At 67.9% G+C, this 55,872-nt stretch carries 55 protein-coding genes (2 of these 55 cut by a window edge); 41 read left to right on the plus strand and 14 right to left on the minus strand.

Annotation, left to right across the window (positions count from 1 at the left end):
• On the plus strand, positions 1-1,211 hold the 3' portion of the coding sequence (locus FOZ70_RS26415) for a sensor histidine kinase (protein WP_048023988.1). It extends 274 nt beyond the left edge of the window; the window shows 1,211 of its 1,485 coding nt (coding positions 275-1,485); the start codon falls outside the window, past its left edge; it ends in the stop codon at positions 1,209-1,211.
• A gap of 134 nt (positions 1,212-1,345) precedes the next feature.
• On the opposite strand, the gene FOZ70_RS26420 is transcribed toward FOZ70_RS26415, so the two are convergent.
• The 7 genes from FOZ70_RS26420 to mnmC form a co-directional block, all read right to left on the minus strand.
• Positions 1,346-1,876 carry an SET domain-containing protein-lysine N-methyltransferase gene (locus FOZ70_RS26420; protein ID WP_042975626.1) on the minus strand — a complete coding sequence of 177 codons (531 nt, stop codon included), beginning with the start codon at positions 1,874-1,876 and terminating at the stop codon, positions 1,346-1,348.
• A gap of 179 nt (positions 1,877-2,055) precedes the next feature.
• Positions 2,056-3,168, minus strand: a complete 1,113-nt coding sequence (locus FOZ70_RS26425; RefSeq protein WP_219707189.1) for an NADH:flavin oxidoreductase/NADH oxidase — start codon at positions 3,166-3,168, stop codon at positions 2,056-2,058.
• A gap of 215 nt (positions 3,169-3,383) precedes the next feature.
• Entirely contained in the window at positions 3,384-4,094 is a 711-nt protein-coding gene (locus FOZ70_RS26430; protein ID WP_042975637.1) for a glutamine amidotransferase, read from the minus strand.
• A gap of 28 nt (positions 4,095-4,122) precedes the next feature.
• Complete coding sequence (locus FOZ70_RS26435) at positions 4,123-4,761, minus strand: MarR family winged helix-turn-helix transcriptional regulator (RefSeq protein ID WP_027788730.1); 639 nt, start codon at positions 4,759-4,761, stop codon at positions 4,123-4,125.
• 508 nt (positions 4,762-5,269) lie between these two features.
• A complete protein-coding gene (locus tag FOZ70_RS26440; RefSeq protein WP_021160413.1) occupies positions 5,270-6,385 on the minus strand; it encodes a YbdK family carboxylate-amine ligase in 1,116 nt (371 codons plus the stop codon).
• Between the two features lie 14 nt (positions 6,386-6,399).
• Entirely contained in the window at positions 6,400-7,614 is a 1,215-nt protein-coding gene (locus FOZ70_RS26445) for a cation:proton antiporter (RefSeq protein ID WP_021160412.1), read from the minus strand.
• 654 nt (positions 7,615-8,268) lie between these two features.
• Positions 8,269-10,239, minus strand: a complete 1,971-nt coding sequence (mnmC, locus tag FOZ70_RS26450) for a bifunctional tRNA (5-methylaminomethyl-2-thiouridine)(34)-methyltransferase MnmD/FAD-dependent 5-carboxymethylaminomethyl-2-thiouridine(34) oxidoreductase MnmC (protein WP_219707190.1) — start codon at positions 10,237-10,239, stop codon at positions 8,269-8,271.
• Between the two features lie 388 nt (positions 10,240-10,627).
• On the opposite strand from mnmC, the gene FOZ70_RS26455 reads away from it, so the two are divergent.
• Entirely contained in the window at positions 10,628-10,906 is a 279-nt protein-coding gene (locus FOZ70_RS26455; protein WP_006401505.1) for an HU family DNA-binding protein, read from the plus strand.
• A gap of 118 nt (positions 10,907-11,024) precedes the next feature.
• Here FOZ70_RS26455 and FOZ70_RS26460 read toward each other — a convergent pair whose 3' ends face one another.
• Together FOZ70_RS26460 and FOZ70_RS26465 are read right to left on the minus strand one after the other, a co-directional pair.
• Positions 11,025-12,338 (minus strand): GTP-binding protein, encoded by a 1,314-nt coding sequence (locus tag FOZ70_RS26460; protein WP_042975625.1) that lies wholly within the window; start codon positions 12,336-12,338, stop codon positions 11,025-11,027.
• A 159-nt stretch (positions 12,339-12,497) separates the two neighbouring features.
• Complete coding sequence (locus tag FOZ70_RS26465) at positions 12,498-12,947, minus strand: lytic transglycosylase domain-containing protein (protein WP_021160409.1); 450 nt, start codon at positions 12,945-12,947, stop codon at positions 12,498-12,500.
• Positions 12,948-13,314: 367 nt separating this feature from the next.
• On the opposite strand from FOZ70_RS26465, the gene gspD reads away from it, so the two are divergent.
• From gspD to gspF, 3 genes are read left to right on the plus strand one after another with little or no spacing between them, the layout of a single operon-like run.
• Positions 13,315-15,660: a type II secretion system secretin GspD gene (gspD, locus tag FOZ70_RS26470; protein ID WP_042975622.1), complete on the plus strand. Its 2,346-nt coding sequence runs from the start codon at positions 13,315-13,317 to the stop codon at positions 15,658-15,660.
• Positions 15,657-17,156 carry a type II secretion system ATPase GspE gene (gspE, locus tag FOZ70_RS26475; RefSeq protein ID WP_021160407.1) on the plus strand — a complete coding sequence of 500 codons (1,500 nt, stop codon included), beginning with the start codon at positions 15,657-15,659 and terminating at the stop codon, positions 17,154-17,156. The genes gspD and gspE overlap by 4 nt, the downstream gene beginning before the upstream one ends.
• Positions 17,157-17,160: 4 nt before the next feature.
• On the plus strand, positions 17,161-18,378 hold the full coding sequence (gspF, locus tag FOZ70_RS26480; RefSeq protein ID WP_021160406.1) for a type II secretion system inner membrane protein GspF: 1,218 nt from the start codon (positions 17,161-17,163) through the stop codon (positions 18,376-18,378).
• Positions 18,379-18,408: 30 nt separating this feature from the next.
• On the opposite strand, the gene FOZ70_RS26485 is transcribed toward gspF, so the two are convergent.
• Positions 18,409-18,819, minus strand: coding sequence for a type II secretion system protein N (locus tag FOZ70_RS26485; RefSeq protein ID WP_027788737.1), 411 nt, complete (start codon positions 18,817-18,819; stop codon positions 18,409-18,411).
• Between the two features lie 175 nt (positions 18,820-18,994).
• Here FOZ70_RS26485 and gspG point away from each other — a divergent pair, with 175 nt between their 5' ends.
• Genes gspG through FOZ70_RS26525 form a run of 8 tightly spaced genes read left to right on the plus strand, consistent with a single transcriptional unit; the run spans position 18,995 to position 25,016 of the window.
• Positions 18,995-19,447: a type II secretion system major pseudopilin GspG gene (gene gspG, locus FOZ70_RS26490; RefSeq protein ID WP_011350483.1), complete on the plus strand. Its 453-nt coding sequence runs from the start codon at positions 18,995-18,997 to the stop codon at positions 19,445-19,447.
• 39 nt (positions 19,448-19,486) lie between these two features.
• Positions 19,487-20,056, plus strand: coding sequence for a GspH/FimT family pseudopilin (locus FOZ70_RS26495; protein WP_021160404.1), 570 nt, complete (start codon positions 19,487-19,489; stop codon positions 20,054-20,056).
• 2 nt (positions 20,057-20,058) lie between these two features.
• A complete protein-coding gene (gspI, locus tag FOZ70_RS26500; protein ID WP_059493991.1) occupies positions 20,059-20,493 on the plus strand; it encodes a type II secretion system minor pseudopilin GspI in 435 nt (144 codons plus the stop codon).
• Positions 20,471-21,160 carry a prepilin-type N-terminal cleavage/methylation domain-containing protein gene (locus FOZ70_RS26505; RefSeq protein WP_081057200.1) on the plus strand — a complete coding sequence of 230 codons (690 nt, stop codon included), beginning with the start codon at positions 20,471-20,473 and terminating at the stop codon, positions 21,158-21,160. The genes gspI and FOZ70_RS26505 overlap by 23 nt, the downstream gene beginning before the upstream one ends.
• Before the next feature lie 2 nt (positions 21,161-21,162).
• Complete coding sequence (gene gspK, locus FOZ70_RS26510; protein WP_219707191.1) at positions 21,163-22,308, plus strand: type II secretion system minor pseudopilin GspK; 1,146 nt, start codon at positions 21,163-21,165, stop codon at positions 22,306-22,308.
• 26 nt (positions 22,309-22,334) lie between these two features.
• Positions 22,335-23,693, plus strand: a complete 1,359-nt coding sequence (gene gspL / locus FOZ70_RS26515) for a type II secretion system protein GspL (protein ID WP_048023995.1) — start codon at positions 22,335-22,337, stop codon at positions 23,691-23,693.
• Complete coding sequence (locus tag FOZ70_RS26520; RefSeq protein ID WP_021162223.1) at positions 23,690-24,196, plus strand: type II secretion system protein M; 507 nt, start codon at positions 23,690-23,692, stop codon at positions 24,194-24,196. Before gspL ends, FOZ70_RS26520 begins: the two co-directional genes overlap by 4 nt.
• A 31-nt stretch (positions 24,197-24,227) precedes the next feature.
• Positions 24,228-25,016, plus strand: coding sequence for a type II secretion system protein N (locus tag FOZ70_RS26525; protein ID WP_021162224.1), 789 nt, complete (start codon positions 24,228-24,230; stop codon positions 25,014-25,016).
• A 22-nt stretch (positions 25,017-25,038) separates the two neighbouring features.
• Here FOZ70_RS26525 and FOZ70_RS26530 read toward each other — a convergent pair whose 3' ends face one another.
• The gene (locus tag FOZ70_RS26530) at positions 25,039-26,610 is read right to left on the minus strand and encodes an efflux transporter outer membrane subunit (RefSeq protein ID WP_048023997.1); all 1,572 of its coding nucleotides are present in this window, start codon (positions 26,608-26,610) and stop codon (positions 25,039-25,041) included.
• A 285-nt stretch (positions 26,611-26,895) separates the two neighbouring features.
• Entirely contained in the window at positions 26,896-27,180 is a 285-nt protein-coding gene (locus tag FOZ70_RS26535) for a hypothetical protein (RefSeq protein ID WP_048023998.1), read from the minus strand.
• Positions 27,181-27,354: 174 nt separating this feature from the next.
• On the opposite strand from FOZ70_RS26535, the gene FOZ70_RS26540 reads away from it, so the two are divergent.
• From FOZ70_RS26540 to FOZ70_RS26555, 4 genes are all read left to right on the plus strand, one after another.
• Positions 27,355-27,846: a MarR family transcriptional regulator gene (locus FOZ70_RS26540; protein WP_042976873.1), complete on the plus strand. Its 492-nt coding sequence runs from the start codon at positions 27,355-27,357 to the stop codon at positions 27,844-27,846.
• A gap of 178 nt (positions 27,847-28,024) precedes the next feature.
• Positions 28,025-29,587, plus strand: coding sequence for a DHA2 family efflux MFS transporter permease subunit (locus FOZ70_RS26545; protein ID WP_021162228.1), 1,563 nt, complete (start codon positions 28,025-28,027; stop codon positions 29,585-29,587).
• Positions 29,588-29,685: 98 nt separating this feature from the next.
• Positions 29,686-29,934 carry a type II toxin-antitoxin system prevent-host-death family antitoxin gene (locus FOZ70_RS26550; protein ID WP_111998234.1) on the plus strand — a complete coding sequence of 83 codons (249 nt, stop codon included), beginning with the start codon at positions 29,686-29,688 and terminating at the stop codon, positions 29,932-29,934.
• Complete coding sequence (locus FOZ70_RS26555; RefSeq protein WP_219707192.1) at positions 29,931-30,317, plus strand: type II toxin-antitoxin system VapC family toxin; 387 nt, start codon at positions 29,931-29,933, stop codon at positions 30,315-30,317. Before FOZ70_RS26550 ends, FOZ70_RS26555 begins: the two co-directional genes overlap by 4 nt.
• Positions 30,318-30,340: 23 nt before the next feature.
• On the opposite strand, the gene FOZ70_RS26560 is transcribed toward FOZ70_RS26555, so the two are convergent.
• Positions 30,341-31,267: a LysR family transcriptional regulator gene (locus FOZ70_RS26560; RefSeq protein WP_021162230.1), complete on the minus strand. Its 927-nt coding sequence runs from the start codon at positions 31,265-31,267 to the stop codon at positions 30,341-30,343.
• A 140-nt stretch (positions 31,268-31,407) separates the two neighbouring features.
• On the opposite strand from FOZ70_RS26560, the gene FOZ70_RS26565 reads away from it, so the two are divergent.
• From FOZ70_RS26565 to FOZ70_RS26650, 18 genes are all read left to right on the plus strand, one after another.
• Positions 31,408-31,884, plus strand: a complete 477-nt coding sequence (locus tag FOZ70_RS26565; RefSeq protein WP_021162231.1) for a CidA/LrgA family protein — start codon at positions 31,408-31,410, stop codon at positions 31,882-31,884.
• 13 nt (positions 31,885-31,897) lie between these two features.
• Positions 31,898-32,620 (plus strand): LrgB family protein, encoded by a 723-nt coding sequence (locus FOZ70_RS26570; protein ID WP_048024005.1) that lies wholly within the window; start codon positions 31,898-31,900, stop codon positions 32,618-32,620.
• A gap of 198 nt (positions 32,621-32,818) precedes the next feature.
• Positions 32,819-33,355, plus strand: coding sequence for a flagellar basal body-associated protein FliL (gene fliL, locus FOZ70_RS26575; protein ID WP_048024006.1), 537 nt, complete (start codon positions 32,819-32,821; stop codon positions 33,353-33,355).
• A gap of 22 nt (positions 33,356-33,377) precedes the next feature.
• Positions 33,378-34,376 (plus strand): flagellar motor switch protein FliM, encoded by a 999-nt coding sequence (fliM, locus tag FOZ70_RS26580; RefSeq protein WP_021162234.1) that lies wholly within the window; start codon positions 33,378-33,380, stop codon positions 34,374-34,376.
• The gene (fliN, locus tag FOZ70_RS26585; RefSeq protein WP_021162235.1) at positions 34,369-34,860 is read left to right on the plus strand and encodes a flagellar motor switch protein FliN; all 492 of its coding nucleotides are present in this window, start codon (positions 34,369-34,371) and stop codon (positions 34,858-34,860) included. Before fliM ends, fliN begins: the two co-directional genes overlap by 8 nt.
• The gene (fliO, locus tag FOZ70_RS26590; protein WP_048024007.1) at positions 34,857-35,429 is read left to right on the plus strand and encodes a flagellar biosynthetic protein FliO; all 573 of its coding nucleotides are present in this window, start codon (positions 34,857-34,859) and stop codon (positions 35,427-35,429) included. Before fliN ends, fliO begins: the two co-directional genes overlap by 4 nt.
• A 36-nt stretch (positions 35,430-35,465) precedes the next feature.
• Entirely contained in the window at positions 35,466-36,227 is a 762-nt protein-coding gene (gene fliP / locus FOZ70_RS26595) for a flagellar type III secretion system pore protein FliP (RefSeq protein ID WP_027788754.1), read from the plus strand.
• 19 nt (positions 36,228-36,246) lie between these two features.
• Positions 36,247-36,519 (plus strand): flagellar biosynthesis protein FliQ, encoded by a 273-nt coding sequence (fliQ, locus tag FOZ70_RS26600; RefSeq protein ID WP_021162238.1) that lies wholly within the window; start codon positions 36,247-36,249, stop codon positions 36,517-36,519.
• Between the two features lie 25 nt (positions 36,520-36,544).
• Positions 36,545-37,327, plus strand: coding sequence for a flagellar biosynthetic protein FliR (gene fliR / locus FOZ70_RS26605; RefSeq protein ID WP_048024008.1), 783 nt, complete (start codon positions 36,545-36,547; stop codon positions 37,325-37,327).
• Between the two features lie 510 nt (positions 37,328-37,837).
• Positions 37,838-39,196, plus strand: coding sequence for a TolC family outer membrane protein (locus tag FOZ70_RS26610; protein ID WP_258025730.1), 1,359 nt, complete (start codon positions 37,838-37,840; stop codon positions 39,194-39,196).
• Positions 39,193-40,452 carry an HlyD family efflux transporter periplasmic adaptor subunit gene (locus tag FOZ70_RS26615; RefSeq protein ID WP_059650028.1) on the plus strand — a complete coding sequence of 420 codons (1,260 nt, stop codon included), beginning with the start codon at positions 39,193-39,195 and terminating at the stop codon, positions 40,450-40,452. Before FOZ70_RS26610 ends, FOZ70_RS26615 begins: the two co-directional genes overlap by 4 nt.
• A gap of 40 nt (positions 40,453-40,492) precedes the next feature.
• Complete coding sequence (locus FOZ70_RS26620) at positions 40,493-42,640, plus strand: peptidase domain-containing ABC transporter (RefSeq protein ID WP_219707193.1); 2,148 nt, start codon at positions 40,493-40,495, stop codon at positions 42,638-42,640.
• A 105-nt stretch (positions 42,641-42,745) separates the two neighbouring features.
• Positions 42,746-43,060: a hypothetical protein gene (locus FOZ70_RS26625; RefSeq protein WP_059490343.1), complete on the plus strand. Its 315-nt coding sequence runs from the start codon at positions 42,746-42,748 to the stop codon at positions 43,058-43,060.
• Between the two features lie 51 nt (positions 43,061-43,111).
• Positions 43,112-43,351, plus strand: a complete 240-nt coding sequence (locus tag FOZ70_RS26630) for a hypothetical protein (protein WP_060048912.1) — start codon at positions 43,112-43,114, stop codon at positions 43,349-43,351.
• Between the two features lie 184 nt (positions 43,352-43,535).
• On the plus strand, positions 43,536-44,087 hold the full coding sequence (locus FOZ70_RS26635) for a fimbrial protein (RefSeq protein WP_219707194.1): 552 nt from the start codon (positions 43,536-43,538) through the stop codon (positions 44,085-44,087).
• A gap of 143 nt (positions 44,088-44,230) precedes the next feature.
• Positions 44,231-45,004, plus strand: coding sequence for a fimbria/pilus periplasmic chaperone (locus FOZ70_RS26640; RefSeq protein WP_162175304.1), 774 nt, complete (start codon positions 44,231-44,233; stop codon positions 45,002-45,004).
• Positions 45,005-45,168: 164 nt separating this feature from the next.
• The gene (locus FOZ70_RS26645; RefSeq protein WP_258025731.1) at positions 45,169-47,760 is read left to right on the plus strand and encodes a fimbria/pilus outer membrane usher protein; all 2,592 of its coding nucleotides are present in this window, start codon (positions 45,169-45,171) and stop codon (positions 47,758-47,760) included.
• Entirely contained in the window at positions 47,760-48,797 is a 1,038-nt protein-coding gene (locus FOZ70_RS26650) for a fimbrial protein (RefSeq protein ID WP_219707196.1), read from the plus strand. Before FOZ70_RS26645 ends, FOZ70_RS26650 begins: the two co-directional genes overlap by 1 nt.
• A gap of 8 nt (positions 48,798-48,805) precedes the next feature.
• On the opposite strand, the gene FOZ70_RS26655 is transcribed toward FOZ70_RS26650, so the two are convergent.
• Positions 48,806-49,459: a response regulator transcription factor gene (locus FOZ70_RS26655; protein ID WP_042976880.1), complete on the minus strand. Its 654-nt coding sequence runs from the start codon at positions 49,457-49,459 to the stop codon at positions 48,806-48,808.
• 502 nt (positions 49,460-49,961) lie between these two features.
• Here FOZ70_RS26655 and FOZ70_RS26660 point away from each other — a divergent pair.
• From FOZ70_RS26660 to FOZ70_RS26685, 6 genes are all read left to right on the plus strand, one after another.
• Positions 49,962-50,966 carry an ABC transporter substrate-binding protein gene (locus FOZ70_RS26660; protein ID WP_021162252.1) on the plus strand — a complete coding sequence of 335 codons (1,005 nt, stop codon included), beginning with the start codon at positions 49,962-49,964 and terminating at the stop codon, positions 50,964-50,966.
• A 114-nt stretch (positions 50,967-51,080) separates the two neighbouring features.
• On the plus strand, positions 51,081-51,878 hold the full coding sequence (locus tag FOZ70_RS26665) for an ABC transporter ATP-binding protein (protein WP_027788757.1): 798 nt from the start codon (positions 51,081-51,083) through the stop codon (positions 51,876-51,878).
• A 38-nt stretch (positions 51,879-51,916) separates the two neighbouring features.
• Complete coding sequence (locus tag FOZ70_RS26670; protein WP_104767571.1) at positions 51,917-52,774, plus strand: ABC transporter permease; 858 nt, start codon at positions 51,917-51,919, stop codon at positions 52,772-52,774.
• A gap of 88 nt (positions 52,775-52,862) precedes the next feature.
• Positions 52,863-54,230 carry a sensor histidine kinase gene (locus FOZ70_RS26675; RefSeq protein ID WP_021162255.1) on the plus strand — a complete coding sequence of 456 codons (1,368 nt, stop codon included), beginning with the start codon at positions 52,863-52,865 and terminating at the stop codon, positions 54,228-54,230.
• Between the two features lie 13 nt (positions 54,231-54,243).
• Positions 54,244-54,921 (plus strand): response regulator, encoded by a 678-nt coding sequence (locus FOZ70_RS26680; RefSeq protein ID WP_047851516.1) that lies wholly within the window; start codon positions 54,244-54,246, stop codon positions 54,919-54,921.
• 281 nt (positions 54,922-55,202) lie between these two features.
• Positions 55,203-55,872, plus strand: the 5' portion of a protein-coding gene (locus tag FOZ70_RS26685) for a porin (protein ID WP_059709599.1). 461 nt of this gene lie beyond the right edge of the window; the window shows 670 of its 1,131 coding nt (coding positions 1-670); its start codon is at positions 55,203-55,205; its stop codon lies beyond the right edge, outside the window.

Genomic DNA, 55,872 nt, shown 5'->3' on the forward strand with positions numbered 1-55,872 from the left:
GCGACGGCGAACAGGAACTCGCCGGCGATCCGAAGCTGCCGCTGCGGGGCATCAACGTGCGCCGCATGCATCACGCATACGTGTTCGAGGCCGAATACGACAACCGCGCGGTACGGGTCGCGCAGGTGCGCGTCGACAACGTCGAGGGCGGCAAGCCGATGGTCGTCGAGGTCGCGCAGCCGGTGCGGCACCGCTACCGGATCGCGGCCGAATTCCTCGTCGCGATCATGATGCCGCTGCTGCTGCTGCTGCTCGCGGGCTGGGGCATCGTGTGGCGCGTCGTCAACCAGCAGCTCGGCCCGCTCACGCATCTGGCCGATTCGCTGAACCGGCAGACCCACACGTCGCTGGAACCGGTCGACGAAACCGAGGTGCCGCTGGAAATCCGGCCGCTGACGAGCGCGATGAACGCCCTGCTCGGCCGCCTGAAAACCGCGCTCGACGCGCAACGCAAGTTCATCGCCGACGCCGCGCACCAGTTGCGCACGCCGCTCACGGCCGTGAAGCTGCACGCGGAGCAAGCGGCCGTTGCACGTGACCCGCACCAGACCTTCGCCGCGGTGCGCGAGCTGCGCGCGGCCGCCGACCGCGCGGTGCGACTGTCGAACCAGTTGCTGTCGCTCGCTCGCGCGGAACCGGGCGAGCAGGCCGCGCGGTTCGTCGACGTCGACCTCGCGGCGATGGCATTCGAGACGGGCGCCGAATGGGTGCCGCGCGCACTCGCGTCGCACGTCGACCTCGGCTTCCAGCGCACCGACGATCCGGGTGACGACGAGAAGCTGGTCGTGCGCGGCAACCCCGTGCTGTTGCGCGAGGTGATCGCGAACCTGCTCGACAATGCGCTGAAGTACGTGCCGCTCGCGCGGCCGGACGGTGCGCGGATCACGGTGAATGTCGCGCGCGGTGCGCTCGAGGGCGGCCAGCCGGCCGCCGAGATCGTCGTCGAGGACAACGGCCCCGGCGTGCCCGCCAACCAGCAGGCCGACCTGTTCAAGCGCTTCTTCCGCGGCGACGCGCAAAACGGCAACGGCGTCGAGACGGGCGCCGGGCTCGGCCTCGCGATCGTGCACGATATCATCGCGATGCACGGCGGCACCGTATCGTACGAGGATGCGTCGGAAGGCGGCTCGCGCTTCGTGGTGAGGGTGCCGCTGGCTGCACGCACGGACAAGCCGGCCAGCGAAACCCCGGCCGCCGAGTCGACGCACTGAGCGATTCGCGGCGGGCAGCCCCTGGCCGGGCCGCGCGCCGGATGACGACGGCGGAAAACCCGGCAGCAAGCCGCATGATGCGGCAGCCGGGCGCTGAAACGGCAGCGGCAGCGCACGATGCGCCGCCGCCTGCGTCACTTCCTGTTTTTCTTGTCCTTCGAACGGGACTCGGACTTGCCGTCCTTCTTGTCCTTCTTCTTTTTCTTCTTGCCGCCGTCGTCGGGCGTCGCGAGCAGCGTGCCGCGGCACGACGTTGCGCCGCAATGGCACGCGTATTCACGCTTGAGCGACTTCGTCAGCTTCGCGTCGATCACGAGGCCGTAGTCGTAGAACAGCTCCTCTTCCGGCCCGATGTCGCGCAGCGCGTGAATGTACACGCGGCCTTTGACTTCCTCGGCTTCGCAGTTCGGTGCGCACGAGTGGTTGATCCAGCGCGCGCTGTTGCCGTCGATCTTGCCGTCGATCACCCCGCCCTCGTCCAGTGCGAAGTAGAACGTATGGTTCGGTTCGCTCGGGTCGTGCGGATGACGACGCAGCGCTTCCTTCCACGAAATTCGTTCGCCCTTGTATTCCACTACGCGCTCGCCGGCCTTGATCGGCGCCACGGCGAACACGCCCTTGCCGTGTACTCCCGAGCGGCGCACCGCGATCCTGCGTGAACTCATCGACCGAATCCTTGTGAAAACGACTTGAATGGGGGCGGCCGCGATCGCGGCCTCGCGCCGCGCAAAACGAAAACGCGGCACCGGTCGGTGCCGCGTCGGGGCATGCGGCGAATCACCCGCATCCTACACGTTCACGATTGCTTCGTTCAACATCACACGCAATATTGCGCGTGCGATGCTCAACGCTGGCCGAAAGCGACGTCGCCGAACAACGCCTTGTGCTCGCGCGGCTGCGAACGCCAGTACTGCGGGGGCGCCGTCACCTGCGCACCGAGCTCGGCCGCCGCGTGCCACGGCCAGCGCGGGTCGTACAGCATCGCACGCGCCATCGCGACGAAATCGGCATCGCCGGCCTCGATCAGCCGGTTCGCATGCGCAGGCTCGTTGATCAGCCCGACGGCAACCGTCGGCATGCCGACCGCACGCTTCACCGCCTGCGCGAACGGCACCTGGTAACCGGGCGACAGCGGAATTTTCTGCAACGGCGACACGCCGCCGGACGACACGTCGATCCAGTCGCAGCCGCGGCGCTTCAGTTCGTGCGCGAACGCGATCGTATCGTCGAGCTCCCAGCCGCCTTCGACCCAGTCGGTGGCCGACACGCGCACGCCGACCGGCCGGTCCTCCGGAAACGCCGCGCGCACGATCTCGAAGATCTCGAGCGGAAAGCGCATCCGGTTTTCGAGCGAGCCGCCGTATTCGTCGGTGCGCCGGTTCGCGAGCGGCGACAGGAACTGGTGCAGCAGGTAGCCATGCGCCGCATGCACCTCGATCGCGTCGATGCCGAGCCGTGCGGCACGCTTCGCCGAGGCCGCGAACGCTTCACGGATCCGGTTCAGGCCGGCGGCATCGAGGGCGAGGGGCGGCGTCTCGCCGTCCTTGTGCGGCACCGCCGACGGCGCGTGCGGCAACCAGCCGCCGTCGGCGACCGACACGAGCTGACCACCCTGCCACGGCACGTTGCTCGACGCCTTGCGCCCCGCGTGCGACAACTGCATCGCGACGCGGATCGGCGAATGCTTGCGGATCGCGGCCAGCACGGGCTTCAGCGCGGCTTCGGTCACGTCGTCCCAGAGGCCGAGGTCACCATGCGTGATGCGCCCGTCCGGTTCCACCGCGGTCGCCTCGATGCAGAGCAGCCCCGCGCCCGACAGCGCGAGATGGCCGAGGTGAATCATGTGCCAGTCGGTCGCTTCACCGCGCTCGGCCGAATACTGGCACATCGGGGAGATCACGATCCGGTTCGGAAGAGTCACGCCGCGCAGCGTGAACGGGGAAAACAGCGCAGTCATGGAGGCCGCTCGCCAGGAAAGGAAAGAGCGAACGAGCGTAGCACGCAGGCCGCAAGCGTGCTGACGGCGCATGCGGCAGTAAGCGGATGGTCAGGTACGGCTCGAGGCGGGTTGCCGGCGACGCGGCCAACCGCGCGCATACGGCGAGGCACCGGCCTGCAACGGACGCGGGCCGGACAACCGCTTCGCGGCAAACGGCGCCGCCGCTTGCCGCGTCAGAGCCCGACGCCGTCGAGCCACTCCGCGAACATCCGTCGCGCGGCCGCCTCGAGCGCGGGGCCGTGCTGCGCGGTATCGGCGCGCAACTGGCGCGCGTCGATGCCGGGCGTGGCCGCGATTTCGCCGGCGTTGGCGATCAGCCACGGTTCGAAGCGGTCGGTGCGGATTTCCGGATGGCATTGCAGCGCCAGCACGTGCTGGCCCCACGCGAATGCCTGGTGGCGGCAGGCCGGTGTCGACGCGAGATGAATCGCACCGCCCGGCAGGTCGAACGTGTCGCCATGCCAGTGCAGCATCGACGTCGCCGCGCCATCGAGATGGCGCAGCGGCGATGCGCGGCCGGCATCGGTGAGCGTCAGCGGCGCCCAGCCGAGTTCGTGCTGAGCGGCCGGGTAGACGCGCGCGCCGAGCGCCCGGGCGATGAACTGCGCGCCCAGGCAGATGCCGAGGATCGGCAGCCCGGCGTCGATGCGCGTGCGCACGAGCGCCGCGAGCGGCGCGATCGTCGGATACTGCGCGTCGTCGTACACGCTGAGCGGGCCGCCGAGCACGACGAGGAGCGACGGTTCGAGTACGTCGAGCACCTCGAAGCGCGATGACCCGACGTCGACGTAGCGCACCCGCCGCCCCCGTTCGCCGAGCACCTGCTCGAAGCTCCCGAGATCCTCGAAGTGCACGTGGCGGATCGCCACGACTTCAGCGTTCATCATCGGCCTCCCGGTCGATCGACGGACGTCAGCCGGCGAAAATCTTCCAGGTCTTCTTCTGCGTTGCCGCGTCGGCTTCTTCCTGCACCGAGCAGTCGAGACGCAGATCGCTGTCGGACATCGAGATGTCGAGCGCCGCGCAGTGATGCACGGTCTTCTTCGACAGCTTGCCCGGCTGGAAGTGGGCGCACGTCAAGCACATGCGCTGCGGCGGCGTCGCACCGGCCACCTGCAGTTCGCGCAGCGTCTTCAGCAGCGCGCGATACAGTGCGCCCTGCTCGTCCGCGCCAAGCTTGCCGACGGCTTTCGTCAGGAATTCAGGCCATTGCAGCGCCTTCTTCGCGGCCGTGCGGCCACGGGCCGACAGGCGCACGGCCAGTGCACGGCCGTCGTCCAGCGCGCGGCGCTTCTCGACGAGACCCTTCGTCTCGAGCGTACTGACCGCATCGCTCGTGGTCGCCGCGGTCAGCTGCGTCTCGCGCGCGATCTCGCCGAGCCGCATCGGGCCCTTGCGTTGCAGCAGCAGCACGAGAATCTCGCCCTGCGTCGGCGTGAGGCCAGCGCCTTCCGCCCAATCCCATGCCTGGCTTCGCATGGCCGTACTCAACCGCAGCAGGCTGTGGGTCACACGTCCCGAAGCCTGATTCCCGTAAACGCCTTCGCTCATAGTCTTTTCGCTTTGCCGCCGCCCGGTTTGCCGAGCGGCCGTAGTGTGGAGATCGAATGTCTATCTCAAAACAGACACGCTCTTGCGAGTGCGTCAGCACGGCCGTCGCGAGGGCACACGCGGCGGTCGCGTTCGCGGCGACCGGTAAGACACGCATCGTTCCGGTGTCCGCAAAGCCGACATTCTAAGCGAGAGCGGAAAATCGCACAGCTAAGTTATCCCCTTCATTCTGTGGAAAATCACTGGATAACCAAAATTTTTCGTTGTGCCTGCAATGCCGAACGCCCGCGCGGCGGGGTGTCGGGACATTTTCCTGTTCGGATCGGCCATCGGGTCGACCGCTATGATCCACCGGGTTATCCCGTGTACAGATCGTTGACTTTGCAGCGGAATATCGGGTTATCCACAGATTTTCAGGACAACCGGCAACGATTTCGGCGTCAATCGAGGCCGCCAGCCATTCAGTGAATCGCGACTCGGTCGACCCCGTAATCTGCAAAACATTTTTTCACTCGCGCCAACGTAAGCACTGCTGGCGGACCGTCTCGTTGAGCGATTTTTCCTGTTTGAAAACGGTTCTCAACCACGACGCGTCGTTCACGCGCGCCTGGGCCAGTGCGCCGATCTCGTCGAGGGCCGCGCGCGAACCGAGCGCGGCCGCATGCGGCGCGATCCGGTCGAGCGTGTCGAGGATGTCTTCGGCGATGGTACGGCGCTCACCCGTCTGAGGATTCACGCAGGTGCCCTCGAGCCCGAAGCGGCACGCCTCGAAACGGTTGAACGTGTAGACGAGGTAGTCGTCCTCCGACAGCTTCAGCGGCCGGTCGGTCAGCAGGTAGCGCGCGAGCGTCTGGATGTAGCAGGCGATCGCCGCCGCGCGGTCGACCGACAGCGGCGTGTCCATCACGCGCACCTCGATCGTCCCGTAGCCGGGTTTCGGGCGGATGTCCCAGTAGAAGTCCTTCATCGAGTTGACGACACCCGTGTTCACCATCTTCGTGAAGTACTCCTCGAAGCTGTCCCAGGTCAGCACGAACGGCGCGCGGCCCGACAGCGGGAACGCGAACACCGAATTCAGGCGTGCCGAATGGAAGCCGGTGTCGACGTTCTGCACGAACGGCGACGACGCGGACAGCGCGATGAAGTGCGGAATGAAGCGCGACATCGAGTGCAGCAGGAACAGCGCACTGTCGGGATCGGGGCAGCCGATGTGCACGTGCTGGCCGAACACGGTGAACTGTTTGGCCAGGTAACCGTACAGTTCGGAGATGTACTGGAAGCGCGGCGCATCGTAGATCTGCCGGTCGCTCCATTGCTGGAACGCATGCGTGCCGCCGCCGGCCAGCCCGACGTTGAGCTGGTCGGCCGCCTTCACGAGCACGTCGCGGATCGCGTGCAGCTCGCTCACCGCCTGCTCGTGCGAATGGCAGATGCCGGTCGACAGCTCGATCATGCTCTCGGTGATTTCCGGCGTAATGTTGCCCGGAAAGGTCTCGCCCTGGATCAGGCGCATCAGGTCGGATGCCGCTTTGGTCAGGTCGTAGTTGTGCGTGTTGACGACCTGGATCTCCAGTTCGACGCCGAACGTGAACGGCTCGGAATTGACGAAGGTTTCGAGTGCCATGGCAGGTTCCGGAATCAGTTGCTGTCGCTGCGCTCACCGACCGCCGACAGGCAGCGGTAGACGATGAACGGGCTGACGAGCTGCAGGATCACGATCGTGCACATCACGATCGCGCGCAGGTGCGGGTCGAAATTCGGATAGAGCTGGTAGGTGTCGTCGACGAGCAGGTACGACAGCGCGGACATCGGCGTGAGCGCGATGCCGAGCGCGATGCCCTGCTTCATCCCGATGCCGCTCGGCTTCGCGAACGCGACGACACCGGCCAGCTTCGCGACGAGCCGCGTGACGATCAGCACGATCGCGAGCAACCCGCCGAGCGCGATGTCGCCCCACGTGAACGACGTGAGCGTGAGCACGAACAGGACCACCGTCAGCAGCCAGCCGGCCGTGCCGAAATGCTCGGGCCACAGCTGCGGGCGCGCCTCGAGGTTCTTCACGATGATGCCGGCGAGCAGCAGCGTAAGCAGCGTCGACAGCTTCAGTGCCTGGGCCACCGCGATCGCGAGCATCACGAGCCCGAACAGCGCGACGAACGAATGCTCGTCGCGCATCGTCGACGTCATGTGGCGGAACAGGAAATTGCACGAACGCGCGACGAGATACGCGACGATGAACGAACCGGCGAGCAGGTAGAGCGGCTGCAGGATCGTCGCGAATACGTTGCCGTACGCTTCCTGGTGGAGCCAGCTCGTCACGAGCTTGGTCAGCACGATCGCATAGACACTGTTGAGCGCGGTGAGCGTGATGAGGCGTTGCGACACCTGCCCTTCCGCGCGCAGTTCGGTCTTCAGCTGGATCACCATCGATGGCGATGTCGCGATCGCGATCGCCGACAGCACGAGCGCGACCATCCCCGATACGCCGAGCGCCAGCATCACGAACAGCACCAGCACGAACGTCAGCGTGGCTTCAGCGAGGCTCGACGCGACGAGCCACGGATTGCGCCGGATCCAGCGCAGGTCGAGACGGCTGCCGAGCTCGAACAGCAACAGGCCGAGCGCGACGTCGATCAGCAGCCGAGAGGTTTCGTCGGTGCTTGCATCGATCACGCCGAATCCGAACGATCCGGCGATAAGACCGATCACCGCATAACCGGTGATGCGCGGCAGCCGCCATGCGCGATAGCACAGCTCGCCGCACAGGCCGGCCGCGAACAGCGCGAGCCCGGCCCAGAACACGGCATCCGGCGTAAGCGGCCAGTTGGGCAGGAATGAGAACGCCGACTTCATCGTGGTGACTTCTCCTTTGGAAGCGACCGCCAGCGACACAGGATCAAGCGTCAGAAATGGATGCGCGCCGGCTGGGTATCGCCCCGAATGTGATTGTTGTGTCGACGACGGCGGGACATGGGATCCGCCTGTTCCGCCACAGGGCGGAAAGTCGCTCAGGTTGCCGATCTGGATTGTCGGCCTGGTGTGTGAACGGACTGCGCAGTCTCGAAGATTCAGATTCGAAATCGTGCCGACCGTTCCATTGAAGCATGTCCGGCGCCTGGCCGGATGAACGCGAAGGAAACCGATTGTGCCACAGCTTTTTCGGTCTGGAACCCATTGACTCGACTCGCGGCGCTGTGCGGCACCTCAGGTCTTTGGTTTCAAAGGTTTACTTGTATATATACGTAGTAGAAGTTAACAAGGCGCGCACAGTTCTGTGGATAACTTCGGTTTACGTCGACGGATCAAGGTGTTGGAGAGCCCATAACCCGTTGCACAGGCTGTTCGTGCACAGAAGTTTCGATTGAGCAACTTTCGGGCCGCCTCACAGCTGTGCCGAGTTGCCCAGTTTACGTCCACTGTGATTGCACACGAAGTGCGCGCGGATTCCGCACGGTTATCCACAGCGTCGAGTGGATAACCTTGCGCGAAAAAATCGGGAAACTGTGATCAGCCGGCCTGGCTGACGCGGCGCGCGCGCAATGAGCGGATCAGGAAGCGTGCGGGATCGACGGCATCGGCGAGTTCGCGTTCGAGCGGCCACGGCTCGCCTTCGAGTTGCGATGCGATCAGTTCGGCGCCGAGTGCGGCCCATACGAGGCCGCGCGAACCGAAACCGAATGCGCCGTAGAGTCCGGGCATGCGCGGCAGGTCGCGCGCCTGCGCACCGCTCAGCGCGCGTGCCTTGGCGACGGCTCCCGCTTCGTCCGCGAGCGGGCCGATGAGCGGCAGACGATCGCCGACGACCCAGCGAAACGCAACGCGGCCGCGCAGCGTGCCTGGGTCCGGCACGTCGCCAATCAGGCCCGGCAGCAGATGGCGCACGCGCTCGAGGTTTTCCGCGTGACCGGCCGCGCGCATCGCGGGATCGACGTCGTCGGGCTCGAACGTCGCGCCGATCAGGAGCGTGCCGTCGTCGAGCGGTACCGCGTAACCGTCGCCGATCGCCGGGCACGGCAGTGGTGCCGTGCTGCCGGGGGGCAGCAACGTGAGCTGGCCACGCACCGGTTGCAGCGCGACATGCTGCAGCCCGGCGAGGCGCGCGGCATCGCCGGCATTCGCGAGCACGACGACGGGCGCTTCGGCCAGTGTGCCGCCCGCATCGTCGAGCGCATGCCATGTATCGCCCCGCCGTTCGAGTCGGGCCACGGCGGTGGACGCGAGCAAGCGCACGCGCTCGCCGGCCGCCTCGCACTGGGCCGCGCAAAGGCCGGCCGGCCAGACGGCGCCGCCGTGCGGAAACAGCAGGCCGCCGTGCGCGACCGGCAGGTTCAGATGGGCGCGCGCGGCATCGGCGTCGAGCAGCGATACGTAGTCGGACGGTGCGCCGAACGCATCGAAAGCATCACGCATCCGCGCGAAGTCGTCGGCCGATTCGGCGAGATGAATCATCCCGTGCGTGCTGCGCGCGAATGCATGGCCCGCGCGTTCGAGTGCGCGCCAGCGTGCGATCGCGTGCAGGAAGCCGCCGCGCGTGAGCCGGCTCGCGACGTTGTCGTCGCGCGTCATCAGCGGATGGAACACGCCGGCCGGATTGCCCGACGCCTCGCTCGCGATCCGGTCGTGCCGTTCGATCAGCGTGACCTCCCAGCCGCGCGCGGCGAGACGTTCGACGACCGCGCAGCCCGCCAGGCCCGCGCCGATCACGATCGCGCGGCGTGCCGCAACGGGCAATGCGAGCGGCGGCTCGTGCCGGCGCGCGCGCCAACGCGGCGCGTATTCGCCGACGAGCATCACGAACTTGCCGGCAAACCCGTCGATCTTGCGATACGTGAAACTCGCGTCGGTGAGCGCCTGTTTCACGACGCCCGAACTCGAATACGTCGAGAAGGTCGCGCCTTCGGCAGCGAGGCGTCCGAGCGCGCGGAACACGTCGGCCGACCACATGTCCGGGTTTTTCGCCGGCGCAAAACCGTCCAGATAAAACGCATCGGCACGTGCGACGAGTTTCGGCAGCATCTCGCGCGCGTCGCCGAATGCAAGCGTGAGCACGACCCGCCCGTCGTCGAATTCGAGCCGGTGCAAACCCGGCACGAGCGTCGGCCACGCATCGGCAAGCATCGCGGCTTCGGCCGATATGGTTGTGTTCGCAACGATATGGGAAAGCGCCTTGCGCAAGTCGTCGCGCGAGAACGGGTGCTTCTCGACCGACACGAAATGCAGCCGCTCGCAGCGTGCGGGATCCTCGCGCCATGCGGCCCAGGTCGCGAGGAAGTTGGCGCCCGTGCCGAACCCCGTCTCGACGATCGTGAACGTGCGGCGGCCTTGCCAGCGCGCCGGCAGCCGGTTGCCCGCGACGGACACGTAGTTCGCCTGCGCGAGCGCGCCCGCGACGTTGTGATAGATGTCGCCGAACTCGGGCGACACGAGCGTGCCGTCGTCGCGGATGGCGAGCGTGGCGGGAACAAGTCGGTCGGTCATGCGAAACAAAAAACGTGGCAGCCAAGCCTGGCAAGGGATTGCGCGGGGCCGTCCGTCCGGCCGTTGGAAAAAGCCAACGGGGCGGCGCACGGGCGGACCGCGCTGCGTATCCTGTCCGGTTGGCGCTGGTCAAAAAATGGGCAGTCCGTGATTCATTCGGCGAAATACCGATGAAAATCTTTGAAACCCTTGTCGTTATTGGGTTTGCGCTGCGCTATCATAGCAACGCCGTACCGCGGGGTGGCCGCCGGCATACCGGAGGGCGCGTCGCGCGGGCCAGGATTCGGCGCTGTGTCGTCGGAGTCTGACTCTCGACGGCACGGTTCGCGCACGTATAATCGGCGCGTTCGCGCTGTTCGTGTCAACCTAACCTGATAAAGGAACCTTAATGAACAAACAGGAACTGATCGACGCCGTCGCCGCCCAAACGGGCGCCAGCAAGGCTCAAACCGGCGAAACGCTGGACACGCTGCTCGAAGTCATCAAGAAGGCCGTGTCGAAGGGTGATGCGGTTCAGCTGATCGGCTTCGGCAGCTTCGGTTCGGGCAAGCGCGCAGCACGTACGGGCCGCAACCCGAAGACGGGCGAAACCATCAAGATCCCGGCAGCCAAGACGGTCAAGTTCACGGCTGGCAAGGCGTTCAAGGACGCCGTCAACAAGCGTTAATCCAGCGCCTGTTCCAAGAAAAACCCGCCTTTCGGCGGGTTTTTTGTTGGGCGCGCGCGGCATTTTCGCCACAGTCCGCGCCCCTCTTGCAAGATTTAACGGTTGTTTTTACAACGCGTTACACGTGCACGATCTGCGTGTCGCCGTGATCGTCGTCGTCGTGCGAATCGATGTCCCACGCCGGGAACGGATCGTCGAACGCGTGCCATCCCGCCGCGCCGAGCGCGAATTCCGCATCGGTCAGCAGGCACGCATCGAGTTTCTCGCGCCATGCATCCGCGTCGAGCGCGATGCCGATCAGCACAAGTTCCTGCCGGCGATCGCCCACCGCGCGATCGTCGAGATCGCCGTGCCATTCGGCGCGGATTTCCGCGAGCAGTTCGTCGTCGTCCGGCCATTCCGCGCGATCCTGCGCAGCCCACCACAGACCCGCCGGGCCATGCCGGCATACGCCGCCCGCCTGCGACAGCGAGCCCGCGATGTCGTTGCGCGTCGCGAGCCAGAAGAAGCCCTTGCTGCGCAGCACGCCCGGCCACTCCTGGTGCAGCAGCGCCCAGAGCCGTGCCGGATGAAACGGCCGGCGCGCGCGGTAAACAAAATTGCCGATGCCGAATTCGTCGGCTTCGCCGTGCACGTGCGCATGATGTTCGTCATGGCAGTCCGGGTCGTCGCAATGCGTGTGATCGTGATCGAGCGATGCGAGCCAGCCCGGCGCGTTCGCGGCCTCGTCGAAATCGAAACGGCCCGTGTTCAGCACTTCGTCGAGCGGTACGTTGCCGAACGTCGATACGACCTGGTGCGCGCGCGGGTTGAGGCGCGCGAGGATGTGCTGCAGGCGTGCGAGTTCGTCGGCGCCGACGAGGTCGGCCTTGTTGATCACCAGCACGTCGCAGAATTCGATCTGCTCGATCAGCAGCTCGACGAGCGTGCGGTCGTCCTCTTCCGAGGCGGCGATGCCGCGGGTTGCGAGCGCGTCGTCCGAGCCGTAGTCGCGGAGGAAGTTGTACGCGTCGACCACGGTGACGAGCGTGTCGAGCCGCGCGATCGCGGACAGCGACGTGCCGTCGTCGTCGACGAACGTGAAGGTTTCGGCGATCGGCATCGGCTCCGCGATACCGGTCGATTCGATCATGATCGCATCGAAGCGGCCTTCGGATGCGAGGTTGCGGATCTCGACGAGGAGGTCGTCGCGCAGCGTGCAGCAGATGCAGCCGTTCGACATCTCGACGAGGCGTTCCTCGACGTGCGACAGCGCCTGCGCGTCGCGCACGAGCGATGCGTCGATGTTGACCGCTGCGAGATCGTTGACGATCACGGCGACTTTCAGGCCCGCGCGGTTCGCGAGGACATGGTTGAGCAGCGTGGTCTTGCCGGCGCCGAGGAAACCGGACAGCACGGTGACGGGCAACGGCTGGTTCATAGCCGGATTCATAGCGATACGCACCAACGGAAAAATTGAAAAAGCGGCCGCGGCGCCCTTCCGGGGCGCGATCGTCCCGCGGACGGGCGAAATTGCGGCGTGAGATCCGCATTGTGCATCAAACGCGCGCCGGCCGGCCGGTACGGCGTCAGCCCGCGCCGGGCCGCGGCGTCATTGCACGGGCGGCAACAGCTTCCACTGCGTCAGGATGGCGGCGATCTGCCGCGCGTACTTGTCGCGCAGCGACGGTGTTTCCGAATGATAGGCGCCGACCGCCTGCCACGTGTTGCCGTAGCGGTTCATCTTCTGCTTGAGATGCCACGCGGCGATGTAGACGTTCTTGCACGGCTCCATCAGCGTGTCGCGGCCGATCCCGTAGCGCGACAGCGTCGGCAGGTGGATCGAATTGATCTGCATCAGGCCGTAGTCGACCGAGCCGTTCGTGTTCTTGTTCAGCGCGCCGGGCCGGTTGCGCGACTCCTGCCACGCGATCGCGCGCAGGATCAGCGGATTGACCTGCTGATATCTTGCCGCCTCGTCGAAACAGTCCGCGCGAGCGTTCGCGCTGGCGAAACACGCGCCGGCGGCGATCAACGCAATCGAGGCGAACCGTCTGTTCATGGTGCGGAATCGATAATAAATTGCGCGAAGGTCGGGAAAACCCGTGCCTGTTATTCGTGCGATGAGAAACGCGCCGCCCGTATCATACCGACAGTCCGTCAGCTTGCGACATACAGGAATACGGCAGCCCGGTTATACCGCATTTCCGTGTCGGTTCATCGTGAAACGGGGGCGATGGCCGGGATGCAGAGCATAGCGCCGAACATTACATATTGCATACGGCTCGCAGAATACATGTCGTATGTGAGACAGTCCTCGGGTCAATGTGATATTTCGGACATGAAAAACTGCTAATGTCGCCTCTTTAGGACTTGGATCCCAGCACTACCGCCGGAAGTGGCCTGAGCCGGCATCGACCCATTCATCCATGACAAGAAATCGCTTCGTTATGCGGCGTGTCGCCACGACCCTGATCGTCGCCGGCCTCATCGTTTCGCAGGCCGCCTACGCTCAGGTCACGCTCAACTTCGTGAATGCGGATATCGACCAGGTCGCCAAGGCGATCGGCGCCGCAACCGGCAAGACCATCATCGTCGACCCCCGCGTGAAGGGGCAGCTCAACCTCGTGGCCGAACGGCCGGTGCCGGAAGACCAGGCGCTGAAGACATTGCAGTCTGCGCTGCGGATGCAGGGCTTCGCGCTCGTGCAGGATCACGGCGTGCTGAAGGTCGTGCCCGAGGCCGACGCGAAGCTGCAGGGCGTGCCGACCTACGTCGGCAACGCGCCGCAGGCGCGCGGCGACCAGGTGATCACGCAGGTGTTCGAGCTGCACAACGAATCGGCGAACAACCTGCTGCCCGTGCTGCGGCCGCTGATCTCGCCGAACAACACGGTGACGGCCTACCCGGCGAACAACACGATCGTCGTCACCGACTACGCGGACAACGTGCGGCGCATCGCGCAGATCATCGCGGGCGTCGACAGCGCCGCGGGCGCGCAGGTGCAGGTCGTTCCGCTGCGCAACGCGAACGCGATCGACCTCGCCGCGCAGCTGCAGAAAATGCTCGACCCGGGCGCGATCGGCAACAGCGATGCGACGCTGAAGGTGTCGGTCACGGCCGACCCGCGCACCAACTCGCTGCTGCTGCGCGCGTCGAGCGCGTCGCGCCTCGCGGCCGCGAAGCGGCTCGTACAGCAGCTCGACGCGCCGAGCGGGGTGCCCGGCAACATGCATGTCGTGCCGCTGCGCAATGCCGATGCGGTGAAGCTGGCGAAGACGCTGCGCGGCATGCTCGGCAAGGGGAGCGGCAGCGACAGCGGCTCGTCGGCATCGTCCAACGATGCGAACAGCTTCAACCAGAACGGCGGCTCGTCGTCGAGCGGCAACTTCTCGACCGGCACGTCGGGCACCCCGCCGCTGCCGTCGGGCGGCCTCGGCGGTTCGTCGTCCTCGTCGGGGTACGGCGGTTCGTCGGGCAGCGGCGGCGGTCTCGGCAGCGCCGGCCTGCTCGGCGGCGACAAGGACAAAGGCGACGACAACCAGCCGGGCGGCATGATCCAGGCCGACGCGGCGACCAACTCGCTGATCATCACCGCGTCGGATCCGGTGTACCGGAACCTGCGCTCGGTGATCGACCAGCTCGACGCGCGGCGCGCGCAGGTCTATATCGAAGCGCTGATCGTCGAGCTGAACTCGAATACGTCCGGCAACCTCGGTATCCAGTGGCAGGTCGCGAGCGGCCAGTTTCTCGGCGGCACGAACCTGAACCCCACTGGCGGTCTGGGCAACAGCATCGTCAACCTGACGGCGGGCGGCGTGGCCAACGCCGCCGGCGGCATCACCGGCGGCGGGCTGGTCAACAATCTCGGGGCGCTGAGCCAGGGGCTCAACATCGGCTGGCTGCACAACATGTTCGGCGTGCAGGGGCTCGGCGCACTGCTGCAGTATTTCGCGGGCGTGAGCGACGCGAACGTGCTGTCGACACCGAACCTGATCACGCTCGACAACGAGGAAGCGAAGATCGTCGTCGGCCAGAACGTGCCGATCGCGACGGGTTCGTATTCGAACCTGACGAGCGGCAACACGAACAACGCGTTCAATACCTACGACCGTCGCGACGTCGGCCTGACGCTGCACGTGAAGCCGCAGATCACCGACGGCGGGATCCTCAAGCTGCAGCTCTATACCGAGGATTCGGCGGTGGTCGCCGGCACGACCAGCGCGCAGACCGGCCCGACCTTCACGAAGCGCTCGATCCAGTCGACGATCCTCGCGGACAACGGCGAGATCATCGTGCTCGGCGGCCTGATGCAGGACAACTACCAGGTGTCGAACAGCAAGGTGCCGCTGCTCGGCGACATTCCGTGGATCGGCCAGCTGTTCCGTTCCGAAACGAAGCTTCGCTCGAAAACCAACCTGATGGTATTCCTGCGCCCGGTGATCATCTCCGATCGCAGTACCGCGCAGGAAGTGACGGCCAATCGCTACGACTACATCCAGGGCGTGACGGGCGCATACAAGTCGGACAACAACGTGATGCGCGACAAGGACGATCCGGTCGTCCCGCCGATGCCGATCGGCCCGAGCCAGGGCGGCACGGCCGCGGGCAACCTGTTCGATCTCGACAAGATGCGTCGCCAGCAGCTGCAGCGCCAGGTCGCGCCGGTGCCGGCCCAGCCGTTGCCGGAAGCGACGCCCGCCCAGCCGCAGAGCGTGCCGCAGCAGGCGGTGCCGCAACAGCCGCTGACGGCCACGCCGGGAGCGTCGCAGTGAGCGACGTGCACGCCTCTTCCGCCCACGACGGCGCGCCGGGCGACCGCCAGCCGCCGTCGCCGCTCGCCGCGCGGCTGCTGCCGTACGGCTTCGCGAAGAGCGGCCAGGTGCTGATCGCGCACCAGCTCGACGATACGCTCGAGGTGTGGATCAGCGAACGCACGAGCGATGCCGCACTCGCGGAGATCGCGCGCAACTTCGGCTCGATCTCCGTGCATCGCGTGCCGGCCGACGAGCTCGCGCAGGCGATCAACCATGCGTACGCGCGCCAGGACGGCAGCGCCGCGCAGGTGGTCGGCGAGGTCGAAGGCGAAGTCGACCTGTCGCGGCTGATGCAGGACATCCCCGAAGTCGAGGATCTGCTCGAATCGGAAGACGATGCGCCGATCATCCGGATGATCAACGCGCTGCTCACGCAAGCGGCGCGCGAACAGGCGTCGGACATCCACATCGAGCCGTTCGAGAACGCTTCCGTCGTGCGGTTTCGCGTCGACGGCACGCTGCGTGACGTCGTGCGGCCGAAGAAGGCGCTGCACGGTGCGCTGATCTCGCGGATCAAGATCATGGCGCAGCTCGACATCGCGGAGAAGCGCCTGCCGCAGGACGGCCGCATCACGCTGCGTGTCGGCGGGCGGCCGGTGGACGTGCGCGTGTCGACGCTGCCGACCGGCCACGGCGAGCGTGCGGTGCTGCGTCTGCTGGAAAAGGATGCGCAGCGGCTGAACCTCGAGGCGCTCGGGATGGGCCGCGACACGCTCGTCCAGTTCGACAAGCTGATCGCGCGCCCGCACGGCATCGTGCTCGTCACCGGCCCGACCGGTTCGGGCAAGACGACCACGCTGTATGCGTCGATGTCGCGGCTCGAAACCGCGACGACCAACATCATGACCGTCGAGGACCCGATCGAATACGACCTCGGCGGCATCGGCCAGACGCAGGTGAACGAGCGGATCGGGATGACCTTCGCCCGGGCGCTGCGTTCGATCCTGCGCCAGGACCCGGACGTGATCATGATCGGGGAGATCCGCGACCTCGAAACCGCGCAGATCGCGGTGCAGGCGTCGCTGACGGGCCACCTCGTGCTCGCGACGCTGCACACGAACGATGCGGCATCGGCCGTCACGCGTCTGACCGACATGGGCGTCGAACCCTACCTGCTCGCGTCGTCGCTGCTCGGCGTGCTCGCGCAGCGGCTCGTGCGCCAGCTCTGCCCCGTCTGCAAGGAAGAACGCCAGGAAGAAGGCCGCACCGTGTGGCATCCGGTCGGCTGCGACAAGTGCGGGCATTCGGGTTATGCGGGCCGGCGCGGGGTATACGAACTGCTGCTGGTCGACGAGTCGATCCGCTCGCTGATCCACCGCAACGCGGCCGACGCGGAGATTCTCGCCGCCGGTCGTGCGGAAGGGATGCGCACGCTGCGCGACGACGCCGAGCGCTGGCTCGCGTCCGGCGCGACGTCGCTCGAGGAAGTGTTGCGCGTGACGGGAGGCGCATAGCGCGATGCCGGCATTCCGTTTCGAAGCAATCGATTCGGCGGGACGCGCGCAGAAGGGCGTCATCGACGCCGACAGCGCGCGTGCCGCGCGCGGCCAGCTGCGTACGCAGGGGCTGACGCCCCTCGTCGTCGAGCCGGCCGCCAGCGCGACGCGCGGGGCGCGGTCGCAGCGGCTCGCGTTCGGCCGCAAGCTGTCGCAGCGCGAACAGGCGATCCTCACGCGCCAGCTCGCCAGCCTGCTGATCGCGGGGCTGCCGCTCGACGAGGCGCTCGGCGTGCTGACCGAGCAGGCCGAGCGCGACTACATCCGCGAACTGATGGCCGCGATCCGCGCGGAAGTGCTGGGCGGCCATTCGCTCGCGAACGCGCTGGGCCAGCATCCGCGCGACTTCCCCGAAATCTATCGCGCGCTCGTCGCGGCCGGCGAGCACACCGGCAAGCTCGGCATCGTGCTGTCGCGCCTCGCCGACTACATCGAGCAAAGCAACGCGCTGAAGCAGAAGATCCTGCTCGCGTTCACGTACCCGGGAATCGTCACGCTGATCGCATTCGGCATCGTCACGTTCCTGCTGAGCTATGTCGTGCCCCAGGTCGTCAACGTGTTCGCGAGTACGAAGCAGCAGCTGCCCGTGCTGACGATCGTGATGATGGCGCTGTCGGATTTCGTGCGGCACTGGTGGTGGGCGATCCTGATCGCGGTCGTGCTCGTCGTGTGGTTCGTGAAGGCGACGCTGTCGCGTGACGGCCCGCGGCTGCGCTTCGACCGCTGGGTGCTGACCGCGCCGCTCGCGGGCAAGCTCGTGCGCGGCTACAACACGGTGCGGTTCGCGAGCACGCTCGGCATCCTCACCGCGGCGGGCGTGCCGATCCTGCGCGCGTTGCAGGCGGCCGGCGAGACGCTGTCGAACCGCGCGATGCGCGCGAACATCGACGACGCAATCGTGCGCGTGCGCGAAGGCTCCGCGCTGTCGCGCGCGCTGAACAACGTGAAGACGTTTCCGCCGGTGCTCGTGCACCTGATCCGTTCGGGCGAAGCGACGGGCGACGTGACGACGATGCTGGATCGCGCGGCCGAAGGCGAAGCGCGCGAGCTCGAGCGCCGCACGATGTTCCTGACGAGCCTGCTCGAGCCGCTCCTGATCCTGGCGATGGGCGGGATCGTGCTCGTGATCGTGCTGGCCGTGATGCTGCCGATCATCGAGCTGAACAACATGGTGCAGTAACGGCCCGACGGTCGATCAGGCCGCTACCGTTCAGCGCATGTAGATCGCGGGGGACGGCGTGTTCGCCGGCAGCTGGATTTCGGCGCGGGCGCCGTTGCGGTCGACGACGATCGAGCGGGGGCGGACTTCGGCGAGCTTCGCGCCGGGCGTGACCTCCGCGCCGAGCGACACGGCGCGCGGCGGTTCGCCGCCGACGCCGACGATCGCGGCGGCACCGCGATCGAGCGAGAGGATGCCGAACAGGTGGATGTCCTGCACGGGATTCTTGTCGAGCTGACCGCCGAAGAGCGCCGCGGCGTCCTCGGTACGGATCGGCAGCCGCGCGGCGGCGGCGGGCAGCGGCGCTTCACGGGCTGACAGCGTGACGACCCAGTAGGTGGCCGTCGCGCACAAACCCGCGAAGAGGGCTAGGGAGAGGATCCGGATCGAGAGCGCGTTCATGCGCGCTATTGTACGGATCTATGTGAAATTTGCGTTGGGTGAAAGCCCTCGGCAATGCGCGCCTTACAATGCGTGCTCCGCGCCCGCGGGTCCGGAAGGTTGCCGTCAGGCAATCGTCCGGTGCACCGGGCGCGTCACCCAACCAACGACATTTTTTGGAAAGAGGTAGTCAGTCATGCAAACGTGGATCACTCGCCGCAACGCGGCCGTGCGTCGTCAGCGCGGTTTCACGCTGATCGAGATCATGGTGGTGGTCGCGATCCTCGGGATCCTGGCGGCGCTGATCGTGCCGAAGATCATGAGCCGCCCGGACGAGGCGCGCCGCATCGCCGCGAAACAGGACATCGGCACGATCATGCAGGCGCTCAAGCTGTACCGTCTCGACAACGGCCGCTACCCGACCCAGGATCAGGGCCTGAACGCCCTGATCCAGAAGCCGTCCACCGATCCGATCCCGAACAACTGGAAGGACGGCGGTTATCTCGAGCGCCTGCCGAACGATCCGTGGGGCAACGGGTACAAGTACCTGAACCCGGGCGTGCACGGCGAGATCGACGTGTTCAGCTACGGCGCCGACGGCAAGGAAGGCGGCGAAGGCAACGATACCGACATCGGTTCGTGGCAATAAGCGCTCACTGACCGGCCCGACGCTTCGTTCCCGTTCTTCATGCTCGCCATTCGCACGACCTCCCGCTGCGGTCGCGACCGCCGTGCGCGTCGCGGCGCGGCTTCGTCCGTGCCGGCGCATGCCGACGGCGGGCCGACGAAGCACGGTGCGCGGCGGCGGCGCACGCGCGGCTTCACGCTGCTCGAAATGCTGGTCGTGCTCGTGATCGCGGGCCTGCTCGTATCGCTCGCGTCGCTGTCGCTCACGCGCAATCCGCGTACCGACCTGCGCGAGGAAGCGCAGCGCATCGCGCTGCTGTTCGAGACCGCCGGCGACGAGGCGCAGGTGCGTGCCCGGCCGATCGCATGGCAGCCGACCGAACACGGCTTCCGTTTCGACGTGAGCTCGCCCGACGGCTGGCGCACGCTGCGCGACGACCTGCTGCGCCCGCGTGACTGGGACGGCGGCGTCACGGGCGCCGACATCGACTATCCGGGGTCCGACACGCGCGCGAGCCGCGTCGTGTTCGGCACCGAGAGCATCGACACGCCGGTGCGCGTGACGCTGCATTCGGCCGCCGGCAGCGCGACGATCGTCGGCACCGGCAACGGCCGCTACGAGGTGCAATGACGATGCGTCGTCGCCTGCCCTCCCCCGTTGCTTCATCGCACCGCCATGCCCCGACGGGACTTCATGCGCGGCGCGGTTTCACGATGATCGAGGTGCTGGTCGCGCTCGCGATCATCGCGGTCGCGCTCGCCGCGTCGATCCGCGCGGTCGGGACGATGGCGACCAACGCCTCCGATCTTCATCGCCGGCTGCTCGCCGGCTGGAGCGCCGACAACGCGCTCGCGCAGATGCGGCTCACGCATGCGTGGCCGGAGATCGGCGAGCAGAGTTTCGACTGCTCGCAAGGCAACGTGCAGCTCGTCTGCACGCAGCGCGTGAGCACCACGCCCAACCCGGTGTTCCGGCGCGTCCGGATTTCGGTGAGCTCGCCCGGGCATGCCGGCGTGCTCGCGCAGATGGTGACGGTGGTCGCGAATGAAACCAGCCGTCCGCTCTGACGCGCCGATGCGACGCCCGTTCGCCCGCCCCGCCCGCGGCTTCACGCTGATCGAGCTGATGATCGCGATCGCGATCCTCGCGGTGGTCGCGATCCTCGCGTGGCGCGGGCTCGACCAGATCATGCGCGGTCGCGACAAGGTCGCGGCCGCGATGGAAGACGAACGCGTGTTCGCGCAGATGTTCGACCAGATGCGCATCGACGCGCGGCTCGCCGCGACCGACGACGAAGCCGGCCAGCCGGCGATCGGCGTCGCCGGCAACACGTTGCAGATCGTCCGCGAACTCGACGTGCCGGGCGTCGCGCCGCGGCTGCAGGTGGTCCGCTACCGGATCGCCGGCGGACGGGTCGTGCGCTACGCGTCGCCGCCGATCGACGACGCGAACCGGCTGCGCGGCATGCTGAAGGACAGCAGCGTCGAAGGCTGGAGCTGGGTCGCGCTGATGGGCGGCGTCGGCGCGATCGACGCGAAGCTGTACGTGCCGCGCGTGGGCTGGACCACCAACCTGCAGACGGCCGACGACGCGCTCGCGCAGAACAACGACGCGCTCAAGGTGCCGCAGCTCGGCAACGCGCCGCCGACGCGCGCGGTGACGGGGCTGCAGGTCAGCATCGGTGCGACGTCGCTGCGCGTGCCGGTCACGCGCATCTTCCTCGTCGGGGAATGACGATGCGCGCGCGCCCTCCCCGTTCATTGCCTGCCGCCCGTGCTGCCGCGCGTGCTGCCGGTCACGCACGGGCACGCGGCCGCCAGCGCGGCGCGGCGATCATCACCGCGCTGCTCGTCGTCGCGCTGTCGGCGATCCTCGTCTCGGGGATGCTGTGGCGCCAGCAGGTGCAGATCCGCCGCATCGAGAACCAGCGCGAGATCGCGCAGGCGCAATGGGTCGCGCGCGGCGCGCTCGACTGGACGCGGATGATCCTGCGCTCCGAAGGCGATACGGCGCCCGGCATCACGTACCTCGGCGGCATCTGGGGCGTGCCGATCGCGAAGACGAAACTGTCGGACTTCCTCGGGCGGATCGGCGCGCCCAACGACACCGGCGGCGAAGACACCTATATCTCCGGCTCGATCGAGGACGCCCAGGCGAAGTTCAACCTGCGCAACCTCGTGGCGTCGCCGGCGCCCGGCGTGCTGCAGCTGAACGTCACGCAGGTCCAGGCGTTCCAGCGCCTGCTGACGACACTCGGCTACGACGGCGCGTTCGCGAAACGCGTCGCGCTGCAGGTGCGCGCGGGCCTGCTGCATTCGGCGACGCGTTTCCAGATGCCCACGCTGCCGGGCGGCGGCACGGCGCCGCCGGTCACCGCGCCGGTGACGACCGATCAGCAGGGCGGCGGCGGCTTCACCGACGATCCCGGCATGACGGGCGGCGACCGCGGGCCCGCGCCGCTGATGATGACGGGTGTCGACAGCCTGCTCGACGTCGACGGCGTGACGCCCGAGATGGTCGCGCGGCTGCGCCCGTTCGTCACCGTGCTGCCGACCACGACGCCCGTGAACATGAACACCGCGCCGGCCGAGGTGATCGCGGCGCTGATTCCGGGGATGAGCGTGTCGTCCGCGCAGGCGCTCGTGTCGCGCCGCGAGACCGTGTTTTTCCGCAACGTCGCCGATGTGCAGCTCGCGCTGCGCGGCGCCGGTGCGCCGCCGAACGTGACGCTCGACTCGAGCCTCGTCGACGTCAATTCGAGCTATTTCATCGTGCATGGCCGGATCCAGCACGAACGCGCGGAGGTCGATCGCACCTCGCTCGTGTATCGTGATCCGACCACGCACTCGACACGGGTCGTGCGCATTCGCGACCAGCTATAACGACGCCATTCGGGAGAGGAGCTCTTGTGAGCACGTTGATTGTTTCTTTGCCGCCGCGCGAGCCTGCCGTGCCGTTGCAGGAATGGCAGTGGCCCGAGCTGCCGTTCACGCTCGTCGACAAGGCCGGCCACGTGCAGCGCGCCGGCCGCGCCGCGCTGGCGCTGCTGCCGCGCGCGAATGCGACGGTGCTGATCGTCGCCGCGCGCGACGTGCTGCTGCTGGCCGCGACCGTGCCGCCGCTCAAGGGCCCGAAGCTGCGCCAGGCGCTGCCCAACATCGTCGAGGATCAGCTGATCCAGGATCCGCTCGGCTGTCACATCGCGCTCGATCCGGACGCGCTGCCCGACGGGCGCCGCGTGCTGGCCGTCGTCGATCGCGCGTGGTTCCGGACGATCTGCGAAGCGTTCACGGCGGCCGGCCACCGGCACCTGAGCGCGGTGCCCGCGACACGCTGCCTGCCGGCGCCGCACGCACCCGCCGCGCCGGCCGACGGCGAGGTCGATGTCGCGGCAGTTGCCGCGGACGCCGTTGACATGCCGCCGGCCCGCCCGGCGACGGTGGCCGCGGTGCTCGGCCTCGCGACGGCGGTCGAACCGGTGCTCGTCGAGGCCGGCGCGCTGCCGGCCGCGGCCGGTGCGCCGCGCCTCGAACTCGCGGTCGCGCGCGGTGCGCTCGGCGAAGGCTTCGCGGCGCCGGCATCGCGCGCGGCCGGCACGCTGGCCGCGCTCGCGGGCGGCGGCGACGTCGAACTGTACGAACTCGGCGAGCCGGGCGCGGAGCCGCGGCTCGCGTCGGTCGGCCGCGCCGACGGCCCGCTGCTGCCGGGTGCCGCGCCGCTGTCGTTCGACGCGTTCGCGCGGCGCGCGCTGACCGAGAAGTTCGACCTGTGCCAGTTCGAATTCGAATCGCAGCCGTGGCGCTTCGACCGCGCGACGGTGAAGCGCCTGCGCGTGCCGCTCGCACTCGCCGCGGCGACGCTCGGCGTGGCGGTGATCGGGATGAACCTGCACTGGTGGAAGCTGTCGCGCGAGCGCGATGCGCTGTCGGCGCAGATCACCGAGACGCTGCTGTCCGCATTCCCGAAGACGACGACGGTGCTCGATCCGCCCGCCCAGATGCAGCGCCAGCTCGATCAGCTGCGCGTGGCGGCCGGCGAGCTGTCGCCGAACGATTTCCTCGCGCTGTCGAGCGGGCTGTCGCGATCGATGGGTGCGCTGCCGCTGAACGGCATCGCGTCGCTCGACTATCACGACCGGCGGCTCGACGTCGGCTTCAAGCCGGAGGTCAAGGTCGATCCCGATTTCACGCAGCGCCTCGCGCGTAACGGACTGTCCGGCGAAGTCGACAGCAATACGGGCAAATGGACGATCCGGAGCCGCTCATGAAGACGGAACAACTGAACCAGACGCTGGCCCAGTTCTGGGGCGAGCGCTCGCCGCGCGAAAAAATGCTGCTCGGCTGGGGCGGCGCCGTGCTGGCGGTCGCGATCGCGTATTCGGTGCTGTGGTCGCCCGCGCAGGAAGGCCGCGCGCGGATCCAGCGCGAGCTGCCGACGATGCGCCGCGAGCTCGCGCAGATGACCGCGCAGGCGAACGAGGCGAAGTCGCTGGCGGCCGCCGCGCAAGGCGTGGCACCGACCGGCCTCGCGCTGAAGGACGCGCTGACCGCGTCGCTGTCCGATCACGGGATGCAGGGTGCGCAGGTACAGATCGTCGGCAACGGCGTGCAGATCCAGATGAAGAACGTGTCGTTCCCGGCGTGGACGCAGTGGCTCGACGATGCGCGCCGGCAGTTCAAGGTGCAGGTCGGCGAGGCGCATGCCACTGCGCTGAAGGACGACGGCCAGGTCGACCTGACGGCCGTGATGCAACCGTCTACGCAGAAATGACGCAGTGGATGACGCAAGTGGCGGTCGGCCGATGAGGCCGGGGATCAGGCGGCTCGCCACCGCATTGCCGTGGGTACTGGCGGGCGGATTGGCGACGGCGGTGACGCTCGTCGCGCTCGCGCCGGCCGCGTGGATCGCGCCGCAGTTCGCGCGCGCGACCGGCGGGCACGTGAATCTCGTCGATCCGGACGGGTCGCTGTGGCATGGTTCGGGCACGCTGATGCTCGCGCCGGGGGCCGACCAGAGCGCGGCGACGCTGCTGCCGGGCCGGGTCGAATGGACCACGGGCTTCTGGCCGCTCCTGACCGGGCGCGTGCAGATGCGCATGCGGCAGACCGACGCGATGCCGGATGCGGTCACGCTCGATGCGACGTGGCGCGGCGCGGTGTTGTCGGCGGGCACGATGGCCGTGCCGGCGTCGCTGCTCGCGGGGCTCGGCACGCCGTTCAACACGCTCGACCTGCAAGGCGACGTGCGGCTCGGCTGGAGCGACTGGCGCCTGATCGGCAACAACGCGTTCGGCCAGCTGACGGTGACGATCGACTCGATGAGTTCGCGCATCTCGCGCGTGAAGCCGCTCGGTTCGTACCGCGCGGTGCTGCAGGCGAAGGGGGCCGGCGCCGATCTCGACCTGTCGACGACGCAGGGCCCGCTGTTTCTCGACGGCCACGGCAACTTCGGCCCCGGCCAGGGATCGTTCCGCGGCACCGCGCATTCGGCGCCCGAGCAGCAGGCGAACCTCGCCGGGCTCCTGAACCTGCTCGGCCACCCGATCGGGAACAACGAGGTTTCGCTGATCTTCGGCGACGCGCAGCGCTGACGCGCGCGTCGCCCTTTCCTTCCTACTTCTGCGCGAGCGGTGCGGCGACCGACGGTGCGGTGGCCGCCGGCGCGGCCGCACCGGACGCCGGCACGGGTGCGGGCGCCGCCATGTCGCCGTTCTCGCGCGCCATCTCCGCGACGTTCCACCCGCCGCCGAGCGCCTTCACGAGCCCGACCGACGACACCATCCGCTGGCCGGCGATCGTCGCGAGCTTCTGCTGCGCGGTGAACGCGGTGGTCTGCGCGGTCAGCACGTTCAGGTAGGCGACCGTGCCGGCCTTGTACTGGTTCGTGACGATCGCGAGCGCGTGCTCGGCGCTGTCGACGGCCTGCCGCTGCACGTCGATTTCCTGCGCGAGGATGCGTTGCGAAGCGAGGTTGTCCTCGACGTCCTGGAATGCGGTGAGCACCGCGAGGCGGTACGCGGCGACGTCCTGGTCGTAGGTCGCACGCGCGGCGTCGGTCTGCGCGGCGCGCAGCCCTGCGTCGAACAGTGTGGCCGCGAGCTGCGGGCCGACCGTCCAGAAACGCGCCGGCAGCGTGAACAGCTGCGACCACACCGAGCTCTGGAAGCCGCCCGTGGCCGACAGCGTCAGGGTCGGGAAGAACGCCGAGATCGCGACGCCGATCTGCTCGTTCGCAGCCGCCGCACGGCGCTCGGCCGCCGCGATGTCGGGCCGGCGCTCGAGGATCGCGGACGGCACGTCGACCGGCGTGATCGGCGGCTCGGCCGCGAGCGGATTCGGCGGCAGCGAGAAGGTGGACGCCGGTTCGCCGATCAGCGTCGCGATCGCATGCTCGTACTGCGCGCGTGCGACGCCATTGTCGATCGACGCCGCCTGCGCGCTCTGCAGTTGCGTCTGCGCCTGGATCACGTCCGCGCGCGCGGCGACGCCCTGCGCGTACTGGTTCTGCGTGAGCGTCAGCGACCGCTGGTACGACTTCACGGTGTCGTCGAGCAGCTTCTGCAGCGCATCGGACGTGCGCAGCTGGTAATAGGTTTGCGCGAGCAGCGCCTGCTGCGACAGCCGCGCGTTCGCGAGATCGGCCGCGGCCGCCGCTTCGCCGGCGCGCTGCGCGCTGACGGTACGGCTCACCTTGCCCCACAGGTCGGGTTCCCAGCTCGCGTCGAGGCCGACGCTGTAGCTGTTGTTGATCGAACCGGACGAGCCGCTGCCAAAACCCGACGACGAACCCGACGATACCGACGTGCGCGGCGTGCGGGCGCGCGAGCCCGACGCGGTCAGCCCGACGGTCGGGAAGTACGCGGCACGCGCCTCGGTGACGAGCGCGCGCGCCTGCCGGTAAGCGGCCGCCGATTGCGCGATGGTCTGGTTCGATGCATTGAGCTTGCCGATCAGCGCATCGAGCTGCGGATCGTTGTAGACCGTCCACCACGGGCCGCGGTCGGTGCGGTCGGCGGGTTGCGCGACCTTCCAGCCGGCCGGCGCTTCCTTGTATGCGGCGGGGATCGACGTGTCGGGCCGGTGATAGTCGGGCCCGACGGCGCAGCCGGCGAGCAGCACGGCCGTCGCGACGGCGACGGCGGCGCTCAGCGGGCGAAGGGCGCGCGGGAGGGAGGCGTACGGCATGGTGATTTTCCTGTCTGGGCGCGACTTCCGGCGAGCGGCGTCGCGCGATGCGGTCGTCGTGCCGCTGGCGGACAAATGGTAACTGACGGCGGGATAGCTGCGCAGCCCAAAGGGTACGGTGCGCGGCGACAGGAATGTGTTACCGGCGCGAGCGGCCGGTTTACCGGCCATTACGGCTCGCGGGCCGGAAGACGGGCGGGCGGTGCCGGCCGTGCGGGGCGCGGCCGGGGTTCGGGACGGAACCCGGACGAAACAGTCGGGAAGGCAGGCGGAAGGCGCGCGCCGTCAGTGGCAGCGCGCGGGCAGCGGGAGCGGTTCGGCGGCGGGCCGCCATGTCGACGGCTCCGTCGCGGCCGGCTGGCCCGTGCGGCGCGCACCGTCTTTCGCGTTGCGCTGCCGGCGATGATCGAACCATGCCACCCCGAGCGCCGCGAGCGAGCCGCCCGGCACCACCAGCATCGTCACGTACAGCGCGATCTTCCAGCCGCGGTGCGGCCCGGAAAACACATGGTGAGCGGTATCGGTCAGGTTGCGGCGCAGCGCGCCGGCGGCATTTTTCAGGAACAGCATCGCGAACATCCTCGGGTGCCCGGCAGCGCGGGCGAATCGGTCAGAACATAGTCTCCGGCAGTGCAACATGCACGTCGTAACTGGTAGTCTCGAATAATATTGACTAAGCAATCAATTTTCAAGATACTGGGCGCGTTCAAATCCGAAACGCACTATTGCTGCGCGCGCAATCGCATGACCGGCGGCCTCTACGATCCCGAGAACATCACGCTGGAAACGAGCCTCGGCTATTACCTGTCGAAGGCGAAGCAGGCGCTCGTCGAGCGGATGGATCGCGCGCTCGAGCCGCTCGACCTCACCGCGCAGCAGATCGGCGTGATCCTGCTGCTGGCGCGCGGTTATGCGCGTACACCGTTCGAGCTGTCCCGCAAGATGTCGTACGACAGCGGCTCGATGACCCGAATGCTCGACCGGCTCGAACGCAAGGGGCTGATTGCCCGCTCGCGCAGCGAGCAGGACCGCCGGATGATCGAGCTGACGCTGACCGAACGCGGCGCCGACGCTGCCCGTGCGCTGCCGTCGCTGATCGCGACCGCGCTCAACGCGCAGCTCGACGGTTTCTCGGCCGACGAGCTTGCGACGCTCACCGGCCTGCTGCAACGCTTCATCGCCAACGGGCCCGGCACCGCCGGTTGCCCGAAACCCGACGACGAAGCGGACTGCTGATGTGCGCGGAGGCCCTCATGTCTAGGTTAAGCGTTCGCTTATTTATCTGTCTGGGCAGAAGATGACAGGGCACGCGCTCCCCTTTTCCCTTTATCCGTTCCACCCGGCCGGGCTGCGCTGCGGCGCACACCCGTGCGTTGTGCCGGCGCGTCGCGCGCGCCGCGTCTAGGAGATTTCGATGTCCGCCACCACGGCATCCGCCGCCTCCCCCGCCGCCGAACCCGCGCCGCTGTCCGGCGGCGCCCTCGCGCTGCTCACCGTCGGGCTGGCGCTCGGCACCTTCATGGAAGTGCTCGACACGTCGATCGCGAACGTCGCGGTGCCGACCATCTCGGGCAGCCTCGGCGTCGCGACGAGCGAAGGCACCTGGGTGATCTCGTCGTACTCGGTCGCGTCCGCGATCGCGGTGCCGCTTACCGGCTGGCTCGCGCGGCGCGTCGGCGAGGTGCGGCTGTTCACGCTGTCGGTGCTCGCGTTCACGATCGCGTCGGCGCTGTGCGGCCTGGCGACCAACTTCGAGACGCTGATCGCGTTCCGGCTGCTGCAGGGCCTCGTGTCGGGGCCGATGGTGCCGCTGTCGCAGACGATCCTGATGCGCAGCTACCCGCCCGCGAAGCGCGGGCTCGCACTCGGGTTATGGGCGATGACGGTGATCGTCGCGCCGATCTTCGGCCCGCTGCTGGGCGGCTGGATCAGCGACAACTACACGTGGCCGTGGATCTTCTACATCAACCTGCCGATCGGCATCTTCTCGGCGACCTGCGCGTATTTCCTGCTGCGCGGCCGCGAGACGAAGACGACGAAGCAGCGGATCGACGCGATCGGCCTCGCGCTGCTCGTGATCGGCGTGTCGTGCCTGCAGATGATGCTCGACCTCGGCAAGGACCGCGACTGGTTCAACTCGACGTTCATCGTCGCGCTCGCGCTGATCGCGGTCGTGTCGCTCGCGTTCATGCTCGTGTGGGAGGCGACCGAGAAGGAACCGGTGGTCGACCTGTCGCTCTTCAAGGACCGCAACTTCGCGCTCGGCGCGATGATCATCTCGTTCGGCTTCATGGCGTTCTTCGGCTCGGTCGTGATCTTCCCGCTGTGGCTGCAGACGGTGATGGGCTACACGGCGGGCAAGGCCGGCCTCGCGACCGCGCCGGTCGGGCTGCTCGCGCTCGTGCTGTCGCCGCTGATCGGCCGCAACATGCACCGGCTCGACCTGCGGATGGTCGCGAGCTTCGCGTTCATCGTGTTCGCCGGCGTGTCGATCTGGAACTCGACGTTTACGCTCGACGTGCCGTTCAACCATGTGATCCTGCCGCGTCTCGTGCAGGGGATCGGCGTCGCGTGCTTCTTCGTGCCGATGACGACGATCACGCTGTCGAGCATCTCCGACGAGCGGCTCGCGAGCGCGTCGGGGCTGTCGAACTTCCTGCGCACGCTGTCGGGCGCGATCGGCACCGCGGCCAGCTCGACGTTCTGGGAGAACGACGCGATCTACCACCACGCGCGGCTGTCGGAATCGGTGAGCGTGTATGCGCAGAGCACGACCGACTACCAGGGCGCGCTGTCGCAGCTCGGCATCGTCGGCCAGACGGCCAACGCGCAGCTCAACCAGCTCGTCACGCAGCAGGGCTTCATGATGGCGACCAACGACTTCTTCCTGTTGTCGGCCTTCATGTTCGGCGCGCTCGCGGCGCTCGTGTGGATCACGAAGCCGAGGAAGGGGGCGGGGCCGGCGATGGGGCATTGAAATCGGCGAGGCTGTCGGCGGAGGGGCTGGCCTTGCCTGATTTGCATGATTGAACCAAGCCAACAAAATATTTGAACTTGGTTCAAGTGGGGAATGCGATGCACACCTACGACATGCATGACGCGAAGACGAACCTGTCGCGTTTGATCGACGAAGCCGTTCATGCCGGCGAATCGTTCGTGATCGCGAAAGCCGGCAAGCCGCTCGTCAAGGTGGTCCCGATCGATACGCCGGATCCCGTCCGGCCGAGCCGGATCGGCTTCATGAAGGGGCAGATCCGTGTTCCGGACGATTTCGACACGATGGGGAGCGACGAAATCGGCAAGCTGTTCGAGGGTGACGCATGAAGTTGCTGCTCGATACACGCCTGCTTCTTTGGGCGGCAGCCGGTGCGGCCGAACTGCCCGCCCGCGCCGGTGCGCTCATCGAGGATCCCGCCTGTACACCGCTTTTCAGCGTCGCGAGCCTCTGGGAGATCGTCATCACGCGTGGTCCGGATCGCGACGATTTCCAGGTGGACCCAAACGTGCTCCGTCGCAATCTCCTCGATGTCGGCTACGTGGAATTGCCGATCACGAGCGTACACGCACTTGCAGTCGAACAACTGCCGTCGATCCATCGAGATCCGTTTGACCGTCTCCTGGTCGCGCAGGCGATCTCGAAAGGCATTACGCTGCTTACGCACGACCCTACCGTCGCCCGCTATCCGGGCCAGATCAGGCACGTCTGAGTGCGCCGGGCATCGCCCGGCCGTCATGCCCTCGCCCGCAAGCCGCCGAACGCCAGATCGTCGCCGGGCGCGATGGGCAGCGTCGCCCGCGCGACGTCGAGCCACGCGCGCGCCGCGTGCGACAGATACCCCTTCTTCAGCCAGCCGAGCGCGATCGCCCACGTGATTTCCGGCTCGACGATCGGCCGGCACGTGAACTGGCCCGCGTCGAGCCGCCGGCAATACGGCTCGGGCAGCAGCGCGATGCCGACCCCCGCATGCACGAGCGCGGCCATGAAATCCCAGTGGCCGCTGCGGCTCACGATCGACGGCGTGAAGCCGGCCTGCCGGCACGCGTCCAGCACCGCGTCGTGCAGCGCGAGGCTTTCCGCGTAGAACACGAACGACTCGCGCGCGAGATCCGCGAGCGGCACGGCCGCGTGATCCTCCCAGCGCGACTCGCGCGGCGCGACGAGCCACAACGGCGCACGCACCATCGGCAGCCGCTCGAAGATGCCGGGATCCACCGGCTCCAGCAGCCCGCCGAGTTCCAGTTCACCCGACGTCAGCGCGGCCTCGATCATCCGAGCGCCCTGCTCGAACAGCTTCAGCTCGATGTTCGGGTAGCGCTGCTTGTACGCGGCGATGATCGGCGTGAACAGCGAGCCGCCGAGCGGCGGGATGCCGATCGTCAGCTCGCCGCGCCCGAGCGTGCCGAGATCGTTCAGCTCCGACTGCAGCTGCGCCTGCGCGGCGAGCACGTCCTGGCCGCGCTGGAACACGATCCGCCCCGCGTCGGTCAGCACCATCTGCCGACCGTCCCGCAGCAGCAGCGGCGAACCGATCTCGTCCTCCAGCGCCTTCACCATCTTGCTGATGGTCGGCTGGGTCACGAACAGCCTGTCGGCGGCCGCCGTGAAGCTCTGCTGGCGAACCACCTCGACGAAGTACCGCAGTGCGCGCAATTCCATCGATCACTCCCCAGATTGGTGCAACGAACACAATCAGAATTCCGAATTGGAATGATAAGGATAGAGACAAGTCATTTTATTTATGGTTAGGGGAAACCCTATACTCCCCCCATCAACGCAATATCTGTATGGAGCCTGCCATGACCAAGCCAACCGCTACTGCCGCCGCCCGCCCCGCCGCTTCGGGCAGCATTGCGCACACGGGCCGGATCGTGCTGCAGGCCGCCGCGCTCGGCGTGCTGTGGATGGCGGTCGACTGGGCCGTGCGCAGGATCGGGCTGCCGATTCCGTCCGGCGTGATCGGCCTCGCGGTGCTCCTCGTGCTGCTGTTCTCGGGCCGCGTCGCACCTGCGTGGGTGAAGGACGGCGCGAACTGGCTGTTGTCCGACATGCTGCTGTTCTTCGTGCCGGCCGCCGTCGCGGCCGTGCAATACGGCGGGTTGTTCCGCGAGGACGGCTGGCGCATCGCGCTGGTGATGCTCGCCGGCACCGCGTTCGTGATGGTCGCGGTGGCCGTCGCGGTCGACCTCGCCGCGAAGCTCGAGCGCCGGCTCGCCGCGCAGCGCGTGTTCGCCGAACGCCGCCGCGCGCGCCTCGCCACCGTGTCCGCCCACTGAGCCGGAGCCTGCCATGTTGCCGCTGCTGTCGAGCCTGTCCGCCGACCAGGTGAATACCGCGATCTCGGTCGGCTGCTTCGTGCTGACGGTCGCGCTGTATTTCGCGTCGAAGCGGCTCTACGCGTACAGGAAGACGCTGCTGTTCTCGCCGCTCGTGTTCGTGCCGGGCGTGCTGGTGCTGCTCGTGCTGCTGACCGGCATCCCGTATTCGGTCTACTTCCGCGACACGCGCTGGCTGATGTGGTTGCTCGGCCCGGCGACGATCGCGTTCGCGGTGCCGATCTACGACTATCGCGACCTGATCCGCCGCCACTGGCTGTCGCTGTCGGTCGGCGTCGCGGTCGGGATCGGCGCGGGCGTGTGCGGCTCGCTGCTGCTCGCGAAGCTGCTGCACCTGTCGCCCGAGCTGCAGCGCTCGCTGATGACGCGCTCGGTCTCGACCCCGTTCGCGCTCGCCGTCTCCGACAAGATCCATGCGCCGAAGGACCTCACCGCCCTGTTCGTGATCGCGACCGGTATCTGCGGGATGCTGCTCGGCGAGATCGTGCTCGCGCTGGTGCCGATGCGCACGCGGCTCGCGCGCGGTGCGCTGTTCGGCGCGGCCGCCCACGGCGTGGGCACCGCGAAGGCGCGCGAGATCGGCAGCGAGGAAGGCGTCGTGTCGAGCCTCACGATGATGATCGCGGGCGTCGCGATGGTGCTGATCGCGCCGCTGCTGTCGCTGTTGCCGATCTGACGTCGTTCGGGCGGGCGCCACGGCTCGCCCTCCCACCGTTCCTCGCCTTTCCCGCCTGACGGAGCGCCGGCCCGCCGCCGCGGCCGGTTTCGCCCGCCGTTCCTGCCCTGCATCGAGCCGCGCCGGCCGACAATCGGCTGAGATAGCCGCAAATCCCCCCTCTTTTCCGCCCATCAGGCTCGGCCCGGATGCCGAACAATGCATGCTACGAGACATCACGCACGCATCCACATGGCCTCCACGACCGCAAACCCGACCGCCGACAAGCCGGCTTCGTCCGGCAAGTTCAAGCGCATCGCGCTCATCGCCGTCATCGCGCTGGGCGCGGCGGCCGCCGCAGCCGGCGGCATGTACGTGTTCCTGAGCAAGGCAGGCGTCGGCCATGCGAGCGCGCCCGCCGAGCCGGCGCCGCTGGCCGCGCCGGTGTTCTTCCCGCTCGACCCGTTGACCGTGAACCTGCAGTCCGACGACGGCGCGCAGCACTACCTGCGTGTCGGCCTGTCGCTGAAGCTCACCGACCCGAAGGCGCAGGAGCAACTGACCGCGCGGATGCCGGAGATCCGCAGCCGGATCCTGCTCGCGCTGTCGAACAAGCATCCCGAGGATCTGGCGACGCCGGACGGCAAACGTTCGCTCGCGAAGGAACTGCGGGAACTGATCGAACAGCCGACGCAGCCGGGCAACCAGCGCGCGAAGGTCGACGACGTGCTGTTCACCGAATTCGTCGTCCAGTAACGCGGCCGCGAAAGGAGCGCGTATGGGCCACCAGGAGTTCATGTCCCAGGAGGAGGTCGATGCCCTCCTCAAGGGCGTCACGGGCGAAACCGATTCGGTCGACGAGCAGCGCGACACGTCGGGCGTCCGCCCCTACAACATCGCGACGCAGGAGCGGATCGTCCGCGGCCGGATGCCCGGCCTCGAGATCATCAACGACCGCTTCGCGCGCCTGTTGCGGATCGGCATCTTCAACTTCATGCGGCGCACGGCGGAAATCTCCGTCAGCCAGGTGAAGGTGCAGAAGTACAGCGAGTTCACCCGCAACCTGCCGATCCCGACGAACCTGAACCTCGTGCACGTGAAGCCGCTGCGCGGCACGTCGCTGTTCGTGTTCGACCCGAACCTCGTGTTCTTCGTCGTCGACAACCTGTTCGGCGGCGACGGGCGCTTCCACACGCGCGTCGAGGGCCGCGATTTCACGGCCACCGAGCAGCGGATCATCGGCAAGCTGCTGAACCTCGTGTTCGAGCACTACACGACCGCGTGGAAGAGCGTGCGGCCGCTGCAGTTCGAATTCGTGCGCTCGGAGATGCACACGCAGTTCGCGAACGTCGCGACGCCGAACGAGATCGTGATCGTCACGCAGTTCTCGATCGAGTTCGGGCCGACGGGCGGCACGCTGCACATCTGCATGCCGTACTCGATGGTCGAGCCGATCCGCGACGTGCTCGCGTCGCCGATCCAGGGCGAGGCGCTCGAAGTCGACCGCCGCTGGGTGCGCGTGCTGTCGCAGCAGGTGCAGGCCGCCGAGGTCGAGCTGACCGCGAATCTCGCCGAGATCTCGTCGACCTTCGAGAAGATCCTGAACCTGCGCGCGGGCGACGTGCTGCCGCTGGAGATCGAGGACACGATCACCGCGAAGGTCGACGGCGTGCCGGTGATGGAATGCGGCTACGGAATTTTCAATGGTCAATATGCGTTGCGCGTGCAGAAGATGATCAGCGCGGGCGACGCGATGAAGGAAGGTGGATATGAGTGAGCTGAACCAGACGCCCGAGGACGACGCGCAAGCGATGGCCGACGCGGCCCTCGCGGCCTCGGCCGCCGCCGCGCAGGCGGCACCGGCCGCAGCGGAGGAAGATCCGGGCATGGACGACTGGGCCGCCGCGCTCGCCGAGCAGAACCAGCAGCCGGTGCAGCCGGGCGCGACGGGCGCCGGCGTGTTCCAGCCGCTGTCGAAGGCCGCGGCCAGCTCGACGCACAACGACATCGAGATGATCCTCGACATCCCGGTCAAGATGACCGTGGAGCTCGGCCGCACGAAGATCGCGATCCGCAACCTGCTGCAGCTCGCGCAGGGTTCGGTCGTCGAGCTGGACGGCATGGCCGGCGAGCCGATGGACGTGCTCGTGAACGGCTGCCTGATCGCGCAGGGCGAGGTGGTGGTCGTCAACGACAAGTTCGGCATTCGCCTGACCGACATCATCACGCCGGCCGAACGCATCCGGAAGCTGAATCGATGAACGTGGCGAAGCCCGGCCGCCGTGCGCGCGTCGCGAGCGCGGTGGCGGCTGTCGCGGCCATCGCGGCGTCGCTCGCGTGCGCACCGGCCGGTGCCGCCGACATGAACGCGGTGAACCACGCCGGGGCGATCGCGTCGAGCGTGACCGTCGGTTCGGCCGCGCCGTCGCTGGGCATCGGCGCGGTGCTGCAGACCCTCGTCGGGCTCGCGGTCGTGATCGGTCTCGTGTTCGCGTGCGCGTGGCTCGCGCGCCGCTTCGGCTTCCAGCACGTGCGCCGCGGCGGCCCGCTGAAGGTCGTGTCGAGCGTCGCGGTGGGCGCCAAGGAAAGCGCGACGATCGTCGAGATCGGCGACACCTGGCTCGTGCTCGGCGTCGCGCCGGGCAACGTGCGGCTGCTGCATGCGCTGCCGGCCGGTTCGGCGGCGGCCGGTGCGACGACCGCCTCGACCGGCGCACCTTCCGGCGCCGCACCGTCCGAAGGCGGCCTGCCCGGCACGTTCGGCTCGCGGTTTCGCGACGCGCTCGCGGGCGAAGCCGCGAAGCGCCTCGGTCGCGGCAAGGACCGCTGACATGGCGCCGCGCCCTCTTTCCGACTCCGCATTTCGATGAAACACGCATTCCTGCATCGCGCGGCGCGCTTCGCGCCCGTGCTGATCCTCTGCCTCGCCCCCGCGCTCGCCTGCGCGCAGGCGAACGGCCTGCCCGCGTTCAACGCGAGCCCGGGCCCGCACGGCGGCACCACCTATTCGCTGAGCGTGCAGACGATGCTGCTGCTCACGATGCTGTCGTTCCTGCCGGCAATGCTGCTGATGATGACGAGCTTCACGCGCATCATCATCGTGCTGTCGCTGCTGCGCCAGGCGCTCGGCACCGCGACGACGCCGCCGAACCAGGTGCTCGTCGGCCTCGCGATGTTCCTCACCTTCTTCGTGATGTCGCCGGTGCTCGACCGGGCCTACAACGACGGCTACAAGCCGTTTTCCGACGGCTCGATGCCGATGGAGCAGGCCGTGCAGCGCGGCGTCGCGCCGTTCAAGACCTTCATGCTGAAGCAGACCCGCGAGACCGATCTCGCGCTGTTCGCGAAGATCTCGAAGGCCGCGCCGATGCAGGGCCCGGAAGACGTGCCGCTGTCGCTGCTGGTGCCGGCGTTCGTCACGAGCGAGCTGAAGACCGGCTTCCAGATCGGCTTCACGGTCTTCATCCCGTTCCTGATCATCGACATGGTCGTCGCGAGCGTGCTGATGTCGATGGGGATGATGATGGTGTCGCCGTCCACCGTGTCGCTGCCGTTCAAGCTGATGCTGTTCGTGCTGGTCGACGGCTGGCAGCTGCTGATCGGCTCGCTCGCGCAGAGCTTCACGTAAGCCGCGGAGGAAACGCACGATGACGCCCGAACAGGTGATGACCCTCGCGCACCAGGCCATGATGGTCGGCCTGCTGCTCTCCGCCCCGCTGCTGCTGGTCGCGCTCGCGGTCGGCCTCGTCGTGAGCCTGTTCCAGGCCGCGACGCAGATCAACGAAGCGACGCTGTCGTTCATCCCGAAGCTGCTCGCGGTGGCCGCGACGCTCGTGATCGCCGGCCCGTGGATGATGACGACGATGCTCGACTACCTGCGGCAGACGCTGTTGCACGTCGCGACGCTCGGCGTCGGCTGAGCCGCGCGCGCACGATCCGGCGGCGATGTTCTCGGTCACCTACGCGCAGCTCAACGGCTGGCTCACGGCGTTCCTGTGGCCGTTCGTGCGGATGCTCGCGCTCGTCGCGACCGCGCCCGTCGTGGGCCACGCATCGGTGCCCGCGCGCGTGAAGATCGGCCTGGCCGCGTTCATGGCGCTGGTCGTCGCGCCGACGCTCGGCGCGATGCCGGACGTCACCGTGTTTTCCGCGCAGGGCATCTGGATCCTCGTCACGCAGTTCCTGATCGGCGCCGCGATGGGCTTCACGATGCAGATCGTGTTCGCGGCCGTCGAGGCGGCCGGCGACTTCATCGGGTTGTCGATGGGGCTCGGCTTCGCCACCTTCTTCGATCCGCACACGAGCGGCGCGACGCCCGTGATGGGCCGCTTCCTGAACGCGGTCGCGATGCTCGCGTTCCTCGCGGTGGACGGCCACCTGCAGGTGTTCGCCGCGCTCACCGCGTCGTTCCAGTCGCTGCCGGTGTCGGCCGACCTGCTGCACGCGCCCGGCTGGCGCACGCTCGCCGCGTTCGGCACGACGGTGTTCGGGATGGGGCTGCTGCTCTCGCTGCCGGTGGTCGCGGCGCTCCTGATCACGAACCTCGCGCTCGGCATCCTGAACCGCGCGGCGCCGCAGATCGGCGTGTTCCAGATCGGCTTTCCCGTCACGATGCTCGTCGGGCTGTTGCTCGTGCAGCTGATGGTGCCGAACCTCGTGCCGTTCGTGTCGCACCTGTTCGACATGGGGGTCGACGCGATGGGGCGGGTGCTGATCGGCTGGCGGTGATGCGTCGGTGATTCGTCACGAGATCGGGGCGCCGCCTCGGCCAATTCATCGCGATCTCGTATCGATTCAGCGCGCATTCGCCCGGCAAATGGCGGCGATTCCGCCGATCGATCCGGAAAGGACTCGATCGTCGGATGACGATACGCGCCAGCGTGTTGCGAGCAGCCTGGCCAAGCGTTGACCGCCGCCAACGGCGGAGCGCTCGTGCCGCGGTTGCAACTGTGCGGCCTTGTCAGACTGTCGATGTGTTTGCTGGTGGTTGTGTTTCGTTCCGGCCGGAGGTCCTCGGTGCGCTCCTGTGCGACAACGCGCACGCCGGTGCCTTGCACGGCCTGCCGCTATTTCCGCTCGGCGCTCCGCCGCGTCGCACTGTTCGCAAGCCTGCCTGCACCTGTCCGAAATTGGACGAACGACGATATCGTGCCGCTCCCCGCCACTGAATAATCTCCGCTTTGCGGCGCGACATCGCCGCGGTTCTCGCGACCGTCAGGCAGCGGCGCGTACAGGCAGATGATTTCGACACGATCCTTCCGGCTGGTGGCCGTTCTCGGCTGGCTCGGCGCCGCATGGCCGGCGCCCGCGGCCGACCTGCTCGACGCGGTGAACGCGGCGCGGCGGTTCGATGCGGGCATCGGCGCGGCACGCAACGCGCAGCTCGCCGGCCGCGAGAAACGCTGGCAAGGTCTTGCGGGGCTGCTGCCGCGTGCGGAGCTCAACGGCAGCTACACGAAGCAGGACCAGCCCACCGCCGCGTACGCAGCGGCGGTCCGCCGTCACAGCGTGTCCGCAACCGTCACGCAGCCGCTGTTCGACGTGTCCCGCGTCGCCGATTTCAAGCGCGGCGGCACGCTCGCCGACCAAGCCGACATCGAGTACGAGAAAGCGTCGCAAACCCTGATCACCGATGTCGCCGGCGCCTATTTCGACGTCCTGTTCGGACGCGAAGTGCTGCAGGCCGCCGAAGCCGCGCAGCAGGCATTCCACAAGCAACTCGAGCAGGCGCAGGCCGCGCTGCGGATCGGCGACGGTACGCGGACCGACGTCGACGAGGCGCGCGCGAATCTCGACGAAGCGCTGGCGCGTACGGTGAGCGCGCAAACGGATCTGGCGATCGCGAACGGCACGCTGCAGCGGATCACCGGGCTGACGGCAACCGAGCTGGCGCCGATCTCGTGGCAATGCGCGCCGCAGGCCGCGCCGGTCGATTTCGCGACCGCGATGGACGACGCGGCCCGCGACAACGTCGACGTACTGATCGCCGGCAAGCTGCTCGACCAGTCGCAGGCCGACATCGTCGCCGCGACGGGCGCGCATCTGCCGGTCGTGAACCTGCAGGCGAGCTACGGCACGAACTGGAGCCGCGGCGCCAACGAGAACGGGCTCGACGCCGTGTTCGGCACGACGTCGAAAACCCGCTCGTCGATGATCGGCGTGACGGTCACGATCCCGCTGTTCGCCGGCGGCGGCCCGCTGTCGGCGAGCCGCGAAGCGTACCGCCGGCGCGACCAGGCGCGTGACGCGCTCGAGGATGCGCGCCGCAAGGCCCGCGAACACGCCCGTGCCGCGTATCTCGGCATCACCAACGGCATCGCGCTGATCCGCGCGCAGGAGCGCGCGCTCGCGTCGGCCGACAGCAAGGTGAAGTCGACCCGCCTCGGGCGTGAAGTCGGGCTGCGCACGCAGATCGACGAACTGAATGCGCAGCAGCGCTATTTCGAAGCGATCCGCGATCTCGCCGACGCCCGCTATCGCTACCTGCGTGCGCGGCTGCAACTGTCCGCCGCGCTCGGCACGCTCGGCGACGACGACGTGGCCGCAATCGGCTGCCGCGCTGATGGCCCGGCGCCGGCCGCGAGAGTCCGCTCATGACCGATTCCCTGTTCCGCCAGGAAGCGCTCGACGCGACCCGGCACAAGCTGATGGGCACCGTCAGCCTGTATTCGCCGCCCTGGCGCTGGCTGACGATCGGCGTCGCGACCGCGCTGACGCTGGTGGTCGTCGCGTTCTTCGTGTTCGGCAGCTACACGAAGCGTGAGCGCGTGGCCGGCCAGCTGTTACCGGCGCAAGGGCTGCTGACGGTGGCGCCGCCGCTGACCGGCACGGTGACCGGCCTGCGCGTGCGCGAAGGCCAGACGGTCGCGGCCGGGGCGGAATTGCTGGCGATCTCGGCCGAAGTGGCGACCGAGCTCGGCGGCACGCGCGAGACGGTGGCGCGGCAACTGAAGTTCCAGCGTTCGCGCCTGGAGACCGATCTGACCAGCCAATCGCAACTGAGCAGAGAAGCGCAGCGCGGCCTGCGCACGCGCGAGGCGGCGCTGGACGACCAGCTCACGCAGATCGCGCGGCAGCACGCGCAGCGGCTGCGCCAGGCCGAGCTCGCGCAACGCCAGCTCGACAAGCTGCAGTCGATGCGCGCGCAGGGTTATGCGTCGAACAGCCAGGTCGAGCAGCAGGAAGGCGTGCTGCTCGACGCGCAGGCGCGGCTGCAGGAACTCGCCCGCCAGCGGCTCGAGGTCGGCCAGCAACTCGACCAGACCCGCCAGCAGCTCCGCGAGCTGCCGCTCACCACCCGCAACCAGCAGAACGACATCGAGCGCAAGCTCGCGGACGTCGAGCAGTCGATCGCCGAAAACGAAGCGCGTCGCACGGTCATCCTGCGCGCACCGCAGGCGAGCGTCGTGGCCGCGCTGCTCGCGAAGCCCGGGCAGATCGTCAACGCCGGCCAGTCGGCCGTGTCGCTGTTGCCGCAAGGCGCACCGCTCGAAGCGCAACTGATGGTGCCGAGCCGCGCGATCGGCTTCGTGCGCACCGGCGCGCGCGTCGTGCTGCGCTACGAGGCGTACCCGTTCCAGAAATTCGGCCAGCAGTTCGGGCACGTGACCGAGGTGTCGCGTACCGCGCTGTCGCCGCAGGAAGTCGCGAACCTGACCGGGCGCGCCAACGTGCCGGAGCAGCTCTACCGCGTCGTCGTCGCGCTCGATCGCCAGGACATCGTCGCGTACGGCAAGCACGAGGCGCTGCGGCCCGGGATGGCGCTCGAGGCCGACGTGCTGATCGACCGGCGCCGGCTGGTCGAGTGGGTGCTCGAGCCGCTGTATGCGCTCGGCCGCCGCGTGTCGGCCTGATGCGCGCCTTCAACGCATTCGTCACGGAGCCCGTTCAACCATGAAATGGATCGATGCGCTGCAATTCGGCTGGCGCCGCCGCCTGCCGGTGATCCTGCAGACGCAGGCGGCCGAATGCGGGCTCGCGTGCGTCGGGATGGTCGCGAGCCACTATGGCCACGACCTCGACCTCGTCAGCCTGCGCCGGCGCTTCAGCCCGTCGCTGAAGGGGGCGACCCTCAACGACGTGATGCTGATCGCGTACCGGCTCGGCCTCGCGTCGCGTGCGTTGCGGCTCGAACTCGACGAACTGGGCAAGCTGCGCCGCCCGTGCATCCTGCACTGGGACATGAACCACTTCGTCGTACTGAAGTCGGTGTCGCGCGGCCGGATCACGATCCACGATCCGGCGCGCGGGCGTCGCGACGTGCCGCTCGCCGAAGTGTCCGAGCACTTCACCGGCGTCGCGCTGGAGCTGATGCCGTCGCCGTCGTTCGAGCGCACGCAGGCACGCGAGGCGATCTCGATGACGAAGCTCGTCGGCGGCGTCACGGGCCTCCGAACGACGTTCGCGCAGGTGCTGCTGCTGTCGGCGGCGCTGGAAGTGTTCGGTATCGCCACGCCGTTCTACATGCAGTGGGTGATGGACCAGGTGCTGGTGTCGGCCGATGCGGACCTGCTGACGCTGCTCGGCATCGGCTTCCTGCTCGTCGTGCTGTTCCAGAACGCGGTGTCGGCCCTGCGCTCGTGGGTGGTGACGTGGTTCTCGAGCCTGCTCGGCGTGCAGTGGACCGCCAACGTCTGCGCGCACCTGCTCAGGCTGCCGATGGCGTATTTCGAGCAGCGCCACATCGGCGACGTGGTGTCGCGATTCGGCGCGATCAATACGATCCAGGCCACGCTGACCACGCAGTTCATCGGCGCGCTGCTCGACGGCGTGATGGCGGTCGCGACGCTCGCGATGCTGTTCGTCTACAGCCCTTCGCTCACGTGGCTCGTACTCGGCCTGTTCGCCGCGTACGGCGCGATCCGCTGGATCGCGTACCGGCCGTTCCGGCAGGCGAACGAGGAACAGATCGTCTACGCGGCGCGCGCGCAGTCGAACCTGCTCGAATCGATCCGCGGCGTGCAGGCGATCAAGCTCGCGAACATGCAGGAAGCGCGTGTCGCCACCTATGCGAACGCAGTCGTCGAAACCACCAACAAGCACGTCGCGATCGAGCGGCTGTCGATCGGCTTCTCGACGCTGCAGGGCGTGATTTCGGGTGCGGGCCGCGTGGTGCTCGTGTGGCTGGCGGCGAAGCAGGTTCTCGACGGGCAGTTCTCGGCCGGGATGCTGGTCGCGTTCGTCAGCTTTGCCGACCAGTTCATGGCGCGCGGCGCCGGGCTGATCGGCACGCTGATCGATTTCCGGATGCTGCGCCTGCATGGCGAGCGTCTCGCCGACATCGTGCTGACCGACGTCGAAGCCGACATGGAGGCGAAGGTCGTGCGGCCGCCGCAGGCGGGCCATGCAACGCCACCCGCGATCGACGTGCGCGACGTGCGCTTCCGCTACGCGGAAACCGAGCCGTGGGTGCTCGACGGCTGCTCGTTCTCGATCGCGCCCGGCGAATCGGTCGCGCTGGTTGGCCCGTCGGGCCAGGGCAAGACGACGATGGCGAAGCTGCTGCTCGGCCTGCTCGCGCCGGAGCACGGCAGCGTGCAGGTCGACGGCATCGACATCCGCAAGCTCGGCCTGCATCCGTATCGCGACAGGATCGGCTGCGTGATGCAGGACGACATCCTGTTCGCGGGCTCGATCGCCGACAACATCGGCTTCTTCGACCCGCAGCCCGACGACGCGCGCGTCGAGCATGCGGCGCGACTCGCGCAGATCCACGACGACATCGTCGCGATGCCGATGGGCTATCGGAGCCTCGTCGGCGACATGGGGTCGTCGCTGTCGGGCGGGCAATGCCAGCGCGTGCTGCTCGCCCGCGCGTTCTACCGCCAGCCGGCGGTCCTGGTGCTCGACGAAGCGACGAGCCATCTCGATCTCGCGCGCGAACGCCTGATCAACGATGCGGTGCGGGCGATGAACGTCACGCGGATCATCATCGCGCACCGTCCGGAAACGATCCGCAGCGCGGATCGCGTGATCGAGATCGCGGGCGGCGCAGCCCATGAGCGACCCGTCGGCGCGCGCGTCGCGCCCGAGCCGGCGTAGCGCCGCGGCGTCGCGAAGCATTCGACCGCCCGACGGGCGGCGAAACGGCCGATGCCGATCCGGCCTTGCGCGATCGGCACCCTGCAGTAACAAGGAGAAACGCAAATGCGTGAGTTGACCACGATGGAATGCCATGAAGTGAGCGGCGGCGGCTTTTTCGGCACCGTCGGTGCAGCGCTGCTCGGCGCCACGGCCGGCCTGGTCGCCGGCGGCTTCAAGGGTGCGGCGACGGGCGGCAGCCAGGGCGGGATCCTGGGCTTCGGCATCCTCAGCGCGGGTGTCGGCCTGATCGCGGGCGCGGCGCTCGGCGTGATCGGCGGCAACGCATACGGCCTCGTCAATGGCGTGGCGCAGACGCTCAGGATCTTCAATCGCGTGATGGAAGGCCTGTTCGATCCGAACCTGCCGGCACCGAAGTGAGGCGCGGCGGGCCCGTTTATCCATTCCAGTTTTTTCCAGAGGGCAAACATCATGCGTGAAATGCACCATGCGGAATGTGCGGCCGTATCCGGCGGTCTGTCGTCCAGCGATCTTGTCGGCTGGCTCAACAACCTGTTCGCGCCGCGCGAGCCGCGCGAGCCGTGGGTCAATCCGTTCCCGTCGGACAACAGCGGGACGGAGGCGGTCGGGACGCTCGGCAAGATTGCCGTCGCGGTGGGCGTGACGGCGATCGCCGTCTCGCTGGCGCTACTGCGGCGCGCAGCGCGATAGCCAGCGCGCAGCCAGAACGGGCACCATGTTGTCTCAATATTCAGGAATGCTGATTCAATGGAAAACGCGGCATTTCTGGATCGTTTGCGATTGTGGCGCCCTTTACTGGAAAGCTAAATTTATCCGCCCGGATCGTGGAACGGCCGGCGGAGTTTTTTCGAGCAAATCACAGAGGAAGCAGAACATGATCAAGCAACTTACCCTGGCGTCGGCGATCACTGCCGCGATGGCGCTCGCGCCGCTCACCGCGCATGCGTACGACGGCACCGTGACCATCACGGGCACGCTGAGCGGCGCGACCTGCGACGTCAAGATCAACAACGGCAGCAACAACGGCACGGTCGGGCTGCCGGGCGTGAGCGCGAGCACGCTGTCGTCGAAGGGCGCAACCACCGGCGCGACCAATTTCACGATCGCGCTCAGCAATTGCACGAACGCCACCGGCAAGTCGGTGCGCACCTTCTTCGAAGCCGGCCCGAACGTGAACACGGCGGACGGCACGTTGACCAACCGGGCGGTCAGCAACGCGGCCACCAACGTTTCCGTGCAGTTGCTCGACATCGACGGCTATGCGCTGAAGGCGGGTGACGCCAGCCAGCGCAACCCGAGCAAGACCTCGGTGCCGATCGTCAACAACGGCGCCACGATGGTCTACGGCGCGCAGTACTACGCGCAGGGCGCGGCGACTGCCGGTGACGTGAGCACGTCGGTCACCTACTCGATCGACTACCTCTGATCCCCAGGCTGCCGCGACGGGCAGCACGCGTGGCGTGCGCGCCCGTCGCGGCGATATCGGCCGGCGGCACCGCGGGTGTCGCCGGCATGACCGTGCCGCACGGGTGCGCCGGCCGCCGGCGTTCCCTGCCCATCGCGCTACATATGATGATTCCGATTCTCCCGTCCCTTTTGCGCCCGTTCTCGCTGTGCATCTGCGCCGCGCTCGTGTGCTTCGCGCAGCAGGCCGCGGCGAGCGTCATCGTGTCCGGCACCCGCGTGATCTACCCGGGAGGCGACCGTGAAGTGACCGTCAAGCTCGACAACAACGGCGCGCAACCCGCGCTCGTGCAGACGTGGCTCGACGACGGCGACCCACGCGCACGCCCCGGCACCACGAAGGTGCCGTTCGTGCTGATGCCGCCCGTGTTCCGGATCGACCCCGGCCGAGGGCAGACCGTGCGGATCGTCTACACCGGCGACGCGCTGCCGCAGGACCGCGAATCGGTGTTCTGGCTGAACGTACTGGACGTGCCGCCCGGCGTCGACGAAACGCAGTCGACCACCGTTCTGCAACTCGCGTTCCGTTCGCGGATCAAGCTGTTCTTCCGGCCGGTCGGACTGAATGCGAACGGCGCCATTGCCGCCGCGAGGCAACTGAAGTGGTCGCTCGCGCCCGCGCCGGACGGCAAAGGCCATGCACTGCGCGCGACGAATCCGACGCCTTATAACGTCGTCGTGCTGTCGGCGCGCGTCGTGCACGGCGGCCGCACCTTCTCGCTCAGCGACGGGGCAATGATCGCGCCGCAGGCATCGCATGTTTTTCCGCTCGATGCGGCACTGCCGGCGTTGCCGCCCGGCACGACGTTCGACTACGCAACCATCAACGACTTCGGCACCGGCGTCGAGTGGCGGGCGGTGCTCGACGACACCCGCTAGCTGCGCCGTCCGCACCGCGAAGCCGACACCTTCAGCGCCGGGGCGCCGCCTCGTGCGCGACACGTTCAATTCGAGTATCTGGAGCGAATTTCATGGAACGCGCTGACCGTGCAACGAGGTGGTGCGCCCGCCTGGCCGTGCCCGTCCCGCGCCGATCGTACGCAATGGCGTTGCTCGCGTGTTCGGCGCTGCCGCTCGGCGCCGCCGCAAGCGAGCACGAACCCGAACCCGCCGACGACCGGCCGCCGAGGATCGGCGAGGCCGGGACGGGTGCCGGCGCCGTGCGCTTCAACCCCGATCTCGTCGCATCGCCGCCCGGCGGGCTCGACCTGTCGCGCTACGAACGGGGCAATCCGGTCTGGCCCGGCCAGTATCGTTCGGACGTCTACCTGAACGGCGTCATGCTCGGCCGCGACGACGTGACGGTGCGCGAGGTGCGCCCGGACGTCGCGCAGGTATGCATCGGCCGACCGCTGCTGGACAAGTTCAATGCGGACCCGCGACGGTTCGCACCCGACGCGCTCGTGCTGCTCGATGCGGCCGACGCGTGCCAGCCGCTCGAAGCGCTGCTGCCCGGCGCAACCGCGTCGTTCGATGCAGGCGCGGCGCGCCTCGACGTGCAGATCCCGCAGGCGCTGCTGCGGCGCTCGGCGCGCGGCTACGTCGATCCGTCACGGTGGGACGACGGCGTGACGGCCGGCTGGGTCGGCTACAACACGAACCTGTACCGCAACGTCACGCACGGCCAGGGCGCGACCACCGCGTACGTCGGCCTGAATGCGGGCATCAACATCGGTGGCTGGTATTTTCGCCACGACGGCGCGTTGAACTGGCAGCAGCACGGCGGCCGTCACTACAGCGTGGCGAATACCTACGTACAGCGCGACCTGTCGGCACTGACGGCGCGCGTGCGGATCGGCGACGCGAACACGTCCGGGGAGCTGTTCGATACGTTCGCGTTCCGCGGCGTGCAGCTCGCGACCGACGACCGGATGTGGCCCGATTCGCAGCGCGGCTACGCACCGGTCGTGCGCGGGATCGCCAACACCAGCGCGCGCGTGAAGATCCGCCAGAACGGCGCGGTGATCTACGACACGGCGGTGCCACCGGGCCCGTTCGTGATCGACGACCTGTTCCCGACCGGTTATGGCGGCAACCTCGTCGTCACCGTCACCGAGGCGGATGGCAGCGAGCGCACCTTCAGCGTGCCGTACGCGGCGGTCGCGCAGTCGCTGCGGCCGGGGCGCAGCCGGTTCGGCTTCGTCGCGGGCACCGTGCGCAACGTCGACCTGTCGTACACGCCGCGCGTGGTGCAGGCGACCTACAGCCGCGGCGTGAACAACCTCCTGACGCTGTACGGCGGCGTGCTCGCGAACGAGCACTACCGGAACGTGCTCGCCGGAGGTGCGTTCAACACGCCGCTGGGCGCGTTGGCGCTCGACGTGTCCGGCGCGTTCACGTCGGCATACGGGCAGCGGACGCGCGGGTCGAGCGTGCGCGTCACGTACAGCAAGACGATCGACGCGACGAACAGCAACCTGTCGGTGGCCGCCTATCGCTTCTCGTCGTCGGGGTATCTCGACTTCGGCAATGCGCTCGCGTTCGTCGACAACGCGAAACGCAACCTGACCGGCGCGGCCGCGCGACCCGCATGGCGCGCGCGCAACCGCGTGTCGGTCACCGCCGCGCAGCCGTTCGGCGAGCGCTGGGGCCAGCTGTATGTGAGCGGCTACACGCAGAACTACTGGACACGCAGCGGCACCGACACGCAATTCCAGGTCAGCTACAGCAACCGCTACCGCCAGTTCGACTACACGGTATCCGTGAACCGCTCGCTCGCGTCCGGCGGCAACGCCGATACGCAGGCGATGCTGAGCGTGTCGGTCCCGCTCGGCGCGAGCGCGCGATCGCCGCGACTGAGCGTCTATGCCGCGCGCGACAGCCTGAACGGCTTCACGTCGACGGCCACCGCAACCGGTTCCGTCGGCGCGGCGTACGAGGGCAATTACTCGGTTTCCGCGGCACGCAACGCCGACGCGACCTACGCGGGCACGGTCTCGGGTCAGTACCGGACGCCGGTCGCCGCACTGCAGGGGATGCTCGGCAAGGGCAACGACTACGGGTCGGCGTCGCTGGGCGTCAGCGGCACGGTCGTCGCCCATCCGGGCGGCGTGACGGCGGTCCCGTATACGGCCGACACAATGGCCGTCGTCGCGGCGCCGGCCGCCGGCGGCGCAACCGTGGCCGGCTACAGCGGCATCCGTCTCGACCGGCGCGGCTACGCGGTCGTCCCGTACCTGAGCCCGTATCGCGTGAACCAGGTCGAGATCGATCCGCGCGGCCTGCCGGCCGACGTCGAGCTGCAGACGACGAGCCAGCAGGTCGCGCCGCGCCAGGGAGCGATCGTGATGCTGCGTTATCCGACGGTGACGGGCCGCCCGCTTCTGATCCATGCGGCGGCGCCGGCGGGCACGGAACTGCCGTTCGGCGCGCCGGTGTTCGACGGACGCGGCAACAACGTCGGAATCGTGTCGCAGGGTGGCCAGGTCTACGCCCGGCTATCCGAGCCGAACGACACGCTGACCGTGAAATGGGGGCACGCCGACGCGTGGCGGTGCACGATCCGGGTCGCGCTGCCGCCGCTGGAGCAACGCGCGGCGCCGATCGGCATCGAGCGCATCGAGGCGCCCTGCAAACTGGACAACCCATCCGCTGACGCGCCCGAGGTCCGGCGCGCCCCGGCAGGAGAATCGTGATGGAACACCGCAGAACGAATCGAAGCCTGCACCCGCACCCGTGCGCTCGCGACGGGAATCGCGGCGCCGGCCTTCGAACGGCGCTGACCGCGCTGGTGCTGGGCGCGGCCGGCGTCGGCCATGCGCACGCGTCCACGGCCACCTGCATCAACACGTCGTCGTCGAAGCTCGGCGAGCTGCCGTCCGGCTTCAAGATCGCGGCGGACGCCCCGATCGGCACCGTGCTGTGGAGCAAGGAAGGCATCGAGATCGCCGCGAGTTGCTGGATGAAGGTACCCGGAAGCAGGGCCGTCGAGGCCACGCTGTATCGATGGGCGGACGACCCGGACCTGACGGCCAACGGGCTCACGCTTTACGTGACCTATGACGGCAACCGCGGGCACGGCACGTCGTCGCTGCCGATGGGCACGACGATCAAGTCGATCGGGAAGACTGCCGTTACCGCGAAAGTGGACGTCGAGCTGGTCAAGAGCGGCGCGACACCGTCGGTCGCGAAGCCGTTTCCGGTGCTGTCGGTCCTGACGGCGCTGATCGGCGGTCCGGACAACTCGACCGCCGACGCAACCCGCTACCTGATGTACGGCTTCGACAACATCTCGTTCCAGCCGACGACCTGCACGACGACCACCCCGTCGGTGTCGGTCGACCTCGGGGCCCATGCGTTGAACGCGTCGTCCGGCATCGGCTCGGGCGCCGGCTCGACGTCGAAATCGAAGGGCTTCGCGATCGGCCTGCGCTGCGATACCGGCGTGGCGGGCGCGTTCGAAGTCAACCTGACGCTGGACGGCAAGGCAGTCGATGCATCGAAAGGCGTGCTGGCGCTGTCGTCGTCGAGCGACGCCTCCGGTGTCGGCATCCAGTTGCTCAAGGGCGACGACACGCCCGTCGAGCTCGGCACGCCGTGGAAGGTCAGCGACTCGCCGTCGGCGTCCGCGACCTTCTCGGTGCCGCTGTCGGCCCGCTACTACCAGACCGGTGCAACGGCGAAGCCGGGCATCGCGAACAGCTCGGCTACCTTCACGGTCACGTACAAATGACCGCGCCGTCAGATCAGCCCGTTTTCGTACGCGTACCGAATCAGGTGGGTGTTCGAATCGGCCTGCAGCTTGCGCATCGCCGTGTATTTCTGCGTCGACACGGTGCTGACCGAGCGGCCGAGCTGCTTCGCGATGTCCTGCAGCGTATGCCCGGATGCGAATAACCGTACGACTTCGAGCTCCCGCGCCGTGAGCGCCGGGTGCCCGCCGAGCGTGCCCGCCTCGCCGCGCTCGACGGCCGCCCGCGCCGTCGGCGACAGGTAACACGCGCGGGCCGTACCGACCCGCCGGCACGCGCCGACGATCTCGGCGAGCGGGTCGTCCTTGCTGACGATCGCGGCGACCCCGAGCTTCAGCGCGGCCGCAAGCACGCTCGGATTCGAATGCGCGGTGAACATCACGCAGCGCGTGCGGGGCGCGATATCGCGCAGCTTGCGCAGCAGCGGGAGGCCGTCGAGCGGCCGCTCGCCGCGGCTCATCGAATAGTCGACGACGGCAATATCGACAGGAGATTGCGTCAGCGCGGCAATCAGTTCCGTGCCGCTGCGGCAGGTATGCACGACGCGAAAAGGCGGATGCCGTTGCAACAGTCGATCAAGCGACTCCAGGACTACCGGATGGTCGTCGGCCACGGCGACGGTTATTGTTTTCATATCTCGCATTGCGTTTTTCAAAAAACATGACGACGCCTGTCGATACGGCCTGACTGCATCAAACGGCACTCACGGAAGGCGCTCACGGAACCCACGCGTGCGCCACGCCAGACTTTAATGCTCGTGATTATTTAATGAAAGGGCATTTATTATCGATTGATTATTCCGAAATTAAGGATCTTATGCGCATATCGCAACGGAATACCACCTGAACAAGCCGATAACGATCCTGTCCACTCATGTTTATCGCGTTTATCGAACTCGTCCTAATTCAAATTGGATAAATCGATTGCCGGTCCGCAGCTGCACGGGTTCGCCGTGGAGCGCACACGGCCGCGCGAGACGCGAGGCGGTCGCGTGCCGCGCCCCCCGTTCCGGCCCCCCGTTGCTGGAAAACCCCTAAAGGAATCGCCGGCCCGCGAAAGGTAGCGGAAGGTTTCGCCTCCCTATACTCGTCGTGACGATGCAGCAAGCATCGCGCCAGACGAATACAACGAACGGAGACGACCCGATGCGACCCATCCTGCGCACCCTCGCCGTGGCAGCCAGCCTGAGCTGCGCGCTCGCCGCTCACCCCGCCTTCGCCGACGACGGCGGCAAGATCACGATCATGGTCGGCGGGATCGCGAAGCTGATCTACCTGCCCGCGCGGCTCACGCAGGAGCTCGGCTACTTCAAGGCCGAAGGCCTCGACGTCGAGCTGCTGTCGCAGCCGGCCGGCGTCGACGCCGAGAACGAGCTGCTCGCAGGCGCCGTGCAGGGCGTCGTCGGCTTCTACGACCACACGATCGACCTGCAGAGCAAGGGCAAGGACGTGAAGGCGATCGCCGTGTTCGGCCAGGTGCCGGGCGAAGTCGAGATGGTGTCGACCAAGGCCGCGCCGACGTTCAAGTCGATGGCCGACGCGAAAGGCAAGACGCTCGGCGTGACGGGCCTCGGCTCGTCGACCAGCTTCCTCACCCAATACCTCGCGCTCGCGCACGGCGTGCCGTCGACGCAGTACACGATGCTGCCGGTCGGCGCCGACGCGAGCTTCATCGCCGCGATCAAGCAGGGGCGCATCGACGCCGGGATGACGACCGAACCGACGGTGTCCGCGCTCGAGAAGATGGGCGACGCGAAGGTGCTGGTCGACCTGCGCACGCTGGAAGGCACGCGCGCGGCGCTCGGCGGCACCTACCCGGCCGCGAGCCTGTACGTGCAGTCGGCGTGGGCCGATTCGCACAAGGCTGAAGCGACCAAGCTCGCGCACGCGTTCGCGAAGACGATGCAGTTCATCCACACGCACAGCGCCGACGAAATCGCCGCGAAGATGCCGGCCGACTACCAGAAGGACAAGGCGCTGTACGTGAGCGCGCTGAAGGCGTCGCTGCCGATGTTCACCGCCGACGCGAAGATGCCGGCCGACGGCCCGGCGACCGTGCTGAAGGTGCTGTCGGCGTTCAACCCGTCGGTGAAGGGCAAGCACATCGACCTGGCGCGTACCTACACGAACGATTTCGTGAACGCGAAATAAGCAGCGGCGCCGGCGGCGGCGATCCCGCCGCCGTGCGTTCCCCGTTCCGGCCCGTTTGACCGGCCCGGCGTTGCGTCACGATGCGACGCCCTCCTCACCCGCAGGACGAATGCGATGAATCAGGCAGTCTCCCCGAGCACACCGGCGATCGAGTTTCGCAACGTGTCGTGCCGCTTCATTTCGCCGGAAGGCAAGGCCACCGTCGCGCTGCGCGACTTCAGCATGAGCGTCGCGCGCGGCGAGTTCATCGCGATCGTCGGGCCGACCGGCTGCGGCAAGTCGACGACGCTGAACCTGATCACCGGGCTGCTCAAGCCCGCGTCGGGCGAAGTGCGCGTGATGGGCCGCCCGGTCGACGGGATCGACCCGCGCATCGGCTTCGTGTTCCAGGCCGACGCGGTGTTCCCGTGGCGCAACGTGATCGACAACGTCGCGGCGGGCCCGCTGTTTCGCGGCCGCTCGAAGGACGTCGCGTATGCGCAGGCCGAGGAATGGATCCGCAAGGTCGGCCTCGACAAGTTCACGAAGCACTACCCGCACCAGCTCTCCGGCGGGATGAGGAAGCGCGTCGCGCTCGCGCAGACCTTCATCAACCAGCCGGAAATCCTGCTGATGGACGAGCCGTTCTCCGCGCTCGACATGCAGACGCGCACGCTGATGCAGGACGAGCTGCTGCAGCTCTGGTCCGCGAACAAGGGCTCGGTCGTGTTCGTCACGCACGATCTCGAGGAGGCGATCGCGCTCGCCGACCGCGTGTTCGTGCTGACCGCTCGCCCCGCGACGCTCAAGCGCGTGTACGAGATCGACCTGCCGCGCCCGCGCGTCACGTCGGAGATCCGCTACGACACGCGCTTCATCGAAATTTCCAAGGACATCTGGCACGACCTGCGCGAAGAAGTGCAGATCGGCTGACGCATACGCCGCACGGCAAGGACAGCAAGGACAGGAGCATGACCGACATGACGCTTCCCCCCACCGCCATTCCGGCGAAGTCGCTCGACGACGAGTCGCGCGCCGCGCAAACCCGGCTGCGCCGCCGCCGGCAACTGATCATCGGCCTGCGGATCGCCGTGCTCGTCATCGTGCTGGGCGGCTGGGAACTCGCCGCGCGGCTGAAGTGGATCGATCCGTTCTTCTTCTCGCAGCCGACGCTGATCTTCGCGCAGATCCAGGACTGGTTCGTCAACGGCACGTCGCAAGGGCCGCTGCTCACGCAGGTGTGGGTGACGCTCGAGGAAACCACGATCGGCTTCCTGATCGGCTCGGTGGCCGGCGTGATCTGCGGGATCGTGCTCGGCCGCAACAAGCTGATGGCCGACGTGTTCGGCCTGTACATCCAGATCGCGAACTCGATCCCGCGCGTCGTGCTCGGCTCGATCTTCGTGATCGCGCTCGGCCTCGGGATGGCGTCGAAGATCGCGCTGGCCGTCGTGATGGTGTTCTTCGTCGTGTTCGGCAACGCGTTCCAGGGCGTGCGCGAAGCCGACCGCTACCTGATCGCGAACGCGCAGATCCTCGGCGCGTCGCGCCGGCAGATCACGACGTCGGTCGTGATCCCGTCCGCGCTCTCGTGGATTCTCGCGAGCCTGCACGTGAGCTTCGGTTTCGCGCTGGTCGGCGCGGTCGTCGGCGAATTCCTGGGTTCCAAGCAGGGCATCGGTTTGCTAATCTCCACCGCCCAGGGCGCGTTCAACGCGAGCGGCGTGTTCGCGGCGATGATCGTGCTGGCCGTGGTCGCGCTGGCCGCCGACTACCTGCTGACCTGGCTCGAGAAGCGGCTGCTGAAGTGGCGGCCCGCGGCGTTCTGAACGCCGGCGGCGCACGCCTCACATGACACTTCCGACCGCGCCGGCGCTCCCGGCGCGGTTCGGCATTCCGGAGAAGGAGCGCAACAGGATGGCGCACAGCCTGCGCGGGCGATTGCTGTGGTGGCTGCTGCTGCCGCTCGCGGTGTTCGTGCTGATCGCGGGCGCGATGTCGTACGACACCGCGCGGACCACGGCCGCGCTCGTGCAGGACAGCGCGCTCGTCGCGTCCGCACGCACGATCGGCGAGGACGTCGAATGGCGCAACGGGCTGCCGGTCGCCGACGTGCCGCCGGCCGCGCTGGAGATCTTCGAATCGCCGTCTGGCGATTCGGTGTTCTACAAGGTGATCGACGGGCACGACCGCCTGCTCGCCGGCACGCCGGCGCTCGACGTGCCCGCGCGGCACGGCGTCGAGCCGACGCTGTACGACACGTCGCTCGACGGCGTGCCGCTGCGCGCGGTGGCCTACGATCGCCAGCTGTACGACGAAGGGCAGGTCGAGACGGTCACGGTGGTCGTCGCGAAGACGACGCGCTCGCATCGCGCGATGGTCGCCACGATCTGGCGGCCGCAGCTCGTGCGCCTGTCGCTGATGCTGATGCTCGCGATGGGGCTCGTGTACCTCGGCCTCACCTTCGAGATGCGCCCGCTGATGAAGCTGAAGGACGACGTGGCCGACCGCGGGCCGATGGAGCTGGAGCCGATCCGCCCCGAGCGGCTGCAGAACGAGCTGCGGCCGATCGTCGATGCGATCAACCAGTGCATCGCGCGGCTGAACATGCACACGGCCACGCAGCGCCGCTTCATCGCGGATGCCGCGCACCAGTTGCGCACGCCGATCGCGGTGCTCGACACGCAGATCCAGTACGCGCAGCGGCGCGGACACGACGATCCGGAGCTCGCGGCGGTACTCGACAGCATGCAGCGCAGCAGCCGCAAGATGGCCGACGTGACCGACAAGCTGCTGCTGCTCGCGCACGCGGAGGCCACGCCGTCGACGCTGCTGACCCAGCGCGTCGATCTCGCGGCCGTGGTATCGAGCGTGCTCGAGGAAACGATCGTGCTCGCGCAGCGGCGCGATATCGATCTCGGCGCCGATCTCGGCGAGCGGCTCGACGTCGCGGGCAGCGACAGCCTGCTGACCGCGCTGGTGATGAACCTCGTCGACAACGCGGTGCGCTACACGCAGCCCGGCGGCTGCGTGACGGTGGCCGCACGCCGCGACGGCGACGCGATCGTGCTCGACGTGATCGACAACGGCCCCGGCATCCCGGCCGAAGCGCGCCCGCACGTGTTCAAGCGGTTCTACCGCGTGTCGGCCGACACCGAAGGCTCGGGCCTCGGGCTCGCGATCGTCCGTGAAATCGCGCAGGCGCACGGCGGCAGCGCGTCGCTCGCGCCGGGGGCCGGCAATCGCGGTATCGTCGTGACCGTACGGCTGCCCGCCTACGATTGAAGAGAAAGCCGTCATGAAACTCCTGCTGGTCGAAGACAACGCCGAACTCGCGCACTGGATCGTGAACCTGCTGCGCGGCGAGGACTTCGCGGTCGATTCCGTCGGCGACGGCGAGCGCGCCGACACGGTGCTGAAGACCGAACGCTACGACGCGGTGCTGCTCGACATGCGTCTGCCCGGCATCAGCGGCAAGGAAGTGCTCGCGCGGCTGCGGCGCCGCAACGACAACGTGCCGGTGCTGATGCTGACCGCGCACGGCTCGGTCGACGACAAGGTCGACTGCTTCGGCGCGGGCGCCGACGACTACGTCGTGAAGCCGTTCGAATCGCGCGAGCTGGTCGCACGGATTCGCGCGCTGATCCGCCGGCAGGCCGGCGTCGGCACGACGCAGCTCGTGTGCGGCGATCTCGTCTATGCATTCGGCACGCGCGAATTCCGCTGCGGCGAAACGGTGCTCGCGCTGCGCCGCCGCGAGCACGCGATCCTCGAGACGCTGATGCTGCAGCAGAACAAGACGGTGTCGAAGGCGCGGCTGATGGACAGCGTGTTCGCGCTCGACGACGAGCCCAGCGCCGACGCGATCGACATATATATTCACCGGCTGCGCAAGCATCTCGCGGGCAGCACGGCCGAGATCATCACGCTGCGCGGGCTGGGTTACATCCTGCGCATGAAAAGCGCGCAGGACTGACGGGCACGCACCCGCCGCACGGAACATCGATTCGTAGCACGAAAGGTTGACCAGGCCAGCCGGATGCCCGGCAGGCCCGCTTGCGCACGCCTGCCTGATCCGTGATCGTTGCGCGTTCGGTGTTTTCACCGATCCGATTCCTGCGTCCGGGAAAGCGTCGTGAAGGATTGCACGCTCTACGATGCTACGCGTCGGCCCTCTCGCTGTGGCCGGCAAGAGTCGGCATACATTACGTACTGCAAACGACAAGATTTCAATGCGGCAGCTCGGAGGAGACGATCTTGAAACGAAAAACCCTTGCCCTTTCCATCGCGGCGGCCGGCCTGTGCGCCGGTACGCACGCGCAAGCGCAGTCGAGCGTGCAGCTCTACGGCCTGATGGACCTGAGCTTTCCGACCTACCGGACCCACGCCGACGCGAACGGCAATCACGTGATCGGGATGGGCAACGAAGGCGAGCCGTGGTTCAGCGGCAGCCGCTGGGGCCTGCGCGGCGCAGAAGACATCGGCGGCGGCACGAAGATCATCTTCCGCCTCGAAAGCGAATTCGTGGTCGCGAACGGCCAGATGGAAGACGAAGGCCAGATCTTCGACCGCGACGCGTGGGTCGGCGTCGAGGACGAGCGCTTCGGCAAGCTGACGGCCGGCTTCCAGAACACGATCGCGCGTGACGCATCGGCGATCTACGGCGACGCGTACGGTTCCGCGAGGCTGTCGACCGAGGAAGGCGGCTGGACCAACTCGAACAACTTCAAGCAGATGATCTTCTACGCGGCCGGCCCGACCGGCACGCGCTACAACAACGGCGTCGCGTGGAAGAAGCTGTTCAGCAACGGCATCTTCGCGAGCGCCGGCTACCAGTTCAGCAACTCGACGTCGTTCGCGACCGGCTCCGCCTACCAGGCCGCGCTCGGCTACAACGGCGGGCCGTTCAACGTGTCGGGCTTCTACA

The organism is Burkholderia sp. COPS, assembly GCF_019425585.1.
GTDB lineage: Bacteria > Pseudomonadota > Gammaproteobacteria > Burkholderiales > Burkholderiaceae > Burkholderia > Burkholderia cepacia.

Excerpts from the sequence above, each read along its gene's own strand:
- gspI (WP_059493991.1), top strand. The coding sequence starts at position 20,059 with ATGCGTCGTCGCCTGCCCTCCCCCGTTGCTTCATCGCACCGCCATGCC.
- FOZ70_RS26610 (WP_258025730.1), top strand. The coding sequence starts at position 37,838 with ATGATTTCGACACGATCCTTCCGGCTGGTGGCCGTTCTCGGCTGGCTC.
- FOZ70_RS26425 (WP_219707189.1), bottom strand. The coding sequence starts at position 3,168 with ATGACTGCGCTGTTTTCCCCGTTCACGCTGCGCGGCGTGACTCTTCCG.
- FOZ70_RS26565 (WP_021162231.1), top strand. The coding sequence starts at position 31,408 with ATGACCAAGCCAACCGCTACTGCCGCCGCCCGCCCCGCCGCTTCGGGC.
- FOZ70_RS26465 (WP_021160409.1), bottom strand. The coding sequence starts at position 12,947 with ATGAACAGACGGTTCGCCTCGATTGCGTTGATCGCCGCCGGCGCGTGT.
- FOZ70_RS26545 (WP_021162228.1), top strand. The coding sequence starts at position 28,025 with ATGTCCGCCACCACGGCATCCGCCGCCTCCCCCGCCGCCGAACCCGCG.
- fliP (WP_027788754.1), top strand. The coding sequence starts at position 35,466 with ATGAAACACGCATTCCTGCATCGCGCGGCGCGCTTCGCGCCCGTGCTG.
- fliN (WP_021162235.1), top strand. The coding sequence starts at position 34,369 with ATGAGTGAGCTGAACCAGACGCCCGAGGACGACGCGCAAGCGATGGCC.
- FOZ70_RS26435 (WP_027788730.1), bottom strand. The coding sequence starts at position 4,761 with ATGAGCGAAGGCGTTTACGGGAATCAGGCTTCGGGACGTGTGACCCAC.
- FOZ70_RS26675 (WP_021162255.1), top strand. The coding sequence starts at position 52,863 with ATGGCGCACAGCCTGCGCGGGCGATTGCTGTGGTGGCTGCTGCTGCCG.
- FOZ70_RS26505 (WP_081057200.1), top strand. The coding sequence starts at position 20,471 with ATGAAACCAGCCGTCCGCTCTGACGCGCCGATGCGACGCCCGTTCGCC.
- FOZ70_RS26460 (WP_042975625.1), bottom strand. The coding sequence starts at position 12,338 with ATGAATCCGGCTATGAACCAGCCGTTGCCCGTCACCGTGCTGTCCGGT.
- FOZ70_RS26680 (WP_047851516.1), top strand. The coding sequence starts at position 54,244 with ATGAAACTCCTGCTGGTCGAAGACAACGCCGAACTCGCGCACTGGATC.
- gspG (WP_011350483.1), top strand. The coding sequence starts at position 18,995 with ATGCAAACGTGGATCACTCGCCGCAACGCGGCCGTGCGTCGTCAGCGC.
- fliO (WP_048024007.1), top strand. The coding sequence starts at position 34,857 with ATGAACGTGGCGAAGCCCGGCCGCCGTGCGCGCGTCGCGAGCGCGGTG.
- FOZ70_RS26430 (WP_042975637.1), bottom strand. The coding sequence starts at position 4,094 with ATGAACGCTGAAGTCGTGGCGATCCGCCACGTGCACTTCGAGGATCTC.
- FOZ70_RS26660 (WP_021162252.1), top strand. The coding sequence starts at position 49,962 with ATGCGACCCATCCTGCGCACCCTCGCCGTGGCAGCCAGCCTGAGCTGC.
- FOZ70_RS26655 (WP_042976880.1), bottom strand. The coding sequence starts at position 49,459 with ATGCGAGATATGAAAACAATAACCGTCGCCGTGGCCGACGACCATCCG.
- FOZ70_RS26630 (WP_060048912.1), top strand. The coding sequence starts at position 43,112 with ATGCGTGAAATGCACCATGCGGAATGTGCGGCCGTATCCGGCGGTCTG.
- FOZ70_RS26635 (WP_219707194.1), top strand. The coding sequence starts at position 43,536 with ATGATCAAGCAACTTACCCTGGCGTCGGCGATCACTGCCGCGATGGCG.
- FOZ70_RS26445 (WP_021160412.1), bottom strand. The coding sequence starts at position 7,614 with ATGAAGTCGGCGTTCTCATTCCTGCCCAACTGGCCGCTTACGCCGGAT.
- FOZ70_RS26620 (WP_219707193.1), top strand. The coding sequence starts at position 40,493 with ATGAAATGGATCGATGCGCTGCAATTCGGCTGGCGCCGCCGCCTGCCG.
- FOZ70_RS26455 (WP_006401505.1), top strand. The coding sequence starts at position 10,628 with ATGAACAAACAGGAACTGATCGACGCCGTCGCCGCCCAAACGGGCGCC.
- fliM (WP_021162234.1), top strand. The coding sequence starts at position 33,378 with ATGGGCCACCAGGAGTTCATGTCCCAGGAGGAGGTCGATGCCCTCCTC.
- FOZ70_RS26570 (WP_048024005.1), top strand. The coding sequence starts at position 31,898 with ATGTTGCCGCTGCTGTCGAGCCTGTCCGCCGACCAGGTGAATACCGCG.
- FOZ70_RS26520 (WP_021162223.1), top strand. The coding sequence starts at position 23,690 with ATGAAGACGGAACAACTGAACCAGACGCTGGCCCAGTTCTGGGGCGAG.
- FOZ70_RS26495 (WP_021160404.1), top strand. The coding sequence starts at position 19,487 with ATGCTCGCCATTCGCACGACCTCCCGCTGCGGTCGCGACCGCCGTGCG.
- mnmC (WP_219707190.1), bottom strand. The coding sequence starts at position 10,239 with ATGACCGACCGACTTGTTCCCGCCACGCTCGCCATCCGCGACGACGGC.
- FOZ70_RS26535 (WP_048023998.1), bottom strand. The coding sequence starts at position 27,180 with ATGCTGTTCCTGAAAAATGCCGCCGGCGCGCTGCGCCGCAACCTGACC.
- FOZ70_RS26640 (WP_162175304.1), top strand. The coding sequence starts at position 44,231 with ATGATGATTCCGATTCTCCCGTCCCTTTTGCGCCCGTTCTCGCTGTGC.
- FOZ70_RS26650 (WP_219707196.1), top strand. The coding sequence starts at position 47,760 with ATGGAACACCGCAGAACGAATCGAAGCCTGCACCCGCACCCGTGCGCT.
- FOZ70_RS26485 (WP_027788737.1), bottom strand. The coding sequence starts at position 18,819 with ATGAACGCGCTCTCGATCCGGATCCTCTCCCTAGCCCTCTTCGCGGGT.
- fliR (WP_048024008.1), top strand. The coding sequence starts at position 36,545 with ATGTTCTCGGTCACCTACGCGCAGCTCAACGGCTGGCTCACGGCGTTC.
- FOZ70_RS26530 (WP_048023997.1), bottom strand. The coding sequence starts at position 26,610 with ATGCCGTACGCCTCCCTCCCGCGCGCCCTTCGCCCGCTGAGCGCCGCC.
- FOZ70_RS26560 (WP_021162230.1), bottom strand. The coding sequence starts at position 31,267 with ATGGAATTGCGCGCACTGCGGTACTTCGTCGAGGTGGTTCGCCAGCAG.
- fliQ (WP_021162238.1), top strand. The coding sequence starts at position 36,247 with ATGACGCCCGAACAGGTGATGACCCTCGCGCACCAGGCCATGATGGTC.
- FOZ70_RS26665 (WP_027788757.1), top strand. The coding sequence starts at position 51,081 with ATGAATCAGGCAGTCTCCCCGAGCACACCGGCGATCGAGTTTCGCAAC.
- gspD (WP_042975622.1), top strand. The coding sequence starts at position 13,315 with ATGACAAGAAATCGCTTCGTTATGCGGCGTGTCGCCACGACCCTGATC.
- FOZ70_RS26555 (WP_219707192.1), top strand. The coding sequence starts at position 29,931 with ATGAAGTTGCTGCTCGATACACGCCTGCTTCTTTGGGCGGCAGCCGGT.
- FOZ70_RS26670 (WP_104767571.1), top strand. The coding sequence starts at position 51,917 with ATGACCGACATGACGCTTCCCCCCACCGCCATTCCGGCGAAGTCGCTC.
- FOZ70_RS26540 (WP_042976873.1), top strand. The coding sequence starts at position 27,355 with ATGACCGGCGGCCTCTACGATCCCGAGAACATCACGCTGGAAACGAGC.
- gspK (WP_219707191.1), top strand. The coding sequence starts at position 21,163 with ATGCGCGCGCGCCCTCCCCGTTCATTGCCTGCCGCCCGTGCTGCCGCG.
- FOZ70_RS26525 (WP_021162224.1), top strand. The coding sequence starts at position 24,228 with ATGAGGCCGGGGATCAGGCGGCTCGCCACCGCATTGCCGTGGGTACTG.
- fliL (WP_048024006.1), top strand. The coding sequence starts at position 32,819 with ATGCATGCTACGAGACATCACGCACGCATCCACATGGCCTCCACGACC.
- FOZ70_RS26440 (WP_021160413.1), bottom strand. The coding sequence starts at position 6,385 with ATGGCACTCGAAACCTTCGTCAATTCCGAGCCGTTCACGTTCGGCGTC.
- FOZ70_RS26615 (WP_059650028.1), top strand. The coding sequence starts at position 39,193 with ATGACCGATTCCCTGTTCCGCCAGGAAGCGCTCGACGCGACCCGGCAC.
- FOZ70_RS26645 (WP_258025731.1), top strand. The coding sequence starts at position 45,169 with ATGGCGTTGCTCGCGTGTTCGGCGCTGCCGCTCGGCGCCGCCGCAAGC.
- FOZ70_RS26550 (WP_111998234.1), top strand. The coding sequence starts at position 29,686 with ATGCACACCTACGACATGCATGACGCGAAGACGAACCTGTCGCGTTTG.
- gspF (WP_021160406.1), top strand. The coding sequence starts at position 17,161 with ATGCCGGCATTCCGTTTCGAAGCAATCGATTCGGCGGGACGCGCGCAG.
- FOZ70_RS26420 (WP_042975626.1), bottom strand. The coding sequence starts at position 1,876 with ATGAGTTCACGCAGGATCGCGGTGCGCCGCTCGGGAGTACACGGCAAG.
- FOZ70_RS26625 (WP_059490343.1), top strand. The coding sequence starts at position 42,746 with ATGCGTGAGTTGACCACGATGGAATGCCATGAAGTGAGCGGCGGCGGC.